This is a genomic window from Chloroflexus islandicus (assembly GCF_001650695.1).
In the GTDB taxonomy this organism is placed as follows: domain Bacteria; phylum Chloroflexota; class Chloroflexia; order Chloroflexales; family Chloroflexaceae; genus Chloroflexus; species Chloroflexus islandicus.
In genome coordinates, this window is the sequence record NZ_LWQS01000049.1 from 125,448 (window position 1) to 183,118 (window position 57,671).

General features: G+C 58.7%; 51 protein-coding genes (2 of these 51 cut by a window edge). 30 read left to right on the forward strand and 21 right to left on the reverse strand.

The window, feature by feature from the left end; all coding sequences use genetic code 11:
- The 11 genes from A6A03_RS09040 to A6A03_RS09090 all read left to right on the forward strand — a co-directional run.
- A protein-coding gene (locus tag A6A03_RS09040) for a vanadium-dependent haloperoxidase (RefSeq protein WP_066786680.1) crosses the window boundary here: on the forward strand, positions 1-30 show its final stretch. The gene continues 1,263 nt to the left of window position 1, outside the view; the window shows 30 of its 1,293 coding nt (coding positions 1,264-1,293); its start codon lies beyond the left edge, outside the window; the stop codon is at positions 28-30.
- Positions 31-51: 21 nt separating this feature from the next.
- The gene (locus A6A03_RS09045; RefSeq protein ID WP_066786683.1) at positions 52-1,113 is read left to right on the forward strand and encodes a hypothetical protein; all 1,062 of its coding nucleotides are present in this window, start codon (positions 52-54) and stop codon (positions 1,111-1,113) included.
- 101 nt (positions 1,114-1,214) lie between these two features.
- Positions 1,215-5,738: an SdrD B-like domain-containing protein gene (locus tag A6A03_RS09050; RefSeq protein ID WP_066786685.1), complete on the forward strand. Its 4,524-nt coding sequence runs from the start codon at positions 1,215-1,217 to the stop codon at positions 5,736-5,738.
- Between the two features lie 223 nt (positions 5,739-5,961).
- Positions 5,962-6,372 carry a TadE/TadG family type IV pilus assembly protein gene (locus tag A6A03_RS09055; protein ID WP_066786688.1) on the forward strand — a complete coding sequence of 137 codons (411 nt, stop codon included), beginning with the start codon at positions 5,962-5,964 and terminating at the stop codon, positions 6,370-6,372.
- Between the two features lie 9 nt (positions 6,373-6,381).
- Positions 6,382-6,894: a hypothetical protein gene (locus tag A6A03_RS09060; RefSeq protein WP_066786690.1), complete on the forward strand. Its 513-nt coding sequence runs from the start codon at positions 6,382-6,384 to the stop codon at positions 6,892-6,894.
- Positions 6,895-6,917: 23 nt separating this feature from the next.
- On the forward strand, positions 6,918-7,724 hold the full coding sequence (locus A6A03_RS09065) for an SAF domain-containing protein (protein ID WP_066786692.1): 807 nt from the start codon (positions 6,918-6,920) through the stop codon (positions 7,722-7,724).
- Between the two features lie 154 nt (positions 7,725-7,878).
- On the forward strand, positions 7,879-9,084 hold the full coding sequence (locus A6A03_RS09070; RefSeq protein WP_245668922.1) for an ATPase, T2SS/T4P/T4SS family: 1,206 nt from the start codon (positions 7,879-7,881) through the stop codon (positions 9,082-9,084).
- Positions 9,085-9,182: 98 nt separating this feature from the next.
- Positions 9,183-10,442, forward strand: coding sequence for a ParA family protein (locus A6A03_RS09075; protein ID WP_066786697.1), 1,260 nt, complete (start codon positions 9,183-9,185; stop codon positions 10,440-10,442).
- Positions 10,443-10,733: 291 nt separating this feature from the next.
- Positions 10,734-12,722 carry an ATPase, T2SS/T4P/T4SS family gene (locus A6A03_RS09080; RefSeq protein ID WP_066786700.1) on the forward strand — a complete coding sequence of 663 codons (1,989 nt, stop codon included), beginning with the start codon at positions 10,734-10,736 and terminating at the stop codon, positions 12,720-12,722.
- A gap of 158 nt (positions 12,723-12,880) precedes the next feature.
- Entirely contained in the window at positions 12,881-13,798 is a 918-nt protein-coding gene (locus A6A03_RS09085; protein WP_066786702.1) for a hypothetical protein, read from the forward strand.
- A gap of 1,180 nt (positions 13,799-14,978) precedes the next feature.
- Positions 14,979-15,734 (forward strand): hypothetical protein, encoded by a 756-nt coding sequence (locus A6A03_RS09090; protein WP_245668923.1) that lies wholly within the window; start codon positions 14,979-14,981, stop codon positions 15,732-15,734.
- A gap of 81 nt (positions 15,735-15,815) precedes the next feature.
- On the opposite strand, the gene A6A03_RS09095 is transcribed toward A6A03_RS09090, so the two are convergent.
- Positions 15,816-16,361 carry a dihydrofolate reductase family protein gene (locus A6A03_RS09095; protein WP_066786708.1) on the reverse strand — a complete coding sequence of 182 codons (546 nt, stop codon included), beginning with the start codon at positions 16,359-16,361 and terminating at the stop codon, positions 15,816-15,818.
- A gap of 22 nt (positions 16,362-16,383) precedes the next feature.
- On the reverse strand, positions 16,384-17,502 hold the full coding sequence (locus A6A03_RS20845) for a restriction endonuclease (RefSeq protein WP_066786711.1): 1,119 nt from the start codon (positions 17,500-17,502) through the stop codon (positions 16,384-16,386).
- 136 nt (positions 17,503-17,638) lie between these two features.
- Between A6A03_RS20845 and lspA (A6A03_RS09105) the strand changes: the two genes are divergently transcribed.
- The 8 genes from lspA (A6A03_RS09105) to A6A03_RS09140 all read left to right on the forward strand — a co-directional run bounded on the left by lspA (A6A03_RS09105) (position 17,639) and on the right by A6A03_RS09140 (position 25,407).
- Positions 17,639-18,148, forward strand: a complete 510-nt coding sequence (gene lspA / locus A6A03_RS09105; RefSeq protein ID WP_066786714.1) for a signal peptidase II — start codon at positions 17,639-17,641, stop codon at positions 18,146-18,148.
- On the forward strand, positions 18,148-18,729 hold the full coding sequence (gene lspA / locus A6A03_RS09110) for a signal peptidase II (protein WP_245668924.1): 582 nt from the start codon (positions 18,148-18,150) through the stop codon (positions 18,727-18,729). Before lspA (A6A03_RS09105) ends, lspA (A6A03_RS09110) begins: the two co-directional genes overlap by 1 nt.
- Positions 18,726-19,676 carry an RluA family pseudouridine synthase gene (locus A6A03_RS09115; protein ID WP_066786720.1) on the forward strand — a complete coding sequence of 317 codons (951 nt, stop codon included), beginning with the start codon at positions 18,726-18,728 and terminating at the stop codon, positions 19,674-19,676. The genes lspA (A6A03_RS09110) and A6A03_RS09115 overlap by 4 nt, the downstream gene beginning before the upstream one ends.
- 89 nt (positions 19,677-19,765) lie before the next feature.
- Positions 19,766-20,695 (forward strand): malate dehydrogenase, encoded by a 930-nt coding sequence (mdh, locus tag A6A03_RS09120; RefSeq protein WP_066786723.1) that lies wholly within the window; start codon positions 19,766-19,768, stop codon positions 20,693-20,695.
- A gap of 60 nt (positions 20,696-20,755) precedes the next feature.
- Positions 20,756-22,546, forward strand: a complete 1,791-nt coding sequence (locus A6A03_RS09125) for a sensor histidine kinase (protein ID WP_066786727.1) — start codon at positions 20,756-20,758, stop codon at positions 22,544-22,546.
- Positions 22,543-23,415 carry a 16S rRNA (adenine(1518)-N(6)/adenine(1519)-N(6))-dimethyltransferase RsmA gene (rsmA, locus tag A6A03_RS09130; RefSeq protein ID WP_066786730.1) on the forward strand — a complete coding sequence of 291 codons (873 nt, stop codon included), beginning with the start codon at positions 22,543-22,545 and terminating at the stop codon, positions 23,413-23,415. Before A6A03_RS09125 ends, rsmA begins: the two co-directional genes overlap by 4 nt.
- Positions 23,416-23,466: 51 nt before the next feature.
- Positions 23,467-23,856, forward strand: coding sequence for a PPOX class F420-dependent oxidoreductase (locus A6A03_RS09135; RefSeq protein ID WP_066786732.1), 390 nt, complete (start codon positions 23,467-23,469; stop codon positions 23,854-23,856).
- 579 nt (positions 23,857-24,435) lie between these two features.
- Positions 24,436-25,407: a hypothetical protein gene (locus tag A6A03_RS09140; protein WP_066786737.1), complete on the forward strand. Its 972-nt coding sequence runs from the start codon at positions 24,436-24,438 to the stop codon at positions 25,405-25,407.
- 78 nt (positions 25,408-25,485) lie between these two features.
- Here A6A03_RS09140 and A6A03_RS09145 read toward each other — a convergent pair whose 3' ends face one another.
- Positions 25,486-26,238, reverse strand: coding sequence for an LLM class F420-dependent oxidoreductase (locus A6A03_RS09145; RefSeq protein WP_066786740.1), 753 nt, complete (start codon positions 26,236-26,238; stop codon positions 25,486-25,488).
- A 152-nt stretch (positions 26,239-26,390) separates the two neighbouring features.
- Between A6A03_RS09145 and A6A03_RS09150 the strand changes: the two genes are divergently transcribed.
- The 3 genes from A6A03_RS09150 (at position 26,391) to hpf (ending at position 29,043) form a co-directional block, all read left to right on the forward strand.
- Positions 26,391-27,296 (forward strand): MBL fold metallo-hydrolase, encoded by a 906-nt coding sequence (locus A6A03_RS09150; protein WP_066786743.1) that lies wholly within the window; start codon positions 26,391-26,393, stop codon positions 27,294-27,296.
- Complete coding sequence (locus A6A03_RS09155; protein ID WP_066786745.1) at positions 27,293-28,135, forward strand: MBL fold metallo-hydrolase; 843 nt, start codon at positions 27,293-27,295, stop codon at positions 28,133-28,135. Before A6A03_RS09150 ends, A6A03_RS09155 begins: the two co-directional genes overlap by 4 nt.
- A 314-nt stretch (positions 28,136-28,449) precedes the next feature.
- The gene (hpf, locus tag A6A03_RS09160) at positions 28,450-29,043 is read left to right on the forward strand and encodes a ribosome hibernation-promoting factor, HPF/YfiA family (protein ID WP_066786747.1); all 594 of its coding nucleotides are present in this window, start codon (positions 28,450-28,452) and stop codon (positions 29,041-29,043) included.
- A 79-nt stretch (positions 29,044-29,122) separates the two neighbouring features.
- Here hpf and A6A03_RS09165 read toward each other — a convergent pair whose 3' ends face one another.
- The 6 genes from A6A03_RS09165 to A6A03_RS09190 all read right to left on the reverse strand — a co-directional run bounded on the left by A6A03_RS09165 (position 29,123) and on the right by A6A03_RS09190 (position 36,329).
- Positions 29,123-30,211 carry a restriction endonuclease, SacI family gene (locus A6A03_RS09165; protein WP_066786750.1) on the reverse strand — a complete coding sequence of 363 codons (1,089 nt, stop codon included), beginning with the start codon at positions 30,209-30,211 and terminating at the stop codon, positions 29,123-29,125.
- Between the two features lie 11 nt (positions 30,212-30,222).
- Complete coding sequence (locus A6A03_RS09170) at positions 30,223-31,134, reverse strand: DNA adenine methylase (protein WP_082908948.1); 912 nt, start codon at positions 31,132-31,134, stop codon at positions 30,223-30,225.
- 22 nt (positions 31,135-31,156) lie between these two features.
- On the reverse strand, positions 31,157-31,543 hold the full coding sequence (locus A6A03_RS09175) for a DUF4190 domain-containing protein (protein ID WP_066786752.1): 387 nt from the start codon (positions 31,541-31,543) through the stop codon (positions 31,157-31,159).
- A gap of 170 nt (positions 31,544-31,713) precedes the next feature.
- Entirely contained in the window at positions 31,714-32,526 is an 813-nt protein-coding gene (gene trpC, locus A6A03_RS09180) for an indole-3-glycerol phosphate synthase TrpC (protein ID WP_066786754.1), read from the reverse strand.
- Positions 32,527-33,235: 709 nt separating this feature from the next.
- Positions 33,236-35,698: an endonuclease MutS2 gene (locus A6A03_RS09185; RefSeq protein ID WP_066786757.1), complete on the reverse strand. Its 2,463-nt coding sequence runs from the start codon at positions 35,696-35,698 to the stop codon at positions 33,236-33,238.
- Between the two features lie 79 nt (positions 35,699-35,777).
- Positions 35,778-36,329: a CvpA family protein gene (locus A6A03_RS09190; RefSeq protein ID WP_066786760.1), complete on the reverse strand. Its 552-nt coding sequence runs from the start codon at positions 36,327-36,329 to the stop codon at positions 35,778-35,780.
- Positions 36,330-36,450: 121 nt separating this feature from the next.
- Here A6A03_RS09190 and A6A03_RS09195 point away from each other — a divergent pair, with 121 nt between their 5' ends.
- The gene (locus tag A6A03_RS09195) at positions 36,451-37,794 is read left to right on the forward strand and encodes an MFS transporter (RefSeq protein ID WP_066786762.1); all 1,344 of its coding nucleotides are present in this window, start codon (positions 36,451-36,453) and stop codon (positions 37,792-37,794) included.
- Between the two features lie 3 nt (positions 37,795-37,797).
- On the opposite strand, the gene A6A03_RS09200 is transcribed toward A6A03_RS09195, so the two are convergent.
- The 9 genes from A6A03_RS09200 to A6A03_RS09240 form a co-directional block, all read right to left on the reverse strand.
- Positions 37,798-39,339 (reverse strand): flippase, encoded by a 1,542-nt coding sequence (locus A6A03_RS09200; RefSeq protein WP_066786765.1) that lies wholly within the window; start codon positions 39,337-39,339, stop codon positions 37,798-37,800.
- Entirely contained in the window at positions 39,336-40,298 is a 963-nt protein-coding gene (locus A6A03_RS09205; RefSeq protein WP_066786771.1) for a glycosyltransferase family 2 protein, read from the reverse strand. Before A6A03_RS09205 ends, A6A03_RS09200 begins: the two co-directional genes overlap by 4 nt.
- 103 nt (positions 40,299-40,401) lie before the next feature.
- The gene (locus tag A6A03_RS09210) at positions 40,402-40,800 is read right to left on the reverse strand and encodes a response regulator (protein WP_066786774.1); all 399 of its coding nucleotides are present in this window, start codon (positions 40,798-40,800) and stop codon (positions 40,402-40,404) included.
- 14 nt (positions 40,801-40,814) lie between these two features.
- Positions 40,815-41,246, reverse strand: coding sequence for an ATP-binding protein (locus A6A03_RS09215; protein WP_066786780.1), 432 nt, complete (start codon positions 41,244-41,246; stop codon positions 40,815-40,817).
- Positions 41,243-42,766, reverse strand: a complete 1,524-nt coding sequence (locus tag A6A03_RS09220; protein WP_066786783.1) for a PP2C family protein-serine/threonine phosphatase — start codon at positions 42,764-42,766, stop codon at positions 41,243-41,245. Before A6A03_RS09220 ends, A6A03_RS09215 begins: the two co-directional genes overlap by 4 nt.
- Before the next feature lie 12 nt (positions 42,767-42,778).
- The gene (locus A6A03_RS09225) at positions 42,779-43,117 is read right to left on the reverse strand and encodes an STAS domain-containing protein (protein WP_066786786.1); all 339 of its coding nucleotides are present in this window, start codon (positions 43,115-43,117) and stop codon (positions 42,779-42,781) included.
- An 85-nt stretch (positions 43,118-43,202) separates the two neighbouring features.
- Positions 43,203-44,903 carry a sugar transferase gene (locus tag A6A03_RS09230; protein WP_066786789.1) on the reverse strand — a complete coding sequence of 567 codons (1,701 nt, stop codon included), beginning with the start codon at positions 44,901-44,903 and terminating at the stop codon, positions 43,203-43,205.
- Positions 44,900-46,420: a WecB/TagA/CpsF family glycosyltransferase gene (locus tag A6A03_RS09235; protein WP_066786792.1), complete on the reverse strand. Its 1,521-nt coding sequence runs from the start codon at positions 46,418-46,420 to the stop codon at positions 44,900-44,902. Before A6A03_RS09235 ends, A6A03_RS09230 begins: the two co-directional genes overlap by 4 nt.
- A gap of 15 nt (positions 46,421-46,435) precedes the next feature.
- Positions 46,436-47,179 carry a sugar transferase gene (locus tag A6A03_RS09240; RefSeq protein ID WP_066786795.1) on the reverse strand — a complete coding sequence of 248 codons (744 nt, stop codon included), beginning with the start codon at positions 47,177-47,179 and terminating at the stop codon, positions 46,436-46,438.
- 392 nt (positions 47,180-47,571) lie between these two features.
- Between A6A03_RS09240 and A6A03_RS09245 the strand changes: the two genes are divergently transcribed.
- Positions 47,572-49,173 (forward strand): alpha-L-arabinofuranosidase, encoded by a 1,602-nt coding sequence (locus tag A6A03_RS09245; protein ID WP_066786797.1) that lies wholly within the window; start codon positions 47,572-47,574, stop codon positions 49,171-49,173.
- Between the two features lie 56 nt (positions 49,174-49,229).
- Complete coding sequence (locus A6A03_RS09250) at positions 49,230-50,435, forward strand: hypothetical protein (protein ID WP_245668925.1); 1,206 nt, start codon at positions 49,230-49,232, stop codon at positions 50,433-50,435.
- Between the two features lie 5 nt (positions 50,436-50,440).
- Here A6A03_RS09250 and A6A03_RS09255 read toward each other — a convergent pair whose 3' ends face one another.
- Positions 50,441-51,001, reverse strand: a complete 561-nt coding sequence (locus tag A6A03_RS09255; protein WP_066786806.1) for an acyltransferase — start codon at positions 50,999-51,001, stop codon at positions 50,441-50,443.
- A 315-nt stretch (positions 51,002-51,316) separates the two neighbouring features.
- Between A6A03_RS09255 and A6A03_RS09260 the strand changes: the two genes are divergently transcribed.
- From A6A03_RS09260 to A6A03_RS09275, 5 genes are all read left to right on the forward strand, one after another.
- A complete protein-coding gene (locus A6A03_RS09260) occupies positions 51,317-52,363 on the forward strand; it encodes a GumC domain-containing protein (RefSeq protein ID WP_066786809.1) in 1,047 nt (348 codons plus the stop codon).
- A 113-nt stretch (positions 52,364-52,476) separates the two neighbouring features.
- Complete coding sequence (locus A6A03_RS09265) at positions 52,477-53,256, forward strand: CpsD/CapB family tyrosine-protein kinase (protein WP_066786811.1); 780 nt, start codon at positions 52,477-52,479, stop codon at positions 53,254-53,256.
- 3 nt (positions 53,257-53,259) lie between these two features.
- Positions 53,260-53,403 carry a hypothetical protein gene (locus A6A03_RS20610; RefSeq protein WP_172812295.1) on the forward strand — a complete coding sequence of 48 codons (144 nt, stop codon included), beginning with the start codon at positions 53,260-53,262 and terminating at the stop codon, positions 53,401-53,403.
- Between the two features lie 25 nt (positions 53,404-53,428).
- Positions 53,429-54,964 carry an O-antigen ligase family protein gene (locus A6A03_RS09270; protein WP_066786817.1) on the forward strand — a complete coding sequence of 512 codons (1,536 nt, stop codon included), beginning with the start codon at positions 53,429-53,431 and terminating at the stop codon, positions 54,962-54,964.
- A gap of 276 nt (positions 54,965-55,240) precedes the next feature.
- The gene (locus tag A6A03_RS09275) at positions 55,241-56,041 is read left to right on the forward strand and encodes a hypothetical protein (RefSeq protein ID WP_066786819.1); all 801 of its coding nucleotides are present in this window, start codon (positions 55,241-55,243) and stop codon (positions 56,039-56,041) included.
- Positions 56,042-56,085: 44 nt separating this feature from the next.
- Here the strand turns inward: A6A03_RS09275 and A6A03_RS09280 are convergent, their stop codons facing one another.
- Both A6A03_RS09280 and A6A03_RS09285 read right to left on the reverse strand, forming a co-directional pair.
- Complete coding sequence (locus A6A03_RS09280; RefSeq protein WP_066786827.1) at positions 56,086-57,282, reverse strand: glycosyltransferase family 2 protein; 1,197 nt, start codon at positions 57,280-57,282, stop codon at positions 56,086-56,088.
- A protein-coding gene (locus A6A03_RS09285; protein WP_066786834.1) for a glycosyltransferase family 4 protein crosses the window boundary here: on the reverse strand, positions 57,279-57,671 show its end. Its footprint extends 720 nt past the window's final position; only the last 393 of its 1,113 coding nucleotides appear in the window; its start codon lies off the right edge, out of view; it ends in the stop codon at positions 57,279-57,281. The genes A6A03_RS09280 and A6A03_RS09285 overlap by 4 nt, the downstream gene beginning before the upstream one ends.

Genomic DNA, 57,671 nt, shown 5'->3' on the forward strand with positions numbered 1-57,671 from the left:
GATGTCGCGCGGTATGTGTTGACTCGTTAAGTTGATGCGAGGAGAATAACGATGCCATTCAGCCGTCACTCTTTCATCTTGTTCGTCTTCGCCGGCTTGATTGGACTGATTGCGCCAATTGCCCAACCCGTGACCGCGCAATCAGACCCAATTCAAATGCAATTGATCACCGATGTGACCGGTAGTGTATTTGTATATTTCCCAAGCTTGCCAGCATCTCATTATGAAATACGCTGGCAATGGAATGAACCGCCTACTGACGAAGCAGAGTGGCAATCACTCCACCCCTTTAGCGGCGCTTATTATCGCTATGTGACTTCCCCGCCAGATACTGGCAATCCAGTGTGCCAACACCATACTTTCTACGCCGAGCTACGTGATCTGAGTGGTGACATTATTACGCTAAGCACTCCTTTCACGATTGATAAAGAAGTCGACGTTTTGATAAACGTATTATGGCCGGAACAGGCGATGAACGGCTACACTAACCAAGATAGTTTGGTGGTACAGGTCATCGATCAGCAGGACTGTTCTGGACTTCAGCGGGGGCGTCTGTCTATTGGCGGAATGTCCCACAATCTGGTCATCACCCCACCCGATCAGACGGCGCCATTGTATGCCTACCAAATCCCGCTGCAAGAAGGAGAAATGCGAGTCCAGTTTTTCATCCAAGATAAGATGCGCAATACCTCCCTTCAAGACTTTACCCTTGTGCGCGATGTCACTCCGCCAACATTGGCAAATACGCGGGCAGCGATTCAAAGTATGGACCAGCCTGCCCAGCTTACCATTACCGGCCAGTTCAGCGATGTTTATGCACCATTGCCATGGGCTATCGAATGGCAGTTTCTCAATAGTGATGGAGCGGCCATCGGCGATCCGGTCTTTCATACCCTGAATGCAGAGGAAGTTCGATCAACCGAATCAGCGTTTCTTACTACAGATGGCATCCCCTTTCAGATCAATGTTAGCGTGGGAGCGATCCCTGATCAGGCTGCGGCGTTGCACGTCAAATTGTTTGATCGCGCCGGTAACAGTCAAGCCATTGCTCCCGTCCAGTTCGCCACGTTTGCGCAAACCTACAACCTTTACATCCCTCTAATTGATCGCTAAATAGCCGGTCTAGACCTTCGATACGGCCTTCGCCGGGTGGCGCATAACGCGCCGCCTAGGGTGAAGGCGTGCTCAAAACCGATGACGGAGGCGCACGACGTATGTACCCTGTCACCTACCAACCGCAACGCTGGTTCATTGCTCTGGCAATCATCTTTCTCGTGACAGTCATCCCTCCTCTACCACCGTCGCCAATTACCGCTCAGACCAGCAATGCCGGTTTTGCTAGCGCGGTAGCCTGTTTAGATGGCGATCTTTCGTTGGCAACCACCTGTTTTGCCGATACCATCTTTGCACCCGTTTCCGCCAATGATCCGGCGCTCGTGCGCGTCACCTTGAGCGGGATGAAACAAGCGCTAGCGCCAATCGGGACAACGACCGGCGGAACAAAGCATCGGATAGCTGTCAATAGTGGGATCGGATCGGTGTATGGTCTCGCCTACGATGATGGGTCAATCAGTGGGGTGCGACGTGTGTTTGCAGCAGCATTTACCCGTCGCTTTACGAGTTTTGGCCCGTTAGGGCCGGGAGGAGTGTATGAGTACCGGTTTGATGATGGGCAATGGCATTCATCGTTTACCGTTCCTGACGCGGGTGATGACCGATCGAATGACAATTCGGCTGACGATGCCATTCTGAACGATGTGGGACAGGCTGGTTTAGGTGATATGGAGATTAGTCTTGATGGCACGACGTTATACATTGTAAATCTCGCTGCGCGCCAGATCGAGCGCTACGATATTTCACAGGCGATGCCGATACGACTAGATCCCATTGCGATTCCGTTGCAAACTGTCTCTGCTAATATTCCAACCCAACAATTCCTTCGCCCCTTTGCGCTCGAATTTGCTCCTCTTCTACATAAAGACGAATCACCTCGATTATTCGTGGGTCTTACCAATATCAATGCACCATCTGCGCATGTTTTAGAGTGGAATATTGCTACTGGCACGTGGCGCCACGTTCTCATCCAGTCACTCACATCCGCAGATCTCAATAGCCGCTTGAGCGGAACATTGTTCGACCAAGCGCTTAAGCGACTTTATCCTAATGCGACCTTCCAAGGATGGTACCCATGGAGTAATGATTTTTCACGTATGTTGCCGATTCATAGCAATAGCCACATCTATTATCCACAACCATTTTTGGTTGATATCGAGTTTAGCCCTGATGGGCAAGCGATGCGGCTCGGTTTTCGCGATCGAACTGGCGATATTACGTTTTTCAAAAATCCACCATCAAGACAATTTATTGCGATCAGTCAAGGTGATACGCTCAGTTATCGCTTAAACAATGATCAATGGCAGCTTGAACTCAACGATCGTCCATACGATCATGTGAAAGAGTCTGATCCGAACTTCTTATTCCGTGCCCATTCTACGGATTGGGTTAACGACAACCGAGTAGTGTTTGACAACGCTCCGCCTCCTCATGTGGAAAACCACATGGGTGGGATTGTGAGTATACCCGCACCATCAGGAGATCTCGTCGTCACGACCAGTCTCTTTGGCACTGGATCGTCTGGTCTAGGGATTTACCATCTGCCTGAACGAAATCGGCAAGCCTCACTGACGCTGATTCCGTCGGGTACAAGTAAAGCACCCGGCCTCGGCGATCTCGAATTGCTCTGCACCTATGCCTTGCTTCGTGGCCAGCTTTGGCACGATGTAAACGGCAATGGCGTGCGCGAGGCGGGTGAAGCGTCGCTAAACGGGATTCGCCTTGAAGTGGTTGATCCTGCACGTTCGACGATATTGGGGCAGGTGGTGACTGCGGCTGATGGCAGCTATACGATTGCCGTGCCGCCCAACCGCGCGCTGCACCTGCGCGTGGCGCTCAGCGAATTTGCCGCTGGCCGTCCGTTAGCCGGCATGGTCTACGCGCCGGTGAATGCCGGCGCCGATGACAGCCGCGATAGCGATGCCCATCCGGTTTTTGGCGTGGTTGAGTTTGCTGGCCGGCATGCCGGGAGTGGTATCACCGGTGCTGCAATGCCGTTGCCATTGCGCGAAGAGACAGTTCGTCACGTCGATATTGGCCTGACCCGCCAATTTCAACCGGCGGCGCTCGGTGATCGGGTGTGGCACGATCTCAATCGCAATGGCGTGCAAGACAACAACGAACCCGGTATCGCCGGCGTATCGCTCCGGCTCGAACGCTTGCCCGGTTCGGCGCCGGCGATAAACGCGTACCCACGGGTGGCGGTGAGCGATGGGCAGGGGCGCTATACCTTCGCCAATCTCGAACCCGGCCAGTATCGGGTGGTCGTAGCAGGTACGCAAGGGTATGCCTTTGCGCCATTTGGCCGCGGTGGCAATCCCCAGCGTGATAGCGATGTTGATGAACAGACAGGCACGAGCGCAGTGGTTGTCCTTAGCTATGGCGTGATCCGGTCTGATATTGATGTTGGGTTGGTGAGCCAACCTCAGACCGATCTCAGCATTGCGTTGAGTGGAATGGCTGAAGCGGTCGTCGGTGATGAGTTGGTTTACACCGTAACCTACCGCAACACCGGCAACGTTGCCGCAGCCAATGTTACGGTGCGGATGGGGCTGCCATCTGGCGCAACCTTCCTCAGCGCCAGCCGTGCGCCCAACCAGAGTGGTTCGACATTGATCTGGCAGTTTGCCCGTCTCGAACCAAACACTACCGGTACGATTGCGGTGCGTGTGCGCGCGCCGGCTGCGATTGGCGCCAATCTGAGCCAAACCGTGACCGCTACCGCAACGATTAGCTCTAATCCGGCTGACTCTAATCCGGCCAACAATAGCGCCAGCCAGCAGACGCGCTTAACACGCGCTGAACTCAGTATCAGCAAATCAGCGCCGGCGGCTGTTCTGAGCGGTGATGCACTGTTGTACACCCTGCGGGTGGTGAATCGTGGCAGCGCACCGGCGGTCAATGTGACGATCGCCGATCCGTTGCCGGCGCAGGTGGATGTTACCAGCATCCTGCGCGCACCGGCGGGCACATGCCGCTACGAAGGGGCGCAGCATACCTTGCGCTGCACGATCAGCAGCATTGCACCGAATGAAGAAGTCATTATTAGCGTACAGACGAAACCACGACCCACCGCAGCCGACCGGCTCGATAACCGGGCCAGCGTCACGACCACGACTGCCGGTGACTCGCCGGCGGACAATACGGCGACGGCAAGCACGGCCCATGTGCGTCCCAACCCGGCGGTCAGTCTCGTCTTTGCGCCGGCGCCGGCAGCCGCGGGTGAAGCGACTGAGCTGGTGGTTGGCTACCGCAACCTTGGCAATGGAATGGCCCGTGCGGTGACAGTTACGGTGGATGCGCCGAGCGCAGCAACGATCACCACCTTGCCGCCAATGTGCCAGCGCAATGGCTATCAGCTAACTTGTGTCCTCGGTGATGTGCTGCCGGCGGCGAGCGGCGAGTTGCGGATCGGTCTCACGCTGCCGGCGACGATCGCGGTCGATCAATTGGCGGCGCAGGCCACGATTGCGACGACTACCCCCGAACTGCCTGCGTATCAGGCTGACAACACGGCCAGCGCCACGGTAACGATCGTGCGTCCCAACCCGTTCGTGCAGTTGCGCGCGCCTGCCAGCATTGTCGGGCAGGGCAGTGTGTTTGCCTACACGATTGACTATGGCAATCTGTATCGCCGCCGGCCTGCCCAGACTCGCGCCGCCGCCAATACGACGCTTGAACTAGAGCTGCCGGCTGACGTGCAACTAGTGGGGGCCAGCCGTTTGCCTACCAGCCAAACCGGTCGCAGGCTGCGCTGGAATCTGGGGACGCTGAACCCGCAAGTTGCTGGCAGTATCGAGGTCGTGGTGCAGACGAGTGTGCCTGCCGGCGCGGTCTTGCCGGCGACGGCTCGCATCTCGACCAGCACGCCGGCGGATGATCCGGTTGATAACGTCGCCGCACTCACGATTAATGTGGTGCCGCCACCCTCTACCATCGGCGCAGCGAGTGGTGATTTGCGGGTGGCAATTCGCTCAACACTTGATCCGGCGGCGAATGACGCGAACCAGACGAATGGCATTTACCTCTCGAATGGCGCGGCGATTGCGTGGCCGGCGGGTGAAGTGCTCGATCTGACCCCGCAATTGGCAAATCTGACCTTTGCCGATGAGCCGTTGCCGTGGCCGTATGCCTACCAAGCGCGCGTCGTGGGTTGGAGTTTGGTCGAGGTTGCTGTGGGTGGGCAACGCTTCGATCCGCGCGCCGCTGATAGTCGCGGAATGGCCGGTTGCCGTCCGGGAGCGCACCCGCTCCTCACCTCGCAACTGCTGACCGGCTGTATCTATCGCTATCTCGGCGGGCAGAGCCGTGACCAGCTCAGTGCCAGCGTGCTGCGCGAACGCGATCTCGATGATCAGCTCCATCTCTACTGGAGTCGCCCGCCGGCGCCAGCGATGCGCCCTGATGTTTACCTCTACACGGCTGACGTGCTCGATCGCGCCCGGCTCACGATCCAGATCGAGCTGGAAGTGCAGATTGTCAATCAAGCACCGGGCAGCATCGGCGGGGGGCCGCTACCGCCGGTGCCGGTGGCCCCGCTGCCCAATCCGGCGCGCCAGCTTGTGACCGGCCAGATCGAAATCACGCTGCTGGCGCCGCGCTCGCTTGTTGCGCCGGGCAATTAATTGGCCATCCGTTTGCGGCAGGCAACGCTGGCGCTGCCTGCCGCCAATCAACCCATCTGATGAAAACCAAACGCTCACGGAACCGTTCACCACCCGATGGTGATGAGCACGCAGGCATGCTCGTTTCAAGCGGTGGTGTAGAGAAAGGAGGATCGTGCCATTAACCTCACCGCTTCGTTCGCAATTCTCGGTCTGAACAAGATGTAGCGAAAGGATTTGCGTGATGCGACAAGCTCACCGGCGCGGCCAAACCCTCATCGAGATGGCGCTAGCTTTGCCGATCTTGTTGACCTTGGTCGTCGGTCTCTTCTCGGTCGGCCAGATACTGCTGACCCACTATGCCGTCAGCCAAGCGGCTCGTGCAGCGGCGCATCAGGCCGCGCTGACCGGCGGCAATCGCACCGTTACTGAAACTGCGGCGCGCCAAGCCTTGACTGGCAGCCTTGGGATTGAGCCAACGGCCAGTGAAGTGGTGATCTCGTGCCCGCGCCAGCCGTGCCGCCGGTATGACCCGATCACCGTTGAGGTCCGCTACCGCGCTGCGCTATGGGTACCAGTCGCCCTGTTGCCCTTTGGCGACGAGATCGTGGTGCGTGCCCGCGCCACTCGCGCTGCCGAGCGTGATCAGCAGTAGGAGGCCCGTATGCACTGTCGCCGTTCGGGTCAAGCCTTGCCGCTACTGGCATTGATGTTGCCGGTGTTGGTGCTCTTTGTGATGGTGGTGATCGAGTTAGCCAATCTCTGGTTGGCGGTGGCAGTAATGGAAGATGCGCTCCAGCAGGCCACCCGCTCGGCGGTGCAGCAGATCGAGTATGCCGCTTTGGCGCGCAATGGACAGGCGCTGCGCGGCAACCGCACATGCCAAGCCGTGACCATTCACGCTCCCAGCCAGTGCGCGGATATTGTCAACGTGGCGCATCAATTTCTGCTGGCCAATATGCAAGCGACGCAATTGACCGGGATTGATCCGGCTGCGCTGGCGGCTGCTGCGCGCTGGACCGTCTTACCGCAAGGCGGCGCGTGCGCCGGTGTAGCCAGTCCAACGCCGCTGCTCTGCGCCGAATTACAACCAACTCTGCGCGGCTTGTTCGGCTTAGGCGAAGTACGCCCTCGCATCCGCGCGGCTGACACCATCGATCGTTTGGGCCAACCGTAACTTGCATCGAAAGGAGAATTTGCATGTCCGCTCTTGGCACGCTCAATCAGGCGCTCACCCGTCGCCGCGCGAATCCGCTCCCGGCGATCTTGATCGGTCTCGGTTTGATTATCACTGCGGTGTTCACTGTTCTGGCTTTTCTGGAAGCTGGGAGCAGCGAACCGGTCGTCATTCTGGCGCGCGATGTAACCTATGGCCAGCAGCTCAGCGCCGATGATCTGGCGGTGGTACTGCTGCCGCGCCATCGTCCGGCCCAACTGGCGGGGATCAGCGCGCCATCGCTCGCGGTTGGCCAGTATGCGACCCGCAATCTCGCCGCTAACGATCTATTGCAACCGTCGATGTTCACAGAGCGCCCGCCGGCCCAGCCGGTCTATCCGAATGGCGAGGCCTTGACGGCGGGGATGGTGCCAGTGCCGTTCAGCACCGAAACCATCGGCCCGCTCACCCATCACGATCGGGTCAATATCGGCTTTAACGATCCCAATGGTTCGCCTGATGTGTGCGATCAGACGCGCAGCGCCGCCGAGGGCCGTGCGCCAACGGTGCAGCCGCCGGCATCGCCCTTGCCGCCGCGTCCGTATGCGTGCCGCCTGCTCAGTGGTGCGCGCGTGCTCTATGTCGATACCGAAGCGCAAGTGGCCTATCTCGAATTGACCCCGTACCAGTCGCATGCGATCTGGGCTTTGCAAGCCGCCGGCCTGCCGCTGTGGGGCGAACGCTACAGCAGCGACGCGCCGACCTTGCCTGCGCTCGAACGGCTTGACATTGGCCAGTTTACGGTGAGCGAGTTGACTGCACCGGTTGCGCCGGCTGAAGGCGATAAATAGGTATCGGCGAATACGAGGGGGCAATGTGCTGGGATCGCGGCAGTCTGCCGCTAACCGTCCCACACCGAGCTGGAGTGGGGTTGCGGAGTGACTGCCCGTCCCAAACAAATGACGAAGTGCGGCCAAACATGACCGAAACACGGAAGGAGTTTCAATGATGCAGAGCGGTTGGGACACTTTGACGCAGACGCCGGCTTCCTTGCCAACTACCGGCGCCGCTATCGCCGATGAGTTGCGCATGCTGCTGCGCAGCGGACGTTTGCGTGATTGCTGGCATTTGCCACCAGCGGAAGCCTTTGCGCGACTTGGTTTTGATGGCGCGATCCGCTGGCACGAGGTGGCGTGGTACGGCCCGCTCGAAATCTGGCGCGATCCGGAACACGCTGTCTCAGACATTCTCTTCAACGGCCCGCTCGACTCGCCCTTCTTCGTTGTCCAACGCGGCATGATGGTCAACACCGGCGTGATGGTCCATCCGGCGTGGATTGATTGGACGCAACGCCAACTGGTGCAGCGCAGCCATGATGGCCTTGTCGATGTGCCGGCGTTTGCCCAAGGCGTGGTGGATGGCTTGCGCTATGCGCTCACGAATCGGCGGGCCTCTCCAGCCGGTCCTAGCCTTGCGATCCGGCTGTTGCCCGAACGTTGGGCGACGCTCGACGATCTGGTGCAGAGCAACGTGATCAGCCGCGAGGCGAGCGATCTGTTGCTGGCTGCGCTCAATGGCGGCGCCTCGGTCTTGATCGCTGGGCCAACCGGTAGCGGCAAGACGACGCTAGCGGCGGCGCTCAGCCAAGCAATCGGGGCACGGATGCGGCTGGTAGTGATCGAAGACGGCGGCGAACTGCCACGGAGTGCGAACAGTTTGCATATTGAAGCGCCGGCTGAGGCTGGCGGCTTTAGCCGGGCGGTCACGTTTGCTTTGCGCCAGAAGCCCAACTACATCATCGTCGGCGAAGTGCGCGGCGGCGAGGCAATGGCGATGTTGCAAGCCGCCGCGACCGGCCACCCCGGCTTGGGCACCATCCACGCGGCGACTGTGCAGGGTGCGTTACGCAATCTGGAGCGGATGGCGTTGATTGGCTTGGCCCATGAGACGACCGGCGCCGGGCAAGCGGCAGCGCAGATTGTGCGCGGTCTGATTACCTCTGATGTGGTGAATCTGCTGGTGGTGCTGATTGGGCGCACTCCTCACGGGAAGCGCGGTGTGCTGGCTGTCGAAGAGGTGTTGCCGCAAGGGGCGCAAGGCCAGAGCGGCGATCCCTTCCCGACCAACCCGCTCTTCCGTTACGACCGCGCCAGCGAACGGTTAGCGCGGGCCGGCTACGTCAATGCTGGTTGGGGAGCGGGACGGTTGTAGCGGCACAGCGCCGCTGTGCCTTTGGTCATGGCGTCGCTATGACCCTCCAACCGCCCGTAACGATTGTGGTTTATCAATTCTCAAAAGGAGCAACCCCGATGGAACTCATCATCTTTAGCGCAATCGAAGGCTTGCAGGCCGAAGTCGAGCAATTGCGCGACGTGGCCGTATTGGCGCCATCGCGGATCGATCAGGTGCAGCGGTTGCTGGCCGGTACGCGCCCGCCCGACGCCATCTTCCTCGACGATAGTCGCGGGACGCCGCTGGCCGATCTGTGGGATCTGGCCGCTCGCGCCCAACAGGTGGGGACGCGGGTGATGTTGGGGTTGGCCGGCCCAGCGCGGGCAGCGTTGCCCGATGCGCTGGCTGCCGGTTTACCGGCGACTGCTGAACGCAATCCGGTGGCGCTGGCCGATTGGATCGGCGCACAACTTGGCCGGCGGCGCGGAAGTGGCGCGCAACGTCTACCGGTGATCGCGATTGGCGCCGCGAAAGGCGGCATTGGCAAGACCTTCGCGACCTGCGTGTTGGCCGAAGGGTTGCGCCGGCGCGGACTTGATGTGCTGGTGTGGGATAGCGATATCTCAAATCCCGGTTTGGTGCCGGCGTTTCGCGTCCCGGCCAGCGCCCCGTCGTACCTCCATCTTGTGCAGCGCGGGCCGTCATATTGGAATCCGGCTGGCATCCAGCCCTTCATCTTTCAACCTGAACACACCCGTGCCAATCAACAAGGCTGGGGCCGGATCGACCTGCTGATCGGTTCGCATGCGGTGGCGCGGGCCGAGAATGATCTGCGCCTGCCCGATTGGCAAGGGTTGTATCAGGGAATTGTAGCGCTGGAAGGGTACGATGTGGTGTTAATTGACACCCCGCCCGACTATCTGCGCCGGCCTTATGCGACCCACGTCTTGCAAGCCGGCGGCAGCGTCGTCTTGCCCACCCCGCCCGGCGCCCGCGAGCGCATGGGTGTCGGTCACATGCTCGAACACTTTACCGAATTGGCCCCGGAGCGACTCGAACGCTGCTCACTGCTCTTTATGGAGCCAGAGCGCGGGGTGACAGTGACGGTCGGTATGGTGGCTGATCTCTTTGCCCGTCGCTACCCGCGGATCGGCAACCTTGGCATCTTGCCGCGCGAACCGCGCCTCGCCAGTCTCGCTGATGAACACGATGGCTACGTCTCGATGCTCGACCTCGGCCCGCAAAGCCGGTTTGCCCGCGCTACCCATCAGGTGGTTGAGGCGTTGTGCGCCCATGCCGGCCTGAAACCACGCTTGCCGTTGCCGCGAGTGGGTTGGTGGGCGCGGTTGAGCGAACAGATGTTGGGCCAGCGTGCTGCTGCGCCAGCGTTGTCGTGATGTTGGAGCGGTGTGGTGGGCGACGTGTATGCCGAGCATTGCGCGGGGCGGAATGATCAACACCCTGCGATCAAGCAACTAGCCAACCGCAACGTTCCCAACGCGATACGCATGCGCTTGATGGCCCGTTGTGCTGATCCCTTTCCGGTATGCTATTCGCTTTCGGCGGGGGATCGCTTCGGGCAGGAGGCTCCCACCATTGCTGGGTGCCTACCCGCCCTCGTCATGACCTGAGCCGCGGGGTTTGGTTAGCCACTTACGAACCACTATAAGCTGTCATGGAGGAGATACATGCATCCTGCGTACCGGCCTCTCACGGTGCTGGAAGAGGGTGGGTTGGCCGATTTGATGCCACAGCAGCAGGCAACGGTCGATCCGGCGGCGGCGGCGTTGCAAGCGGCGCGCGATCTGCTGCTCGCCGAGCTGCCGCCCGATCTGCTCGACCCGGTAGCACCGGCTGCCGAGCGTGACCCGGCGGTGCTGCGCGTGCTGCGGGTTGCCATCGGTACCCAAACCGAACGCGGTGGGCCGTTGGCCGGCTTGCCCACCGACGATGCTAGCCTGCTCCGCCTCTTTCACGATACGATCGGTTGGGGGCCAGCCCAACCCTATCTCGATGACGAGCGGATCCAAGAGGTCAAGATTATTGGCGACCGCATTATGGTGCAAGAAGAGGGGGCTGACTTTACCCTTGCGCCGGAACGCTTTAGCTCGCCGCGACAAGCGCTTGATCGCGCCTTGGTGCTGGCATCGCGGCTGGCGGTGCCGCTCGACCGCAGCCGTCCACAAGATACCTTGCCGCTCGCGCACGGCACCCGTATGCATGTGACCATCCCGCCGTGTACGCCTGACGACACTGCGCTGATCTGTATCCGGCGCGGTCGTCGCGCGGCGTGGACGCTGGCCGATATTCTGCGCCGCGGCGCGTGTGATGAACCCTTGTTTGCGTTGCTGCAATTGCTGGTGCGCGCCCGTTGCTCGTTTTTGATCGCGGGTGAGACCGGCTGCGGCAAGACGGCGCTTTTAGAAGCGATCGTCAACTCATGGCCGGGTGAACCGCACGTGATCACGATCGAAGACAACACGCTTGAAATCAATGTTCGCCATGCAGCATGGACGCGCGAATTAGTGCAGACCAGCCTCGATCCGTTGGCCTTTGGGCGAGCAGCGCGGGAAGTCTTGCGCCAGACGCCCTCGCTGGTGGCGCCGGGTGAGACGCGCGCAGCCGAAGCCGGTGCGATTTTGGCCGTCGCTGTCAGCGGCCATGCGGTAGTCACCACGATTCACGCGCGCACCGCCTTGCGCGCCGTGAGCCGGTTGGCCGACTGCGCCGCGATGCCGGGAGCCTACCTCTATGAGGGCCGGCGCGCCAATGCGCTGGAAGACATCTGTGACAACTTCAACGTCGTGATCCATCTCAGCCGCACAGCGGGACGCCGATATATCGATGAGGTGGCATTGCTCGATGGCTGTGACGAGACGGTCTCTGGCTTGCGGCCACGACTGATCCGCTTGGCGTGGGTTGAACCAACCGCTGAAGGGGTGCGCTGGCATTGCGCGGCTCGCGCCGATGGCGATCGGTTGGTCTGGCACGGCGCTGATCAGACGCCGGAGATGCTGGCGCACCGGCTGGCGCTGCTCAAGCTAGCCGAGCGCCCCCGCGCCGTGGCGAGCAGCCGGGCCGTGGTTGATGAAGCGTTGGCTCAAGCTGCGTTGGCCCGCCAAGCCGGTGCGTCCGAGCGCGCGCTGGCCATCTTGCGGCGGGCATGGGCCGAGCGCAACGACGAGCGGTTGGCGCACGCGGCCCGGCAGGCGCTCGCTATCGATCCGGAGCGGCAGCAACAAGCGGCGGAGGCGGCCCGCGCCGCGTATGAGCAGATCAGTACGGTCTTGGCCGCGCGGCGATGGGAGATTGCAGCGACGCTGTATGGCGAACTGAGCGCCAATCTTGAACGGTATGCTGCGTTTGCGCCAGCCGGCGGCTGGCCGGCGTTGGCAGCGGCGATCGCTGCCGGCCAGCGCGCCGATCACGAGGCCGGTGTGGCCATTAACCGCGCTGAGCAAGCATTGGCGCAGGGCCGCACTCGCGACGCGCTCGATCTGCTGGCCAACCTCGAACCGGCGCGCCTCAGCGACGAGACGGCGCTGGCCTTGCTGCGCGCACGTTACGCTGCCCTCAGTGCGCTCGTTGCCAGTGGTGAAGTCGGGGCAGCAGCCTTGACACCGGTGGCCGCCGCATTGCGTATGCGCGAAGCGGCGCTGAAGGCGCAAGGTGCGTAGCGCCTAAAGGTGCGGTGTCTGATGACATTGCGAGGGCTAGGTGGAGTGCAACGCAATGGCTAGCTAGCCCGAAGTAATCTCCTGTGAACAGGGAAGCCATCTGCTGGCTGGCAACAGCAGGTGTATATGAATTAAGGCACGTGAAAGGGTTCAGCTCTATGGAAACAATCACCCATCCCGAAACGGCGTGGCTGCTACGAGTAGCGCCGGCGCTGCTCGCCGCACTGATCACGCTGACGGCAACCTTCGTCTTGCGCCAACCTTTGGCGCGCTGGTTGGCCCGGCTGGCCCAGCGTCGATCGCCGGCGGCGCTGGATCCGGCCTTAGTGTGGCGGCCAACCCTGCTGAGGCCGGCAACGGCGCTGCTCATCGCTGCCGGGGCAGCGGCCTTCGTGAGCGCGGCGCTAGGTTTCATCGGTTCGCTCTGGTTGGGGTTGGCGGCAGCGCCGGCTGCGGCTGCGCTCGCGGTGCGGGTTGGTTTTACGTTGGCTGCGCAACGTTATAACCAACAACTCGAACGAGAACTGACCCCGGCGATTGGCCGGCTCAGTGCCCTGCTTGGCGGCGGTTTGGGTCTGCGCACTGCGTTCGAGCGGTTGCTTGCCGATATAAATGCCGGCCCGTTGCAGAGCGAATGGTCGTGGCTGATCCGGCAACAAGGCGCACCGTTGGCCGATGGCAGCATTGCCACCATGCGTCAAGTGATCGCGGCGCTGGCCACACAAACTTCGGCGGCCCGCCATGCTACCCTGCTCAACCACCTCGCTGTTGCTGCCGACCAACCGCAAGACCTGCAAGCCCGCCGCTGCGCTGCCGCCTACGCTGCCTTGCAAGCCTCGGAACGCCGCCGTGAAGAGGCGCTCACTGAGCTAGCCCAAATGCGTTATAGCGGCTTAGCCGTCGGCGGGGCCGGTGTACTGATGGCCGTCTACTTGATCGCAACCCAATGGGAACGGGTGCGTATTGCCTACAGCACTCCGCTGGGGATGGTCTTTGCGGTTATTGTCGGTTTGGCGCTGCTGGCCCCGATCGCTGGCGGCATCTGGTTCTCGCGAGTGGAGGATGTCGAGTATTAGAGTGCGCTAGCGAGCACATTATGGAGTGCGGCAGTTCAACTGCCGCGTGGTCTGGGTTGGATCACAGTGCGCGACCCAAAGCGGCAGTCCAACAGCCGCACTCGACAATGGCACGCTGCAACACCCATCTCCGGCTTGAGAGTTGGACAGAACATGTGGTTGGGTAAAAGCGTTGATCGCTGTACGATGCCTCAATGTTAGACTTTGCGCTCCCCATCACCCCTCCCCCAGCGGGGGAGGGGCAAGGGGTGGGGGCATCAGCCCGCGCAGCGGGCTTGTAATCCTAGCCCGGCCCTTCAGGGCCGGGTTCCGGGGCAAATGTTCTGCCTGCCCTTGAATCGTTCGGTGGGAGCGGGGCTGGGGGTGAGGGTGAACGATGCATCGCAAAGCCTTCAACCAAATCTGTGCTCATACGTTCTGTCCGCCCTTGAACCCGCGCCAGTGGGAGAGGGGCTGGGGGTGAGGAGCAGCCCGCGCAGCGGGCTTCGTAATCCTAGCCCGGCCCTTCAGGGCCGGGTTCCGGGGCAAATGTTCTGCCTGCCCTTGAATCGTTCGGTGGGAGAGGGGTTGGGGGTGAGGAGCAGCCCGCGCAGCGGGCTTCGTAATCCTAGCCCGGCCCTTCAGGGCCGGGTTCCGGGGCAAATGTTCTGCCTGCCCTTGAATCGTTCGGTGGGAGCGGGGCTGGGGGTGAGGGCCAGCAGCCCGCGCAGCGGGCTTCGTAATCCTAGCCCGGCCCTTCAGGGCCGGGTTCCGGGGCAAATGTTCTGCCTGCCCTTGAATCGTTCGGTGGGAGCGGGGCTGGGGGTGAGGGCCAGCAGCCCGCGCAGCGGGCTTCGTAATCCTAGCCCGGCCCTTCAGGGCCGGGTTCCGGGTCAAATGTTCTGTCCGCCCTTGAATCGTTCGGTGGGAGAGGGGCTGGGGGTGAGGAGCAGCCCGCGCAGCGGGCTTGTAATCCTAGCCCGGCCCTGAAGGGCCGGGTTCCGGGTCAAATGTTCTGTCCGCCCTTGAATCGTTCGGTGGGAGAGGGGGCCGGTGGTTAGGGTGAACCGGCATATCTCAAAGCCATCAACTACATCTGCGCCATGTATTTGGTCTGCCCTTGAGTCTCCGGCTGGCAGAAACAGAGCCGGCGGTGAGAACTGACCAACCTGATACGCACAACGTTCTTGAAAGGAGCATAATGATGCCTCATATCCTAACTACTCCCGCTGCGCCGGCCTTGCTGGCCGCGCTGTGCGGCGCGCTGCTGGCCGCGCTTGGCGTGGTGTTGCGCGGGAAACCCATTGCCACGCCGTCATTCAACGAACGGCAACGGCTGATCATCGGCCAGACCGGCGGCACGGCCTTGGCATTACTGTGTGCGGGCGCGGCGCTCAGTGGCGGCCCGATCTGGCTCGGTTTGGCGCTGGCGGCCTATTTGGCGCTCGGCTTGGTGTGGCCGCGCCAGCCGCGCCGCACCCGCGAACGCACGGAGCAAGAGCTGCGCCGGCTCACGCCGGGGTTGATTGGCTTTATCCGCGTTGCCCTTGGCAGTTTTGAAGCGCCGAGCATGCTCTTGCGCCGTTACTGCGCACAGGCTGCACCACGCCAAGCGCCGATGCGCGAAGTGGTCGCCGCCGCGATCGAACTCGGTGAAGAGCAGCGTATGCGCCCCTTTGCGGCGCTAGCCGAGGTGGCCCGTCGCTATCGTTGCCGCGAGCTGATCGATGCCACCGCTGCGCTGGCCCAAGCCGAAGCTGAAGGAACGCCGGTTGAGATGGTGCTAGCCGCCCAACAACAAACCCTCGAAGCGTTGTTGCAAGGCGAGTTCCGCCGTCTCATTCGCCGGCGCACGATGTACCTGCTCTTGCTCGCCGCGATCAGTCTGGTGGTCGGGATTTTGCTCAACTTGCTCTTTGTGATGGTGGTGGGTAGCGAAGTGTTTGCGTTGTGGTGATGTCGATCGAGTGCGGCAGTTTAACTGCCGCACTCCATACCAGTGTTTATTCGCTGCGCCTGTACTTTAACAACCAAAGAATCAATTTGTTTGAGCCGCTGCCGGCTCAATCCGGTAACTCAGCCAGACCATGCCTGAGTGTTCATACCGGCGTTGCTCGGTGAGCGTGAGCCGGTGTGATCGCCCCGGTGCGGGCAGGAATGGAATGCCGCCACCCAATAACACCGGCGCGACGGCCAGCTCGATCGTGTCAACCATATCCAACGCCAACAGATGGCGAAACAGTTCGCCGCCGCCAAACAGCCAGATGTCTTTGCCGGGACGCTGGCGCAACGATTCGATAGTGTGACGGCTTAGCTCGTTGATGATGGTCACGTGCGGATGGTCAGCCGCCGCGAGCGTGGTTGAAACCACGACTAGCTCTTTCCCGGCGTACAACTGGCCATACTCCGGATCAGTGAGCGGCAAGCCGGCAAAGGTCTTGCGCCCCATCAAGAGGGTGTCGAATTCGGCAAACCATGCGCCAAAATCAATCTCCGGCTCAGCCGGAATCCAACCGGTATCGCCTTGCGGCCCGGCAATATACCCGTCAAGACTACAAGCCACCTGATATCTGATCCGGCGCATGTTCAATCTCCTCGTAGCTTCCCTATCTGCCCGCTCCCTGCCTCTCGGGAGTGATCACCGGCAACGCCGCCTCGATCGCCGGATCGAGCGTGAGCAGCGTGCGATGCACCCACCCCTCTTGCTGGCGGGGGTTGATGATCCGGATCCAGACCCCATCGGCGCTCCGCCCAAGCAGGAACACGGTTTCATAGGCGTGAATCTGATCCAACACCGTGCCTTTCAAGGTTGGCTCGGCCCGCACGTTGCCGCCGTTAAAGACGGTGGCGGTTGGGTAGATTGGCGTCGGTGTTGGTGTTGGCTGTGGCGTAGCCGCCGGTTGCGGGGTGCGGGTAGGGCGTGGGGTGGCAGTAGGGCGCGGCGTGGCGGTCGCTGGCGCTGCCTCCGCTACGATTGGGTTGGAGGCTGGCGCATTGGCGGTTACACCCAAGAAGCTGGCTTGCTCTATCTGTGCTTCGGCGTGGCTAATAGGCAGTCCTCCAAACAAGAGCGCAAATCCGGCCAGCACCAGATTCAGGCCCAGCGCGCCGGCGTAGAGGAGCGTGCTCTCTTGGCTGCGGCGCGGTTGTTGCGCTGCCCGTAGCCGTTCCGCTTCGTCGATGCGTTGCAAGAGGATCCGGTCGTCCCACAATTCAACCCGCTGCCCGCGCGCTTCGAGCTGTGATTGGCGGGTAAATGCACTGGTTGCCACCAAAATCGCGCGATCCGCTTGCTGAATTTGCAGCGCGCCGACCAGATCGCGCACGTAGTTTGGCCCGACCGGTTTAGTGTAGCGCTTGCATTGAATGATAAAGCGTAACCCATCGCGCTCGGCGGTGATGTCAACGCCGCGATCGCCGCTGCCGCCGCGCACCGTGACCTGCTTCCAGCCGAGATCTTCCAGTAAGAGGGCAACCCGCTGCTCGAACTCGCTTGGCGAAAGATCGAGCAACTGCTGGCGGCGCAACCGCTGGAGGCGCTGTTCGCGCAACCAGCGGTTGATGAAAAAGACGATGGTCATCCCGGCAACCATCACGGTCAGCGTCCACAAGAACGGGAGCGATAAGGAAAGACTGCCCAAAATCACCCCAATTGCCAACAAGCCACTGATCGGATCAAACTCCTCGCTAACGGCGCGGGAACGAGCGCTAGAACGCCGGGTCATGCCGGAAGCTCCTGTCAAGTATAACGAGAACACGTAGTACGAAAATGTTAACAAAACGTTATTACCCATCCATTTCCAGCGCCCTACGTTATAATGAGAGAAAACGAGATCGGATTCGTGAAGAAGGGATGCGATAGTGAAGTCACTGGTGCAAGCTCGCTGGATTATGCCATTGCTCGTCGCCGCGCTGGCGGTTGCGCTCGATCAAGCGTCAAAACGCTGGATCGTCGCTACCCTTGGCCCTGAAACGATGACTCGCTTTATTCCGCTGATTGGCGACGATATCCGGCTGGCGTATTCACATAATACAGGGATTGCCTTTAGCCTGTTTCAAGGCAAGTCAGACGTGTTGACTATCGTTGCGTTGGTGATCATCACCGGCGCGATCTATCTCTACATCACGCAATTGCCGAACCGGCGCCGGCTCGTGCAGATTGCGATGGGGTTGATCCTTGGCGGCGCCTTGGGCAATGTGATCGACCGGATCCGGTTGGGGTATGTGGTCGATTTTATTCAAGTCGGTTGGTTCCCGATCTTTAATCTCGCTGATAGTGCGATTACGGTTGGTGCGGCTCTCTTGATGTTGCAATACGCGCTTGATGAAATCGCTCTCCGCCGTGTGCGGCAAGCGATGATGTCACAGTGATGGCGATGCGCACCCGTTGGATGCTGCTCATTCTGGTGGCAATACCGATCTTTCTGCTCGACCAACTGAGCAAGGTCTGGTTGAGCGGTGTGCTGGCGCGTGCCAATCGCCCGATCCCGCTGCTCTTTGATTGGGTGCAGCTCGCCTATCACGAGAATACAGGGGTTGCGTTTGGTCTCTTCCCCGACCAAGGCGGCGTGCTCTCGGTTGGCGCCGGCTTGGTGCTTATCTTGCTGGCCTATACGTATCAGCATCTCCTCCCCGCTGAGTCGCGGTGGGTAACGGCTGCGGTTGGATTGATCTTCGGCGGCGGGATTTCCAACCTCTTTGACCGGATCCGGCAGGGGTATGTGGTCGATTTTATTCAGATCGGTTGGTGGCCAGTGTTCAATCTAGCCGATAGCGCGATCTCGCTCGGCGTTGCGGCATTGGCCTTTCACATCATCTTCATTGGCGATGAACCAGAGCCAGCCGAACCTGAGCCGGTCGATGATAGTTTGCTCAGCGAGTTGTTGAGCCGTGATCCTGAAACATCACTGCCCGCCGAGCCGCGCAATCGCAATTCGGAGTCGCCGTCATGAACGACGCTAGCGTGATGGAATGGCTCGATGCTGATGAACGGGTAGTGATCGTTCCTGCTGAGGTGAGCGGCGAGCGGATCGACCGGTTTCTAGCGGCGACGTTGCCTGATCTGTCGCGGGCGCAAGTGCAACGCTTGATCGAGCAGGGAATGGTGCTCTGCGCTGGCCGGCCTACCCGCGCCAGCCAGCCGGTACGCGCCGGGATGGCCATTCACGTCACGATTCCTCCGCCGGTGCCGACCGAACTGGTGGCCGAACCGATCCCGCTTGACGTAGTGTACGAAGATGCCGATATTGCCGTGATCAACAAACCAGCCGGCATGGTCGTGCATCCGGCGCCGGGCCATACGCGCGGCACGTTGGTGAACGCCCTCTTGGCCCGCTACCCCGATTTAGCGGTTGGTGGCGAGGTGCGTCCCGGCATCGTCCATCGTCTCGATCGCGACACGTCTGGTTTGTTAGTCATTGCCCGTCACGATGCTGCCCTCCGCGCGTTGGTCGAACAACAACAGGCGCGGCGCATGCGCAAAATCTATCAGGCGCTGGTGATCGGCCGTCCGCCAGCCACGGGTACGATTGATGCGCCGATTGGCCGCGATCCGCGTGACCGATTGCGCATGGCGGTGGTGAGCGATGGCCGCCCGGCGCGCACCCACTATCGGGTCATTGCGACCTTTGGCGATTATAGTTTGCTCGAAGTGCAACTCGAAACCGGTCGCACGCACCAGATCCGGGTGCATTTGCGTCACCTCGGCTATCCGATCGTTGGCGACCCGGTCTATGGGCCGCGCCGCGCGCATCTGCACCTGTCGCGCCAGTTTTTGCATGCCGGCGAGTTGGGCCTGTTTCACCCGCGTGATGGGCAGTGGCGGCAATTCACTGCGCCCCTGCCGCCCGATCTGTCGTCTGTTCTCAACCATTTGCAAATGGTTGCATCAACGCACTAAGTCTGCAATATGCTACAATGCGCAGGGATGGCAACGACACACTCCGTCGCATTCCATAACTGGCGCCGCGAAGAGGTGAGGAGACAGTTATGCGCAAGAAAATTAGCATTATCGGGGCAGGGTTTGTCGGTTCGACGACGGCGCACTGGCTGGCCGCCAAAGAGCTAGGCGACATCGTGCTGTTGGATATTGTCGAGGGCGTGCCGCAGGGCAAGGCGCTTGATCTCTATGAGGCAGCGCCGGTGGAGGGGTACGATGTGCGGGTGATTGGCACCAACAATTATGCCGATACCGCCAATTCCGACGTTATTGTCGTCACCTCCGGCGCGCCGCGCAAGCCGGGCATGAGCCGCGAGGATCTGATTAAGGTCAATGCCGATATTACCCGCGATTGCATTAGCAAGGCGGCGCCGCTTTCGCCAAACGCATTCATTATTATGGTCAACAACCCGCTGGACGCGATGACCTATCTGGCGGCTGAGGTGAGTGGCTTCCCCAAAGAGCGGGTGATGGGGCAGGCCGGCGTGCTCGATGCGGCGCGCTACCGCACCTTTATCGCTATGGAAGTTGGCGTCTCGGTCGAAGATGTGCAGGCGATGCTCATGGGCGGCCACGGCGACGAGATGGTGCCCTTGCCCCGCTTCTCGACCATCGGCGGTATTCCGGTGAGCCACTTCATTGCGCCTGACCGGCTGGCTCAGATCGTTGAGCGGACGCGCAAGGGTGGCGGCGAGATTGTCAACCTGCTCAAGACTGGCAGCGCCTACTACGCTCCGGCTGCTTCGACGGCTCTGATGGTAGAAGCGATCTTGAAGGATAAGAAGCGGGTGGTGCCGGTGGCGGCGTATCTGACCGGCCAATACGGTCTGAACGATATGTATTTCGGCGTACCAGTGGTGTTGGGTGCTGGCGGGGTCGAGAAGATTATCGAGTTGCCGCTCAACGAAGAAGAGATGGCGCTGCTGAACGCCTCGGCGAAGGCGGTGCGGACGACGCTTGAGACGTTGAAGTCGTTGTAATATCAGCACGGCGGCGGCGCGCCGGTTCGTGCCGCCGCCTCTCTGTTTGCGAATACTGCTATGGCCAGTTCGGCGCAATCGTCAATGCAATCATCGCCATCACAACGCACAACATCGGCGTGGAGCCCGCTCGGCGGCGAGCGCTTCTATGCTATGGCGCGCTGGGTGATGATCATCTTGCTCGGCGTTGTCACCCAATTCCTGACCAACGGTAGTCTTTGGCCGATCAATGGCGATTTAGAATCGTTAGATGTGATCTTTTGGCTGTATGCCGGGTTTGCGCTGATTTTTACCTTGTTGGCGTTTGTGCCGCCCGCTGCCGGCCTTGTAAGCCTGTCGTACCTGTTTGATATTGCCTTCATTTCGCTGATGGCCTTTTTGGGCGGCGAGCGGATTGTGATCTTTTTTCCGCTCTATTTGGTGCCACTGACCTATGCTGCTATCCGGCAGCCGCTCCACATTGGCGTCCTTTCGGGCGCGTTAGCAGCAGTCACGTATATGGCCGCCTTTATCGGCTGGCGCCGGCTGATTGCGCCTGAAGCCTTGATGACTATGCTCGATTATGTGGCGCTGGCATTGCGTGGTTTGACGCTGGCGATTGTGCCGTGGGTGACGGGAAATCTGGCTGAACGCCAAAGTGAAGCCAATCGCTATCGCGTCGCGCAGGCCCAACAAGAGGCTGAACGGGCGTTGCAAGAAGCCAATGCCTACCGCGATCAGATGCGCTCGCTCTACCAAGTGGCGCTGGCGTTGGGAACAACCGCCGATTATCGGCAGGTGCTGGATACGCTGCTGCGTGAAAGCCGTAAAATTGTGCCCTATCGCGCCGGTGTGGTGTTGCTCTCCTCTGGCCGGCCAAATGAGCTGTATGTCGCCTTTGGCTCAAATCTGGCGCCGGGTGATCTGAATCGCACCGTGCAGATGGATTCTGGCTTGGCGACAGCATTGCGCGCCAATATGGCTCAGACGATTACTTCCTTTGCCCAGTTTCCGTCGTTGCAACAGATCGGCGCGCTGCGTGATTGCGTCTCGGCGGCCCTGATTCCCCTCCAAGTAGGGATGCGCGCCTATGGTCTGTTTGTAGTCGCCACCGATCACATGCTGCAAACGGATCAGACTGAGATGTTGATGGCGTTAGCGAATTATGCCATCGTCGCGTTGCATAATGCGCAACTGATTTTCGATCTCAAAGAAGAACGAGAAAAATTGCTCTCGCGCGAAGAGGAGGTGCGCCACCAGTTGGCGCGCGATCTGCACGATGGCCCCGCCCAATCGATGGCCGTCATCACGATGAAGGCCGAGTATATTAAACGCCTGCTCGATCGCGATCCCGCTCAAGCGTTGGCCGAACTTGATGAGTTGAGCACGATTGCCAAGCGCACCAATTATGAGGTGCGCACGATGCTGTTTGAGCTGCGCCCGCTGATGCTCGAAACGCAGGGCTTGAAGGTGACGTTAGAACAGTATCTGGATCGGTTGCGCGCCAAAGCCGGCAAGACGGCGATCATTCTCGAAGCCAGCGATATTGATCAGCTCCGTCTCGGCTCGAAGGTGGAGGGCGCGTTATTTAACATGATCCAAGAATCGGTCACCAATGCGATTAAGCACGCCAATGCCGCCCATATTTGGGTGCGTTTGCGGCAGTTGCAAGATAAGATGCTGGAAGTGGTGATCGAAGATGATGGCGTTGGCTTCGATAAAGCGGCTTTACTTAAAACCTATGAGAAGCGCGGCAGTTTCGGTCTCTTGAATATCGATGAGCGAGCCCGGTTAGCCGGCGGTCGCGCCGAGATTGATTCGACCCCCGGCAAGGGGACGCGCATTACCATCTTTGTGCCGGTTGAGTCGTGAACCCCTATCTCAATCCGCAACGGATTCGCGCTGCACTGCGCGCGCTCAATCTGCGCCCAACCCGTGGCATGGGCCAGAATTTTTTGCTCGATGGCCATGTGCTGGCAACCATTGTTGCCGAAGCGGCGCTGACCTCATCCGATACCGTTATCGAAGTGGGGCCGGGTTTGGGGGTGTTGACGTGGGAATTGCTGGCCCGGGCAGGCCGGGTAATCAGTGTTGAATTGGATCGCCGGTTGGCTGAACGCTTGGCCGCCGAGTTCCGCGATCGCACCAATCTCGCGTTGGTGCAGGGTGATGTGCTTGAGCTAGCGCCGGCTGATCTGCTGGCCCGTGCCGGCGCTGCGCCGCCTTACAAACTAGTCGCCAACATCCCCTATGCGATTACCGCGCCGCTGCTGCGCCATTTCCTCGAAGCGCCTGTCCCGCCTGAGCTCAGTGTGTTGCTGGTGCAATGGGAGGTTGCCCAGCGCATCTGCGCCGGCCCCGGTGATTATAGTGTGTTGGCCCATGCGATCCAGTTTTACGCAGAACCCGCGATCGTGGCCCGCGTGCCTGCCAGTAGCTTCTTTCCCGCGCCCGCCGTCGATTCGGCGATTGTGCGCCTGCAACGCCGCGCGCAGCCGGCGGTGACGGTGGCTGATGTCAATGCCCTCTTCCGGTTGATTAAGGCCGGCTTCCTCCATGCCCGCAAACAGTTGGGTAATGCCTTGCCGAGCGGTTTAGCCGCGTTAGGCGTCACTATCCCCCGTGAACAAGTGGTGGCGGCGCTGCGCGCTGCTGGCATTGATCCCCAACGCCGCGCCGAAACGGTGACATTGGCTGAATGGGCAAACTTGCTCGCTGTTTTGCCCGAATCAGGGGTATAGTACTAAGAGAACCAACGATTGGTTCGCACGTCTCTACTTCTGGAGGAAGCTGTGGCTGAGCAAACGACACCCTATTTCGCTGGTCTTCACCGGCATGAATTTGCTAACCTGATTACATTCCGCAAAAATGGCCAGCCGGTGGTGACGCCGGTTTGGTTTGCGGAACGCAATGGCAAGCTGTATGTGATGACCACTGCCAATGCCGGCAAGGTCAAGCGCATCCGTAACAATCCGCAGGTCGAAGTTGGGCCATCGGATCGTGCTGGTAAGCCATTGGGGCCGACCGTTCCGGCGCGGGCGCGCATTCTGCCCCCTGAAGAGGCCAAGGTGGCGCGTGAGGCCCTTGATGATAAGTATGGCCTGATGAAGGCGATGTTCGATTTTTTCATGAATGTGCGTGGCGTCGAACGGGCGTGGATCGAAATTTCCCCAGCCGAATAACAACGATCACTGTCGCGCCGCACGGTGGTGCGGCTCCCAATCGATAGAATACCACCCAATGATGACGGCCCCTGCCGTGCGGCTAGAGGAGCGGACAGAACATGTGGTCGCGTGCAACCGTTGATCGCTGGGCAATGCCTCAACGCCCGGTGCTGCCCTCCCCTCTCCCGCGCTAGTGGGAGCGGGGCAGGGGGCGAGGGCCAGCAGCCCGCGCAGCGGGTGGAATAGCCACAAAAAGACACAAAACGCACAAACACGTGCTATGTTGTGCCGTTTGTGTCTCTTCATGGCTCTTCGACAGCAGGGCTAGGGCAGATGTCTGCCGTGCGCGCCGAGAGCTAACACCACCCTCCGCGTCCTCTGCGTCCTCTGCGGTAAACCTACCCCCGAAAGGGCAGGGGGCGAGGGCCAGCAGCCCGCGCAGCGGGCTTCGTACCCCTAGCCCGGCCCTTCAGGGCCGGGTTCTGGAGCAGATGTTCTATCCGCTTGACAGTTGCGCGCATGTGATGGTATAAGATGGCGACTGATGGCGATACATGGCTCTCAGCGCCCCGTTGCGCGACACAGGAGAGAGATCGCGTGAACCGTCCGCACCGCGCTCTGCTTGCGCTCCTGCCCGTACTAGCCTTGTTGCTGCTGGTGGTCTTGATGGCGGCGACACCGCCTGCCCCACCGCCGGCGCCGAGGCTGGCTGATCTCCCGCCGATCGAGACGCCAACGGTAGAACTGCTCCCTACTGCAACACCTTCGCCATCGCCGATCCCCGAACCGACCTTGACTCCTACCCTTGCCCGGCGCGAGTTTCTCGAGTCGTTCGATGTCAAAACTGCGCCAACTAGCTTCCTGCCCGGTCGCGGCCCGGTCTTGCCCGGTGAATTTGTGTATGCTGGACGCCGGATCGATTTCTACGTTGGCCGGGGCACGTTTAGCGCCGATCAGGTGCGTGACTTGGCGGTCAAGATCGAGTACGCGCTTGGCTATTTGCAACGCCGGTTTGATGTCCAACTGACTGATCGCGTCTCGATTGGATTTTACAATCCGGCCTTAGCCCCGACGAGCGATACGCGCGGTATTGCCTACACCCACGATCGCACGAATATTCGCCTGTTCTATGGCCCCAACGACGATACCTACAAGGCATTAGTGATCGCCACCCACGAGCTCGCCCATGCCTTGCAGGCCGAAGCGTATGGTCGCGAAGAGCAGGGCCGCTCTGATCTGGTCTTGTTGGAAGGGTTAGCGACGTGGATTTCAGGCGAATATTGGCTGAGCTTGTCCGATTCGCCGTCGTTTCAAGCCCGCGCGCGCGAGCTGTACCAAGCCGGTTATCGCGGCAATCTAGCGGCCTTAGCGAGCAGCGCCGATTCGATGGCGGCCTATGAGATGTGGGCCGGGTTTGTTGACTATCTGGCCCGTACCTACGGCTGGGATAAGTTCAACGAATTGTATGCCAATGGTCGCGGGCGCGCTCCCGGTTCGGCCAATTACCGCGGGATCTACGGCAAGAGTTTTCAAGAACTTTATACCGAATGGTATGCGACGTTGCGGTGAACGCTCTGCGCCAAGGCGCACCGGGGGCGAGTGCTTGGTCTGCTGCCCCGTCCTCTCGGTGCGCCTGAGCGTCGCCGGTTAACCGCGCAGCTTGAGCAGCTCCTCTACCGGCGCGAAGTTCCACGGCTCACCCAGACCGATAATGATATGCGTTGCGCCGGCTTCAAGGTATGGCTCAATCGGCTCGCCTGCCCGCGGCGAGACGCTGCGCTCGATCGTGGCTGGATCACGGCCTACCTGAGCGCACCACTGGTCGAGAATCTCATTCTTGCGCTTGAAGTTTTCGACCGGCCCGAAACCGTGCCAGATATCGGCGTGCTCGGCGGTGATCCGCAGGGTGACTTTTTCACCGCCGCCACCGATCAAGATCGGGATGCGGCGCAGTGGCGGCGGCTGATCGACCTCCCAGCGCGCTTTGATGATCGGCAATGATTCACGCAACGCGCGCAAGCGATCGGCGGCAGTGCCGAAAGTGTAGCCAAATTCGGTATAATCACGTTCAAACCAGCCGGCGCCTAGCCCAAGGATCAGCCGCCCCCCGCTGATATGATCCACCGTCTTGGCCATATTCGAGAGCAGCGCCGGATTACGATAGCTGTTGCACGTCACCAAACAGCCGATCTCGGCGCGCTGGGTGATGGTCGCCATCGCAGTCAAGAGCGTCCACCCCTCGAAGTGCGGGCCATCTGGCGGGCCGTAGAGCGGAAAGAAGTGATCCCAATTCCAGATCGTGTCGCAGCCGATCGCTTCGGCATAACGCACAGCATCACGGTACGACTCCCACGTGGTATGCTGTGGATGGAGTTGGACGCCAACCCGAAACCGAGCCATAACCTCACCTTTCTGATTGCGCGCTTGACCGGTAAAATGATCATCTAAAAAGCATTCACAAACTACGTTTATGCTGTAAACTGTGAAATGCAGAGCTGCAATCACGTTGCGCAGCAGCGTTTCATTGTACGACAACCTACACGGGCGCACCGATGAGAGTTCGTATCTGGGGCACGCGCGGCTCGTATCCAGTTGCCCACGCCAGTATGCTGCGGTATGGTGGGAATACTACCTGTGTGGAGGTAGTGGCGGAAGGGCGCCATATAATTCTCGACGCCGGCACTGGCCTGCGCATGTTAGGCGATTCACTTGCGCAAGCGCAGGCGCCACGGCAGCTCGATCTCTTAATTACCCATACCCATTGGGATCATATCATAGGTTTCCCATTCTTTGCACCCCTATTTGATCCAGATTTGAAACTCGACATTTATGGTTTGGCGCGTACCCAGTCGAGTCTGCGGACGACTTTGGCCGGCGCGTTGAGCGATCCGCTCTTGCCGCTCAATATGGATGATTTGCGTGCGCAGATTAACTTTTTTGAAATTGGCGCCGGTCATTGCTTTGAATTGGGGCCGGTGCAGGTGCGCACGGCGCTGGCTAACCATCCGTACCGTGCGCTCGCTTACCGGCTCGAAACGCCTGATGGCGTGCTGACCTTTATTCCCGATACCGGACCCTTCCATACGGTGCTCTTCGGTGAGGAGCGGATTGAGTGGACTGGCCAACCCACGGCGCGCAGCCAAAGCGAATTGCGCGAATTGGCGGCGATGAAAGCGGCCATCCTTGAATTGGCCTACCGCGCTGATTGGCTCATTTACGATGCCCAATTCACCGATGCCCAATACGCGCGCTTTCCGCATTGGGGGCACAGCAGCGCAACCCAAGCCCGTGAAATCGCTGAAGAGGCGCAGGTGCGCCAGTTGATCTTGTTTCACCACGATCCTCACCGTACCGATGAGGAACTGGATCGGATTGTGGCCGAACAGCAAGCGCTCGCTGCGCCGGGATTGCTGGTGACGGCAGCCTTTGAGGGTATGGAGTTGTGGAGGAAGCCATGAAGGTGCAGTTTTGGGGGGTACGCGGCTATGTGCCGACGCCGCATGCCGCTATGTTGCGGTACGGTGGCAATACCTGCTGCACTGCCGTCATCGGTGAACATGGCGAACTGGTGGTGCTTGATACCGGCACCGGCTTCTGTATGTTGGGCGATGAATTGATGCAAGGCGAGTTTGGCCGTGGTCGCGGCACGTTGACGCTGTTGATTAGCCATACCTATTGGGATCATATTCTCGGTTTGCCCTTCCCCGGCGTAGTGCATATCCCCGGCAATCGCCTCGATATCTATGGCCCCGATAGCACGCGCGGCTCGTTGCAGATGGTGTACGATGGTATGCTCTCGCCGGTCTATTCACCGGTGTACGGGTTGGCCCATATTGGCGCGACGCACCGGTTTACGACCATCTCAACCGAGCCGTTTACGATCGGTCGCTTGCTGGTGCGCGCCCTGCCCCTCTCGCGTCGCCAGCATTCGCCAATCTGGGCCTATCGGCTGGAAGAAGAGGGCCGGGTGCTGGTCTATATTACCGATGTACGCTACGGCGAAGATGGCATTCGTGAGGAGGCGATCGCCTTCGCGCGCAATGCGCATGTGCTGATCCATAGCGCTCCCTATCTGCGCACCGAGCAGGTCGAAGACTACGGCCATAGCCGGATCGAAGACGCCGTCGAAGTTGCCCAAGCTGCCGGCGTTGAGCGGTTATTGCTGTTTCACCATGCCCCAAATCGCACCGACGATGAACTGGATGCGATTGTCGTCCGTCTGCGCGCCGAGCTCGCAGCTCACGATAGCCCGCTACAAGTGGAAGCGGCAGCGGAAGGGATGGAGTTGGCGGTGTAACGGCGATGCCGTATCACCAATCGCAATGGAGCGGATTGGTTATTACGCATGGTGAACAGTTTCTCACTCTTCCTATCTTGCGAGACGGCTGGCGGCGTAGTAGAATACTGGCAAAGCTGTTCAGCGCGTGCTACGCAGGAGTAGCACCCATTCAGGAGTGAGGCTTTATGACCCCTTTGGTCAGCCGCAATGCTCCGCAACTGATGGCCTTTTGAGAAATAGCTCGGTCCTCGCCGCGCTGAAGGCGGGGGCCGGGTTGTTTTTATCGCCCGGCCACCCAATGACGGGTTGGCAACAGCGGATGGAGGAATGCGATGGAACTCACCATCAAGAGCCGGAACGGCAAGATCTCAGAGCGTCAACGCGAGCACATCGAAGAGAAACTCGCCAAATTGGGGCGTTATCTTAATGGCATTACCAGCATCGCCGTCGAAATCCAACATGAACAACAGCGGAATGCCGGTGAAATCTATCGGGTGCAGACGACGCTGGTTGCCGAGCACGGCGTGATCCTGCGCGCCGAAGAGCGCGCATCCGACCTCTATGCCGCCATCGATGAAGTGCAGGAGGTGTTGCAGCGCCAGATTTCGCGCTATAAAGAGAAATATTGGCGGCGCAGCCGCGAGCTGCGGCGGGCAACGAATGGGTTTACCCCCGCCGAAGAGGTGGCGATTGCCGAGGCGGAGGCCGAGGCGGTGGCGGCGCCTGCCGAGCCGGAACCAGAGGCGAAGGTGATCCGCACCAAGACCTTCCGCTTGCGCCCGATGTTCGTTGATGATGCGATCGAGCAGATGGAGCTGCTCGGCCACAATTTCTTTATCTTCCAGAACGCTGAGACGATGCAGATCAGCGTCCTCTACCGCCGGCGCGATGGCAATTACGGGGTGATCGTGCCGGAAGTCGGCTAATGCTCTCCCAGCCCCTCCCCGCCAACCCCTCCCCTCGCTCACGCGGGGGGAGGGGTGTTTATAGGGTGCATGTGAGTGATTATTGCTCTAGCATTTGTTTAATGGCTGCATTCCAAGTGGTTTTGATAACAGAAGCAATGTTATTCCTGTCTATTAATTCGATGAATTTGTCAACAAACATTTGCCGTCCTGCTGCGCCAGTGATGCTCAGGAGATGGCGTATCCAAGTTCGTAATTCAAGAATATTGATATCATAATTCTGGCGAAAGTATTTTACGACTTCTTTTTGAACTGATTCATCGATTGAGGAAACGGTTACGATAAAGAGATAGTCGCTAATTTGATGGATTGACATTTTTGTCTCAAAGGCATCTCTTACTCTTTGTGATTCTAAAGGTCGTTCTGTCACCTCTAGCACCAAGATAGCCTGTTCATTCTGGCGCACGGTGATATCGCCAGCCACGTTAGCAGCGCGATCTGACACGTTAATGTCTTGCCAATCAATAGTCCATTCAAGATTAAATCTGTGATTAAGTGTTTCCAACATAGCTACGGTGAGTAGCACCGGAATGTATCCACCACTCCGTGTTTGCAATAAGATGCCGATCACGCTGTCAATCTGATCAAGACTTAATCGGTTGACTCGCATGAGCTGAATGTTATGTTCTTCTCGTAACTGAACGAAACGATAAAGGAGGTACAAAAGAAGATTTTTAACCTCTTCTGTGCCGGTTGCTTTCTCGAAAGCTTCGAGGTAGGATAAAAACGCTTGATACCCTTTCTTATCACGTAAACCCTGAGCAGTTTCAGCCACAAATTTGACGCTCCGGCGAAATGTGGCTAGATATGGCCCTTTGGAGGCTGGAATATGCCGCGTGCGCAAGAATGGATTAATGACTTTTTCATCCATTGTGCGACCATTGAACGCATCATCCCCATGGTTCATATAGGGATGGCGAATGTTAATCGCTGGGTTCAGGAGCTTTGCCAAGCCGCAGCCGAGCAATGCTTCACGGTACGACTTTGTTGGTGACTTGAATAAATCATCCGCAATTGGGATCAGGGATGGATTGACATAAGGTGTACGCTGTTGAAGATAAAGCTCTTCGGCTGATCTGAACATCTGCTCAAGCTGTTGTGCTGCTTGTTGATAATCATCAATGTTCATAGACCTGCTCTTCAGTAATTCATCCAAACCGATTCTTGGCGAACTTGCTTGACCGAGTGGCACTGCTTCAATGGCGCGTCGTAGCGTCGCCAGTCGCGGTACAGTTGATCCATCAGCTCGCAACGATAACCGGAAATGGCGACTTTCCCCCGGCATTGGTGCAGAACGCGGGCTAATTCGCGATGCGCTTGTTCATCCATTTCAAAGCTATAGGCGTTATTGTCGCCACGACTCGCATGCACATACGGCGGATCGCAATAAAAGAGGGTATCCGGATCATCATACAATTGGATAACATCGATAGCTGGTCTGTTTTCGATCTGCACCCGCAACAGACGTTCAGCAATATCTGCGAGACCTTCAATACTCCCTAACCAACGCGATACGACGCCTGACATGCCTGCCCGGCTCGTTTGTTTGCAGTTGGCCCACCGGCCAAGAGTGGCCGTCTGCGCCAAACCGGTGCGGGCCTGCCGCGCGCGCACGAAAAACCGCCGGGCGCGTTCAAGGTCAGAAAGGTCGTGATCATCGCCATAAATCGCGAGATAAAACTCTTCGCGCGAAAACGGGGTGAGCGCAATGGCCCGCGTAAGTTCTTCGTAGTGATCGCGCAGCACACGAAAGAAATTAACTACATCGCCATCAATGTCATTATAGGTTTCCACCGGCGCTGGATCGCGATTGAGCAACACAGCCGCCGAGCCGCCAAACGGCTCACAATAGTGGTGGCATGCCGGCAATAACGGTAATAACCAGTCAAGGTGATTGAACTTGCCGCCATACCAGCCGAAAACGATGCGTTTGCGCTGGCGCTGGCGCGGGTAGACAATCGCAGGATTGCCAAAGATATCGTTGAGATAAATTGGCGATAATCCGCGCTTCTTTCCTTCCGGTTGATCTGGTGCGTGCTCAACTGCACTCATGCCAATCTCCTCTAAGATAACGTCACACCCCCACCGCCATTACCACTACTGCCACACACAACGCCACGACCGTCAAGGCCACGTGGGCATAACCCAGCGCCAATCCGAACCGGGCCAACCCGCCGCCGGTCAGTTCGCCATTACCGCGCTTGACGGCGCTCTGGCCGAGATGGCCACAGATGATCGCCGGCACGGCAAGCAAGAGCGGAATGAAGAAGAGGATCCACGTCGTGATGCCGCAGATCAGGCTGGCAATCGCCAACCGGCTGTTGCGGGCCGGCGCTATCGGCAGGGTGGCGTCGATGGCCGGCGCTGGTTGCCAGACTGCTTGCGCCAACGCTTGGCCGCAGGCCGGGCAGAACCGTTCAGCGCCGGTGATGGTATGACCGCAGCTAGGGCACTGTCGCACAGTAAGCACTCCTTGTCGTCAACAATCGCGCTCCGCGTCTGGTAACTTGGCATGTCACTTATCATGGTATGCACTGGTATTACCAATGCGTAAGCAGACAGCCTTCACAGGTGCAACAATCGCTGCGGACGCTGCGGGCCGGATAGCGCTGGGCCGAATGCACCGCAAGCTTACGCCGTCGCTAATGCGTGTACCTGCCCACCGATGTCGGGGGCCGTCACCAAGGCCTCGCCGACCAAGATCGCGTCTGCGCCATACCCGCGGACTTCGGCGACATGTTCCGGCGTAAAGATGCCGCTCTCGCTGACCAGCACCGGACGCTGCGGCCCAACCGGCAGGTGATCGGCAATGGCTTTGGTGGTGGTGCGGTCGGTGACAAAACGGTGCAAGTCGCGATTGTTGACGCCGATGATCGGCGGGTTCAGGCGCAGCGCCCGTTCCAATTCGGCGACGGTATGCACTTCGATCAACGCATGCATGCCAAGTTCGTAGGTCAACGCAAAGAGCTCGCTCAAGGTGGCATCATCGAGCGCGGCGACAATCAGCAAGACGGCATCGGCGCCATACGCGCGCGCCTCGTACACTTGATACGGGTCAATGAGGAAGTCTTTGCGCAACAGAGGCGTGCCAGCGGCTTGCACCTCCGGCAAGGCGCGAATGCCGGCCAGATAGGTCAGGCTGCCCTGAAAAAAGCGCTGGTCGGTCAAGACCGAGATGGCCGCAGCACCGTTGGCAACATAGGTACGGGCAAGGGCCAGATGGTCGAAATTGGCCAGTAACACGCCGCGGCTCGGTGAGGCTTTCTTCACTTCGGCGATCAGCGCGGTGGCCGGCGAGCGGCGCAGCGCAGCGGCAAAATCGCGCACCGGCGGCATCCGCTGAATCTTGTCTTGCAGGGCCGCCAGCGGGATTTTCGCTTGCTGGCGGCTCACTTCGATCCGTTTATGGGCCAGAATCTGTTCCAGAATGGTTGGTTCGCTCATACGTGTTCCTTGGCGGGTGTAAGAGTGCTGAGGGGTATTGTATCATCACATGCATGGGACACGGATTGGCACGGGTGCGACGGATGTACGCTGATCCGTGTCAATCCATGCCCGTATTTCCTCCCGTTTCGCTGGATCGTTCCCGTACCGGGCGGGAGTTATCTCGCCCACGTGATGCCCCCTCCGATCGTTGAGCCGCGTCTTCTTGCTAGGCTGCACAGCAGCGCAGGCGCATTGAGGGGGCGCTTGCTGCGCCGCCGTGGGCGGCTCGCTATGGCAGGAACTGATCGGTTGTCCTTGCGAGGGGGCGCAGCCCCCGCAGCAATCTCCCGCTGCGGCGGAATGAGTGCGTGCAGTGATGGCTCCCGTGCTCGCGGGGGATTGCTTCGCCGCGTGGGGCATCGCACCGCGATGCCCCACGCGGCGAAGCAATGACAACCGGCGATCTGATCGATCACAACCGTTGATCGCAGTGCGATGTCTCAACGCTCGGTTCTACGCTCCCCTCTCCCACGCCAGTGGGAGAGGGGCAGGGGGTGAGGGTCAGCAGCCCGCGCAGCGGGCTTCGTACCCCTAGCCCGGCCCTTCAGGGCCGGGTTATGAATCAGATGTTCTGTCCACCCCGCTCCCATTAGCGCGAGAGCGGGGCTGGGGGTGAGGGCGAAACGGCGCATCACAACGCCATGTTCTGAAGAACCGGTCGCTCGATTCACCGCTCAATCAGCGTAGCAATCGTCACCCCCTCGCCGCCGTCGCGCCCGCCGCTGCTAAACGAAGCCACCAGCGGGTGGGTAGCCAGCACATCACGCACGACTTGGCGCAACGCGCCGGTGCCTTTGCCGTGGATGAGGCGCACTTGGTGCAAACCGGCCAGATAGGCATCGTTGAGGTAGCGGTCGAGCCGGTCGCTGACCTCGGCGGCGCGCCAGCCGCGCATGTCGAAGGTCATTGAAACGTCGGGGGCGCTGGGCAGGTTGACGCTGCGTTCAGGCGGGGTGTAGCGCCGTTCGTCGCTGGCCTGCGCTTTGGTGCGCTTGAGTTCGCTGAGTTTGACCGTCATGCGGAAGCCACCCACTTGCACGGTGGCCGTACCGTCTTCCTCATCGATGGCGACAATCTCGCCGTTGAGGCCGATCGACGCGACATGCACCGTGTCCCCGACTTGCAGCGGGCGCTCGGCGGGGGGCGGCGGCGCAGCCGGAGCATGCTTCTGGCGCAGCTTCTCGGCGGCTTGTTGGGATTGTTCGGCGGCGGCGGCCAACCGCTTTTCCGCTTCTTCCAGCCATTGGCGCGAGATGTTGACCGAGCGGAATTCTTCGCGCAGCCGGCGCAATTGCTGGCGCGCCTCGCGCAGTTCGGCCTCGATCTCTTGGCGGGCCGCGGCCAATGCCGCCTCACGTTCGGCGGCAAACGCCTGCTGCTCGGCGGCCAGCCGGTCACGGTACTTCTCGGCGTCGGCGCGCAGCTCTTCGGCGCGTTGCAACGCCGCCGCGGCAGCGTTGCGCTCGCGTTGGATGCCGGCCAGCAGGTCTTCGACCTGCGCCTCTTTGCGGTCAATGAACGAGCGCGCCTGCTCGATCAGCGCCGGGTCAAGCCCCAGCCGGGCCGCGATCGCCAGCGCGTTCGAGCGACCGGGAATGCCGATGCTCAACCGGTAGGTGGGGGCTAGCGTTTCGACATCAAACTCGACCGAAGCGTTCTGCACCCCCGGCGTGGTGTAAGCAAACGCCTTCAATTCGGCGTAGTGGGTCGTCGCAATCGCCAGCACGCCCAACTCCAACAGCCGGCCAATGATCGCTCGCGCCAGCGCTGCGCCTTCGACCGGATCGGTACCCGCCCCCAGCTCGTCGAACAAGACCAGCGCCGCTGGACGGCGATAATCGAACAGACCCTGCTCGTCGGGCGCCGGCGGCGCTTGTTGCGCTGCGTCGAGCGTCTGCAATACGCGAATGATATTTGCCATGTGCGACGAGAAGGTGCTCAGGCTCTGTTCGATGCTCTGCTCGTCGCCAATGTCGGCGAAGATATGCTGAAAGACTGGCAGGCGCGAGGGTTGATCGGCGGGGATTTGCATGCCGGCTTGGGCCATCAGCGCCAACAGGCCGGCTGTCTTGAGCGCCACCGTCTTGCCGCCGGTGTTTGGGCCGGTGATCAAGAGGATCGAAAACTCGCCGCCAAGCCACAAATCGATCGGCACCACCGTTTCAGCGGGCAAGAGCGGGTGGCGAGCGCGGGTCAACCGGAAGGGCGGCTCGGCGGGGGGCGGATCATCGGGCCGCCATTCGACGATCTCCGGCGCGATACTGCGGGTGGCAATCGCATAGCGGGCCAGCGCGAACGCCAGATCGAGCGCAGCGAGGGTAGTGACGGCGCTGATAATCGTACTCGCCGCTGCGCCAACCTGCTCTGAAATCGCGCTCAAGATGCGCTGCACCTCTTCCGCTTCCGCCGATTGCAACTCGCGCCAGCGGTTATTCAGCTCAACCACCGCCATCGGCTCGATATAGAGCGTCGCCCCGGAACCGGACTGATCATGTACCAACCCGCGCACTTCGCGCCGGTGGCTGGCCTTGACCGGGATGACGTACCGCCCGTTGCGCACCGTGACAATCGGCTCTTGGAGGGCATTGGCCAGCGCGCTGGAATGGATCATGCTCTGCAAACGCTCGTGCAGACGGTTGAAGGCCACCCGCACTTCGTGGCGCAAGCGGGCCAGCGTAGGGCTGGCGCTATCGAGCACCTGCCCATCATCGCCGATCGCCCGCTCGATCGCTTCGACCACCTGCGGCAACGCCGGCAACGTGTTGCCAAGATCAATCAGATGCGGAAAGCGCGGGTCAAGCCGGCTGAGGCGCTGGCGCAACAGCGCCGCGCTCTGCAAGGTGGCGGCAATTTCGCGCAGGGTAGCGCCATCGAGGATACCGCCACGCGCAGCATGCTGCACTGCCCGGCGCACATCGCGCGCCCCGCCGATGCTCACTTCCGGCCACTCTTCCAGCAGTAACCGCGCCTCGGCGGTCAGCGCCTGCCGCCGGCGCACCTCGGCCAGATCGGTGGCCGGAGTCAGACTTAAGGCCAGTTCACGCGAGGCCGAAAACGCGGTATAGTGCGCTAAGCGGTCGCGGATCGCGTCAAATTCAAGCGTATGCAGCGATGATTCCGGGATCGACATACTCGTACCGTTGAACCCAGCCGTTCCTGCGTTTAGCCTACCATTAGCGCTGCGATCGCGCCATCAGCCGCAAGGTTGATTACTGCACTTGAAAGATGATCCGCGCCGCATCGGGCAACACCGGATCAACAATCTCGTACAGGCTGGGCAAGACGGCATTCGCAAAGAACCGTAACATCAGCGAGGTGCCGATTTGACCGCCGAGCCAGCGCGTAATTGGGTAATCAATTTCGGCAAACCCGCGCACGATGAAGAGGTTCCAGAGCAGCACGGCGGTCAGACCCAGTATCATCCCGCCGATGATCAGGCCAAGCGCGGTGCCGACGATGCGGTCGATCATTTCCAAATGGTGCGGGGTATGCACATAGCGGAAGGTGTAGATGCCGACGAAGGTGAGCACGATAAAGCAGAGCAGGTGAATCAGCGCAAAGGCGACATATTGGCTGACGAAACGTTGCCCGCCCAGTTCGCGCACGAAGATATCAGCCAGACTCTGGTAGTACAAGCTGGCCAGTACGGTGCTGAGATAAAACGAGAGGATGATCAATAGCAGCCGCACGGTGCCCTGAAAAAAGCCTACCGCCAGCGCGCCGAAGAAGAGCACAACGAAGAGGAGATCGACGATATTCATAATTCCATTTCTCCCGGCGCTAATCCCTGTCTATAGCGCAAAGACATGCTAGCCGATTATAGCATACTGGCTTGCCCGTTTCTGGTTCGCATTCCGACCGTGTTTCTAAGAGGTTGTTACGATGACCAGCCACACCAATGTTGCCGGCCCAGCCGCCGCAACGACCGAACACACCGCCCCCGCCCCCTCTACCCCGCGCCCGTTATTGCCATCGGAAGTGCAGCGCGGTCTGATGATCTCCATTTGGGAAGGGGCGATTGCCAACATTCACATCAGTATCACTGGCGCCATTGGCGGCAGCGTCTTCCTGAGCGGGTTTGCCCTCTTGCTCGGCGCCAATAACTTCCAGATCGGCTTGTTGGGGGCGTTGCCGTTTATTGGCCAGCTCTTTCAATTTCTCAGCGCCTACCTCGAAGCGCGTTTCGCCAATCGGCGCGCGATTGTGCTCTATTCAGCGCTGGCTGGCCGGCTGGTCTGGGCATTTCTGCTCTGCTTGCCGTTTACCGGTTGGCCGTCAGCATGGCAATTAACGGTCTTTTTCATCGCTCTTGGCTTTTCCTACGGTCTCAACGGTATGGCCGGCAATGCGTGGATGAGCTGGATGAGCGATCTGGTGCCGCCCAACCGGCGCGGTAGCTATTTTGGCATCCGCAACACAGTAGCCGGGATCAGCGCCATGGTCAGCGTCTACGTTGCCGGTCTCGTCCTCGACCGGTTTCGCGCCGATGGCGCTACAGCGCAGGGCTACGCCGTCATCTTTGGCGTGGCGGTATTGGCTGCGTTTGGCGCGGCACTGCTGATTGCGCGCCAACCTGAACCACCCATCACCCCGCGCCCGTGGAACGGCGTGAGCGCGTTTCTGTTTGATCCGTTGCGCGATGCCAGCTTCCGGAATTTTACCGTATTGGCAACTGGCTGGGCCTTAGTCACCGGCATTGCCGCCCCCTTCTTTAACGCCCACGGTCTCACGGCGCTACGGCTCGATTTCTCGCTGCTGGCGCTCACTGGTGTGGTGACCAATGCGGTCGCTCTCTTCTTTTCACCGCTGGTCGGCTGGCTGATGGATCGCTACGGCTACCGGTTGGTGGTCACAGCGTGCGTTATGGGAACAATACCGCTGCCCTTGGGTTGGATCCTCTCAACCCCCGACAATATTGTGCCGCTGTGGTTGACCTCAATCTTCTCTGGCGTCTTCTGGCCGGGGGTGAATCAAGGGTTAGGCAACCTCTTGATGGGGCGGGCGCCGGTAGAGCAGCGAGGTGCGGCGATGGCAATCTTCAGCCTGCTCACCGGCTTAGGTACGCTGCTGGCCTCGTTAGCCGGCGGCGCCATCGGCCAAGCGATGACCGGTGTCACCATTGCCGTGGGGCCGCTGGCCGTGAGCGGGTTGGCGATGCTCTTTGTGCTGACGATGCTTGGCCGGATGGTCATGGTTGGCGCTTTTTGGCGCGTGTTAGCGCGTTAGCGGTTAGGCTTTGGGTGGCATGGCGGCCAGCTTGCGGCGTAGAAACGGAATCCGTTCGAGGGCCTTGGTCAGCGCCTCTTTGATGATAGCCATGTCTTCAGCAGGCAAAGCCCGTAACGCGAGCACAAGGCCGGTATACACCACCATGCCCAATGGCACAGCGAGGAAGAAAAAGGCCGATTCCCGCAGCCACCAGATCGAGAGCACCATCCCGATCCCAGCCAAGCCGGTGAGTCCGCTGGTCCGCCAGTTTTGCGCTCCCAGCGTGCCTTTCGGCAATACCTTAATCGCTGCAATCAAAATGCCCAACTCAGTGATAGTGTAGGCCAGCGCGCCACCCAGCGCGCCATTCCCGAATGCCTGATCTGTCCAAGGCACCAACACAAAGTCGAGCGGCAAGGTGGCGATGGTCGCCGCGATCATTATCATATTGAGCGCCGCAGTTCGTTCAGCGGCGATCAACAACTGGCTCAGCACCGTGTTGAGGTAGGTGCAGATCAACACCAACCCCAGCACGGCCAGCACCGTGCCAGTCGGGCGAAAGGCCTCGCCGTAGAGTAGCAGCGCGATTGGTTCAGCCAGCGCCAACAATCCCAATCCAATGGGCATACTGAGCGCCAGCATAATGTTAAAAATCGGGCGGGCCGCTTGGCTCAAATGATTTTGACCTGCGGCAAAGCGGCGGGTCAGCGTGGGAAAAATGACGGTGCCAATCGCCATTGGAAAGAACATCAACGTGCCAAAAAGGTTGACAGCCGTGCCATACCAGCCTACCGCCTCGGTTGAGGCGAAAAGCGCGATAAAGAGCCGGTCAATCTGCTGATAGACCATCAGTGTCAATGCCGTCACTAGATACTGTTTTGAGGCGAGCAGCATACTGCGCGCCGCAGCCAGATCAAAGCTCCAGCGGGGGGCGTGTTGGCGAAAGAGGAAAAATGCATCGCCCGCCAAAGCGACCAGCGCCGCCAGCACATTTGCCCAGCCGATCCAGATCACGTTAAAGCCGGCGAAGAGCAGGCCAAGGCTCACGATCGTGAGCACAATCTTGCTGATAACGGTTACCAATGAGACATAATGTACTTGCTCTAAGCCGTTGAGTGCCGCAACAAGGCCACTGCTGAGCACAGTGAGCAGGGTCATGATCCCAATAATCCAGATCAGTGCCGTTTGGGTAGGATCAGCCGTTATCGCGAGCAGATCGTAGCCAAAAACTGCCAAACACCCAATTGTCCACAGCACTACTCTCACCAGCATGCTCGTCCCCACCAAAGCACCGGTGCGCTGTGGCTCACGGGCGATAGCCTTGGTGAGGTAAGTATCCATACCGAATGTGATCAACACGCCGGCAATCATCCAGATCGAGAACGCAATCGAGAGTTGGCCGATGGCGAGCGGGCCAAGAATGCGGGGTTGAAAGATAGCCACCAAAAACGCCATGCTCCACGTGAGCAACTGGGCGACCATCATAGCGCTGGCATTGCGAGCCAGCCGAGCTCCACTGATTGGCGGCGGCGAGCCGGCGTTAGGTGATGGTTCAGCGCTCACGGTGTTACTCCTCTCTGCGACGGATCAGCGAATTGGGCGAATGGAACGTAGCAGCACGACGCGCGATTAATCGCATACTTCCAGCTTTTGCTCAAGCCGGCAAATGGATAATAGAGCTGATCAAGCCCAAGCAACACTTTATCGCGACGGTGCCATTTCAAAATGCCGGAAGCGATTTGGCGCAACCCTTGGCTAAACAGCCACTCACCGAGCAATACCAGCCCACCCATATCACCACAGCGCAGGTATTTGCCGGCGACAGCGCCGGCGCCGATGCCGTAAGCGCGATAGCTCCGGCGCGCGCCTTGCCAATTCTGAAGGTGATGATGGTATGCGATGGCATGCGGCGTAAACACAATCCAACCGCCAGCTTTCAATGTGCGATAGCCGAGATCACGCTCTTCCCATGCGCCGAGCGGCGCGCCAGCCCCAATCAACTCATCAAAGCCGCCTAAGCGTTCAAAGGCTTCCCGCCGCGCACCCATATTATGGCCATGACCAAAAGAGAGGTTAAACCGATTTTGATGAAAGACGCGGCGTGGCCCGCCGCAGGTGCCAAGCACCAATTCGTCGCTGGTGGTTGGCTGCACTCCCGGATACACTGCGCCGAAAGCAAGCCAGACCTGATCGTGGCGCAATTCGCTCACCAAACCGGTGATCCAATGCGGATCAAGAACACAATCATCGTTCGTGAACAGGATATAGGGGGCATTACCTAAAGCAGCGCCGGCATTACGGGTCGCCGAAATGCCATACACCGGCCGGCGCAGATATCTGATCCGTGCGTCGCTGGCGGCATGCGAGCGCACACATTGCTCAGTTCGGTCATCTTCGCTCTGGTCGAGCACCCAAAGCGTAAAATGTGGATACACGCTTTGGCGGAGACTCGTGATCGTGGCATCAATCGCCGCGCCACGTCCGTAGGTCGAAATCACAACATCAACTGCCGGCGTATTCATAGTGTTACTGCCTAATGACTGCCCATAACCGCTGACGGCAGCAGTGTACGCCTGATAGTTGACACTTTGCTGAAATGGTTGCCGGTCGTACTTAACGAGACCGTCACCTTTCAGATGATGCTGTGGTTCGCACCGGGACGGGGTGTAAGAGTCGTTGAATCTCGTTGATCAAATCATCAGAATCGACCGGCTTGGTGAGAAAGGAATTAACGCCGACACCAGCCGCTTTTACTTCATCTTGCTCTTTGACGCTGCCAGTGATCATAATAATCGGCAGTTCAGCGTGGCGCGCATGAGCCCGGATGGCGCGCGCCAACTCGATTCCATCCATCCTTGGCATCGTCAGATCAGTTATCACGAGATCAACTGGAAAGGAGTCGAGACGATGCAATGCCTGCTGGCCATCAAGCGCAGTGACAACAGCATAGCCGTACTGTTCGAGCACAAAGCTCATCAAGCGATGGCTGGGAACGTAATCGTCAACGATCATGATAGTTGTCATGGCTGTTGTCTCCTCTATGCCAGACGTTTCATTAAATGCCAATGATTGCCGTCAGGGCGCGTAGTATAACTCACCCTATCCATCAGATGGCGGATCAGGAACATGCCATAGCCGTGAATTTGCGCTTCGCTGAGATTAGGCTGAGGTACCAGTTCCGGATCAAATGATTCGCCGGTGTCTTGCAGCTCGATTTCAAGCCGCAGCGGTTGAGGATGGAGGGCAAGCGTGATCGCAATCCGTCCTTCGCCAGCGCGACGGTTACGATATGCATGGCTGACAATGTTGGTGCAGACTTCGTGGGCTGCCAGTTGCACATTATACACTAATGCCTCATCGAATGCTCCTATCTGCCGCAGTAATTCAGCGATAGTTTCGCTCAGCAGATGGAGGTAGGCATGGCGGGCCGGTAAATCAAGCCGGATGACTTCGCTGTGTTGCAGACTCACGGTGCTGCTCCTTTGAGCACGATGAGGGTTTGATCATCATCTTGCGGATGGCCGGCGCTAAATTGGTCGATGGCTCTAAAGAGACCATCGGCAATGGCCTGCGCCGGTTGGGCGGCCAATTCATCAACTGCTACCAATAGTCGCTCAATGCCGAATAATTCATCTTGGTTATTGCGCGCATCGCTAAATCCGTCGGTAGCGACAATCAAGAGATCTCCCGGCGCTATCGCCAATGAACGGTTTTGAAAATGATTAACCGGCAAGATGCCAATCGCTGTGTTGTCGGCCAAGAGCAATTCAGCGCGTCCATTGCGTGGCCGATAGATCACCGGCGCGTGGCCGGCGTTCGCATACGTAATGACTCGTTCGGTATCATCATATTGGCCGACAAACACGGTTGCAAAGACGCCAATGCGAGTGAAGTCGTTGTAGAGGTCTTCATTCGATTGTCGCATTACCAGCGCCGGCGTTGGCGCTGGCATAAATTGCGCTTTGCTATGGAGCGCGGTGCGCGTCATTGACATTAACAGCGCCGCTGAAACGCCTTTGCCGCTCACATCGCCGATGGTAAAGATGAACGGGTGGTTTGGCAGGTTGATGAAGTCAAAGAAATCGCCACCTACTTGCAGGGCTGGGCGTGAATAGGCGTAGATATCAAGACCGCCCACGTCGGGCAACGAGCGTGGCAGAAGATCAGTTTGCACGCGCCGGGCCAGATCCATCTCGCTGCGCAGCCGGGCTTGCTCGACCATCTCTTGGTACAACAAGATACGCTCAATCTGGGCGCTTGCTTGATCGGCAATTGCCCGGCCAAGCTTCAATTCTGGCGTGCCAAACCGATCGGCGCGATCCAAGATACCCAAGCATGCCATGACCATCCCGCGTACGCGAATTGGTATCAGCATCAGGTTACGCACGCCGGGCGGGCGGCGCAGATCGCCATCTTCTTCACTTAATAACAGCGGACGATCTTCGGTTTGTAATTGCCAGTACAGCCGCCAGATTGCTTCGGTGTTCAAGCTATTCTCGCCTGATTGCACAATCAGCGGATCACCTCCATGCGTTGGGATATAAGCGGCGAATCCTGATCTACCCTTCAGCATGCGTTGCGCTTCGCTGACCACCGCAGTTAGGGTTTCGCGAATGGTTACTAGATCGCGCATCGTTTGGGTCAATCGGTAAAGGGCAAGTTGCTGATCTTGGCTCGTGACCAAATCTGCTGTTAAACACTGCAATTCGTGTTCGAGCTGCAGGATATAGCCGATTAAACTGGCATCAGCTTGTAACCGCCGTCGTGCCACTTCGTTCCGCAACCCGCTCAGGCGTAGCTCGCCGACAATCTCGTCATACTGGTAGATCGCAGCCGTGAGATCCGGCGGCAGCATGCGTTGACCAGATGGCCAATAGGCGAGGGGGCGGCCATGTTCGTAGACGCCAAAGGCTTGTGCTCCCTGCGCAATCCATGCTTCGGCAATCGCCTGTATCCGGTTGTATTGTGAACTGAGGAAGGAGACCAACATACGATTGTCGCCTCAGGTCTTTAAGACAGCCAACGCATGGTCGGCGTCGACAAAAATGTTGAAGGCTTTGTCAAGACGGGTCAGTTCAAAAATCATCAACACCGGACGCCGTAACCCACAGAGGGCGAATTCACCCTTGCTCTGCTGACAACGCTTCATTGCTGAGACCAGCGTTGCCAGCGCAGTCGAGTCGACAAAGGTGGTTTCACTCAAATCAACGAGTACTCGCGCACCGGGTGTTGCGGTTGCTTGTTCGAGCCAGTGTTGTACTGGTGGCGCAGTATTTGCATCGAACCGGCCTTCGATTGCAAGGATTGCCACATTGTCGGCTTGTCGCGGCTTCATTTCCATAGCCAACCATTCTCCTTACAGCAATAGTTCACTGTGACTCATGCATGCATGCATGATAGTTGAGAAGTCAAATGGCGTGGGTTGCCTATTGACCTGTTGGTGGCGCGATATCTGCGGTGATCATCGTTTGGGCTGAAGCGCTGGACGTTTTGGTCCGGCGCAGCCAAACGATGGGTGTACGCAAGAGAATGTTGAGATCTTCTCGCCACGTGCGGATTGCACTATAGTATACATCGGCCACAATCACCGCATCGAGATCGCCGTTGGCTTGAACGTACCATAGCCCGGTGATGCCGGGTGGCGCATCATGCCGGCGTTGCTGCCATTCTTCGCAGAGCAATTCGGCTTCGGGAAGAGTCAACGGTTTGACCCCCACGAGTTGGAGTTCGCCGCGAATAACGTTCAAGAGTTCGGGCAGCCGGTGGAACTCATACCGTTCAAGCCATTCTCCAAACCAGAGATAGCGCCCATCTGGTCGCCGGGTGCGCCAGCGCCAAAGCGTGAATGACCGTAGCGTCGTCTGCCCATTGGCCAACACCACTCGTTCACCTGCGCACGGTATGCCCATCAATGGGCGCCCGCCGTTGCCGATGGCGGCGAGTAGGCCGCTCAGCAAGAGCAGTGGGCTCAGGATGATCAGCAAGAGGAATGCTCCTAACCGATTGATTACGCTTGCAATCCGGCTCACGCTCGCCGTCACGGCCGATACCCGCCCAATCAGGAACGGATCGACCACTGCTGTCTGTTCACCAGTGTCGGGATCGATGATCATGCCCGGATAGACAATGCGCCGGTTGACGTTGACTAATTGGCCGACGTAGGTGTCAGGCCAAATCGTGCTCATGGTGACCGTGGCTTCATCATCGATCATGCAACCGGCGCCAATCACCGCGCCGGGGCCGAGTTCGGTGTCGCGCCCAATCCAACAGTTATCGCTAATGTACAACGGCGGCGCAATGCGCGCACTGGGATGAATCGAGGCGTTGCGCCCCACCCAGATGCCGGGTGCAATCTGGCGCCCACTAATGGATGGATACCGCACAGTTTCGCTTGGCCCATCGGTGATTGCCGCACCCGCAGGCCGGTATGCGCTGTAGAGAAAGACCTGTTGCGCAGCGTGGTAATCGGCCAATGTGCCGAGCGGGTTCCAGTAGCCGTCGAATGTAACGTTCCCCACTAACTGGCCCTGTTCGAGCAGACGCGGCACGAGATCGGTTGCGATGTTACAGCGGCTGCGGAGCGGAATCTGAGCGATCAGCGCCGGTTCGACAATGTAGGCCCCGGTCAATTCCGGCGCATCAAGACCATGTGCTGCTGGCACAATGGCGCTGATGAGGCCATCCGGTGTTATGTGCGCGCGTAGACCGGTTTGCTGATCGCGCGGCGCGTGGCTGATTGCAGTGATGAGCGCGCCGTGTCGTTGGTGCTGGGCTAGCGCCGCTTCAATCGGCAGGTCGATAATTGCAGCCCCCGGCAGCACAAGGCACGTCTCATGCACTAACGGCCCGGCCCAGCGCAGCGCGCCGCCATCGGCCCATGCTTCGGGCAAAGTGATATATTCGATCTCAACTCCCCAACGCCGGCCGCTGCCAAACGTTGCTGTGATGAGGGCGCTCTGTTCATGCAGTGCGATCAAGATTCGTTTGATGCCGGCGCGAGCCAGTAGTTCTACTGCGGTTGCCATCACTGGCCGTTCAACTACCGGCAGCAAGACGTTTGGCAACACCCCAGTCAAAGGCGGCAACTGGCGTTCTTCAGCCGTCGCAAGTAACAACGCTATCGTCATCGCTTAGCACCTTCTGTCGCAACGGTTGCAGTCATCAACGGCGCTGCCGTCGCTGCCGGCACATCGGCGAAGATTGACAGCACCTGATCGAGCTTCACTAACTGGAGTGTGCGCAAGACATCGCGTGCGCATCCGGCGATGCGGAGGGCGCTGCCCAGCTCACGCGCCTGCCGGTCGAGTTTCACCAATGAGGCCATGCCGGCGCTGGCCATAAAGGTTGTCGTGCTGCAATCGATGATCACGCGCCCGCCTTGTTCCAGCACTGCGCTGGCCTGCGCCAGCAAGGCGGGCGCAGTAGCTGCGTCAAACAGCCGTGGCGCGGTGATGATGGTCCAGCCATGAGTGACCGGTGCTGGTGGTTGCACCTGTTGGTGTTGTTCGATCCATGCTGTGATTGCCGGCAAATCGGTGAAACGCTCGAAGAACCGGTCAAGTTTGAGCAGATCAAGCAAGCGGTTGATCGGTTCTTGTACACGCAACAGAAAGATATCGCCGCCATTGGTTCGTGCGCGCTTGGCCAATGCCACCAATGCGCCTAATGCTGAACTGTCGAGAAATTGGGTGGCGCTGAGATCAAGGATGATATATTGATTCGTTTCCAGCAACCGGTTGGCTTCTTGAGTAAACGGCTCAAGACTGCTCACGTCGAGCCGCGAGCCAACGGCTAGCACAGGCCACGGAATGACCGGCGTTGGCGCGGCAGGTGGCGCTGGCGGTGGAGCAGGCGTCTCTCGGGGAACCATGCTCAAGGCGTTGCCACGCTGCATTGCCCACCACTGGCGCAGGAAGAAATAGCCAAAGTAGATAAAGTCATGAACATACCGTTTCCACAATCGGCGTGGTTCCTGCGCAAGGCGGTAGACCCACTCTAGCCCGGTTCGTTGCATCCAAAGCGGCGCTCGTTTGGTGACGCCGACGATCATATCGAAGGTGCCTCCTACTCCAATTGCGATCGGTACCCGCAGCTCGTGGGCATACATCCGGATCCACTTCTCTTGCTTGGGGTTGCCGAACGCAACCAGCACAATATCAGGCTGTGCCGCTTTCACGGCTTCTACCACCGATCGATCCATCTCGAGCACCGAGCTTGGCGGTGGTGAGAGCACGCCGGCTACCCGCAGACCGGGATAACGCTCTTGTAAGATGGCGGCAGCTTTGGCCGCCACCCCCTCACGCGCGCCAAGGAAAAAGATCGAATAGCCGCGTTGCGCTGCTCGTTCGGCTAGCGCTGGCACCATATCGGCGCCGGTGACCCGGCCGGGCAATGGCCCGCCGAGCAGTCGCGAGGCCCATACCAGCGGCATGCCATCGGCTGTGGCCATATCCGCCTCTTGCAAGATACGACGTAATTCGGGATCGTGGAGGGCGTTAACCACAAAATCGGCATTGACCGTAGCGATCTGGTGCAGCCGGCCTGTTGCTCGCCCAGTCGCGATAAATTCATCGCAACGGTCGAGCGCTTCAGCCATTGTTAGATTGTCAATTGGCACTCCTAAAATGACGAGCAGTTTGCGCATGTCTTTCCATCCTCGTCAATATGCGCCGCGACCGAGCAAGACCGCTGGAATTGTGCGGAGCAGGATTTCAAAATCTTTCCAGATGCTCTGCTCGGCAATGTATTGCAGATCAAGTTCGACCCACCGCTTGAAATCGAGATCGCTGCGCCCTGACACCTGTTGCAGCCCGGTAATGCCCGGAATTGCATGCAACCGGCCAAGCTGCTCATAGGTGTATTTGGCAACTTCGCTGGGCAGCGCCGGGCGTGGTCCGACCAGACTCATGTCGCCTTGCAGCACGTTGAAAAGCTGTGGCAGTTCGTCAATACTTAATTTACGAATCACCCGGCCAACTCGTGTCACGCGCGGATCGCGCTTCATTTTGAACACGGGGCCGTCGGCTTCATTTTGGGCTTGCAATTCACGCAGCCGCTGTTCGGCATCAACATACATCGAGCGAAATTTATAACAATAGAAATGTTCGCCGTCTTTCCCGACCCGCACCTGCTTGAAGATGACCGGACCCGGCGATTCAAGCTTGATCAAGATCGCGGTAATCAGCATGATCGGTGCGGTTAACACAATGGCAATGCTGGCAACGGTAATATCCAAAACGCGCTTGAGTCGGGTGAGGAGCTTGGTGCGAATGACCCAAAGCGAGAGGGTAAAACGCAGGCGTTGGTTGGCGCGGTTGCGCTGAAATCGCCGTTGAGCAAAGATTTCCAACATACGCTGACTTTTGGCATCGTAGCTTGTTGGAATTGGTTTCATTGCGCTCATACGTGACACCTTTCCGGTTTTGTTCGTTCTCACTATATACCAGCAAGCGAACAAAATGCTTACACGAAAAGATTTGGCGGTGACGAATATGTCACGCTGCCGGCAATATTTGTTCAGTGTTCGTACTATGCTACTGCATTGTATGTATCTTTCGCTTTTTTCAGTGTGATAAGTGGCGGCTCGTAAACTGTCATCCAAAAGATTGTTTTTTGTTAATAGACGGTTATCTTTCGTTAGCGCTGCGACGTTGTTTGCAGCGTATCAATGCTCTTCGGTTTCCATGCGCTTGTCTATGCATGGAACCATTGATTTGTCAGCTTGCGGTGGCATAGTACGGATGGCGAATCAGTTTTCGATTGAGCGTTCTTGTTCTACCGAGATGAGGTTCTTGCATGGCAACGTTTCCCCGCTGGCTTTGGATAGGGTTTGTAATCATATTCGTCGCTTGCCAAGCGCCGGTTTCGGCCCCGGCGCCAACGGCCGTGTCTCCAGCCGGCCCCACGGCGCCGGCATTGTCGCCTTCGGCTGTGCCAGTGTCGCCAACCGCAGCGCCAGCTAGCCCCATGATCGTGATCGATCCAAGCATGGCGCGTCCATTTGCCCGGGAATTGCTCGGCGCCAACGTTCCGGCATGGCTTAATCCATATCGGCTGAATGATGACACATTTATCAGCCGCACAGCCGAGCTCGGCCTGACGTTGTTACGGATGCCGGGGGGAAGCTGGAGCAATGCTTACGCATGGGCCGATTGTGAGACGGGTGGGGAAGGTTGCTATTGGCCGTGGGCGGCAAAGCCGTCTGATTTCCTCCGGTTTGCCCGTACAGTAAACGCCGAGATAATCTGGACGGTCTCGATCAACGGTTCAGCCCAAGAAGCGGCAGCGTTAGTGGCGTTTTTCAATGGCGCTATAGATGATGAACGGCCAATTGGGCCAGATTCGCGCGGGCGTGATTGGCAAACGGTAGGCCATTGGGCGCGGTTGCGCGCCGAAGTGGTGGGTCAAGAGCCGTTTCCGGTTCGCTACTGGGAAATTGGCAATGAAGTGTACGGCGCAAAACGCGAGGTAGGGCCGGATTGTTCAGAGTGGGGTTGGGAAGATGTCTGGACGTGCGATGCCGATGAATATCTGCGCGGCGCAACGTTTGACGGGGTAGCCTATGATGGGTATCTCGCCTTTTACGATGCGATGAAAGCGGTTGATCCCTCGATACAGATCGGCGCAGTCGGGGTGGAAAAGCCCGACGATTGGAGCAATTGGGGCAATCGCGTCATTGCCGGCGCTGGCGCGAAGCTTGATTTTTACGTTGTTCACTATTACCCGTACTTTCAACCGCCCGAAAACCCAGCCGGCGCGTTGCAGCAGCCGCAACGCAGTTGGCCGACGATCATGGCCGATCTGCGTGCCGCATTCGATCGCCATCTTGGCCGGCAAGTGCCGGTAGCTGTCACCGAGTACAATCTCGTTTCATTTCAAGATAGCGATAACGGCCAATTAATGCGGCGCGCGGTGAATCTGTTCTTTATCGCCGATACTATCGGCCAGATGGCGGTTCACGGCGTTGCGATCGCCAATCAGTGGGATTTGGCGAATGGGCGAGCCTATAATGGCACTGACTATGGCTTGCTCGATGCCGATACCTTTGCGCCCAATCCCCAATACTATGCCCTGCTGCTCTGGAGCCAGTTTGGTGATGAATTGCTGGACGTGCAGCATCCGTTTGATCCCGCTACGACATTGAGCGTGTATGCTGGCCGGCGCGCCGATGGCTCATTAACTCTGCTAGCGCTGAACAAGACCGATCAGTCGCTGACGGCCACGATGGCGTTGCCAGCCGGTGATTGGCAGATGTCTGCCACGGTGGTAAGCGCGACCGATTTGCTCGCCGAGACGGTGACGCTGGCCGAATCAGAAGCGTTGCTTGTCGCTAGCGGCGACTCTTATACCTTCGCGCCCTATACGCTGACGCTTCTCACATTTGCCATCCCCCAATAGTGCAACAGAGGAGGAATGTGATGCTTAGAGTATCGTTGTTAATGGTAGCAGTCATTATGGTTCAGGCTCTGGTCCCTCCTCAAGGCGCCAGCGCTGAAATTCTCGATCCCGGCGCCGGCGGCTGCCCGATCAGTACGATCGTGGGTGGTGACAATCTGGTCCAAAACGGTGATTTTGCCCAAGGTGCGGTGGGCTTTACCTCAGGCTTGAGCAATCGAGGTCATGGCGTCTACCCTGATGACGCCAACGGCGGCGGTTTCTCGATCCAAACAGGTACCGTGGTCTATCCACCCTTCGAGGCCAATCCGTATCTTTATGGCCGCCCGTTTCCCGGCGATCCGCAGCGTGATGTGCCGCCGTCGAATACCTATTTCTACTCAAACCCGAGCGAAGCGAATTACCTCGCCGGCAATGGCCGGGTCAATTTGTGGACGCAGGTCGTGGCGGTAGCGCCCAACACCACCTACAATTTCTTTGCCTATTTCGACAATTTGCTCGACCCGGTGAAGAGCGCCAATGGCACTGCCGATCCGCTTATCGAGCTGCGCGTCAATAATCTATCAGTAGGTACGACGATAGTCCCCAAGACACCTGATCGCTGGGTGCCGATCCAATTTGCATTCACCACTGGCAACAATGTGACGAGCATCACCTTACAGATTGATAGTTTGACCAACAGCACCTTTGGCGATGATTTCGCCATGACCCAAATTAACCTCAAGCAGTGCGTGAGCGGAATTGGCGTGGCGAAATATGTCTTCCCGCCGGTCGCCGCAACGCGCAACGGTGAAGAGGGTTTCCAGCTAGAGTACTGGATCACGTTCCGTAACTTGGGCGCTAATCCGGTAGCAGACATACAAGCAGTTGATGATCTCGCTACTGTGTTTGCCAGCGCCGAAGCATGGGAGGTTATTTCACTCAGCTCGGTGTCTGAGAGCGGGTTTGCCGTGTTGAATGTCAATCCGTCATTTGACGGTCAGCACGACCTTGAACTATTGGCGGCCAATCAGAGTCTCGCTCCCGGCCAGCGCGCGCGTTTGCGCTTGGTCATTTGGGTGCAGCCGCCGCCGGGGCCGGTCGTGTTTCGGAATGTCGTCAATCTGGTTGCCCGCTCAGGCAATGTTACCATCACCGATGTCTCGATGCCCGGTTTTGATCCTGATCCTAATCACAACGGCGATCCCAAGGAAGAGGATGAAATCGGCGCTACGATCTCCATCTTCTCGCCGTTTAAGTATTGGGTGCCGGTTGTGAGCCGGTAAGCGCTTTACAGGAGATGACGAATTGGCTTGGCCGGCACGCCGCCAACCAATGTATTGGCCAGCACGTCACGGGTCACGACACTGCCGGCAGCGATCACGCTGCCGGCGCCAATCGTGATGCCGGGTAACAGCAAGGCTCGCGCACCAATCCATGCGCCAGATTCAATGGCTACCGGTGCGGTGGTTAACGGGCCGGCGCGATGTTCGGCAGCGCCCATTGTATGCGAAGCGGTCAGAATCATCACTTCGTGACCAATACCCACGTGATCGGCAATCGTGATGCAATCGTTCAGATCAAAAAAGCAATCAGTGTTGATAACACAATGTTGGCCGATCTGAAGCCGGCGGTGGATCGGGCCATAACCGTGGAGCCGTACCGGCCCCATGATGATCGTCCCGTGCCCGATAGCAAATCCAGCCCAGCGGAGCAGGCGCGAGCGCAGGCGCGCGGCAGTGTAGCGCGGCAGCAAGCGGATCAGGCCGTTCATAATCAGCAGGCGTGGCTGTAACGCTCCCAACTCTTCCTGCATAATCCGGCGCAGTTTGGCAAAACGTGTCTCAACCATAGTGCTGCCTTTGCTTTCTTTTTTGATCACAATTGCTATTGTGCCATATCGATTCGGTAGATGCTATAGGATGATGTTAGTCTGACGAAACTGTCAAGCTTGCGGTTGATGTGCTAAACTTCTGTTGCGCATACGTATGAAAGATATATGCCATTCTAATGAGCTAGGTTGTGCTGTGACGGCGTCTAAGCCGGGGTGACTAAATGAAGAATTAACAAGCTGCCTTTCACGCAAAGCAATGCCATGATTTGGTATGATGCCAGTGGCGTGAACGATGCGTCGTTCGCTTGCTTATGAGGAAGAGGAAAATGCCGTATGGTACGCTTGATCATCCTCCGGTTACTAGAGAGCTTTTTCCGGCGCCCGTTGCTCAGCCTCGCTCCATTTGTGGTGGCGCTGGCGTTGGGCGCTGGTTACATCTTGCTCTCGCCGCCGGAATATCTCTCGAGCGGCAAGATCTACATTGAGAAAGACAGCCTGCTCGCTTCGCTGACCTCATCGAATAGCGATGCCTCGTGGTGGGTGACGCCAGCGCAGGCAACTGCGAACGAGCTGGGTGAGTTGCTGGCTACCAACGCCTTTGTGCGTTCGGCAATTCAGCAAACCAAACTCGAACCACTGATGGCTGGCGGCCCGGAAGTGGTATGGGAGACCTTTACCTTCTTCCGCGAAACGATTAGTATCAATCCACTTGGGGACAAACTGGTTGAGATTCGGGCTACGACCGATGATCCCGAACTCTCGTATCAGATGGTTGTGGCCACCATGGATACCTATCTGAAGTGGAAGTTGAACAATGATTTTCAAGAAAGCATCGCCGCGCAGAAGTTCTTCGAGAGTCTGATCGCGCCTTATCAAGCTGATGTTGATAAGACCCGGCAGGCGCTGATCGATTTTCTCAGCGCTAATCCTGAACCAGTGCGTGGTGAACGTCCGCCCGGTGAGCAATTTCAGCTCGATCAGTTGCAGGCAGCGCTAGCCCGGGCCGAAGAACGGCTCAGTGCTGCGCAGGAAAACGAAGAGAGCGCCCGGTTGGCCTTGGTGAAGAACGAGAGCTTGATCAGGCAGACGTATCAAATCGTCGATCAGCCGGAAATTCCGCAGAAGGCTGAGTTCTCGCTGACCGGCTTTATCAAGAATATGATCATCTTTGTCGCAATTGGCATCTTCTTGTCGGCGAGCTTGATCGGGGGCGGCGCGCTGCTTGACCGCAGCTTGCGTTTCCCAGTGGATGTGCGTCACGGGCTTCAGGTTCCACTGTTGGCGCTCGTGCCGCTCAGCAGTGAAGCAATGCCGCCGGCATCGGTTACGGCAGCCGTGTCGGAAGTGGAACGGACTGCACTCCAGCCGCAGGAAGTTTAACAATGGCCGGTTAGAGCGTTCCTACTGCTAACGCAGGAGATTACTGAGGAAGCTCGCTCTTTACCATGCCAAATTGCGCCTTGAATAGGTGTATGCATAATGAGGAAGAAGATATGTTGAAATTACGAAAAAATGCTGCTGCCGTTGCGCCATCTGAGTTGCCGTTAGCGATCGAGGTTGCTGACAGCACATTGCGCCGCGTCTTTGCCGGCCCACAGGTGAGCCAACTGCGCCGGATGTTGACTGATTTGTTTGTTAGCCAGCGGTTGCCCAACCGGATCGGCTTTGCGTCGGCGTTGCGCGGTGAGGGGGTAAGCTATATCACTTTAGCTAGTGCGGTAACGCTGGCCCACGATACCGGTAAGCGGGTCTGTGCTGTCGAACTCAACTGGCTGGCGCCGGGGATGCTGGCTAATCTTAATCCGCCGCCGTCGTTGGCGGGACGAAAACGGCGTGGCCCGGCTCCGCCGCCAGCGCCGTTGCCTGCACTGCCCGGTATCGCTGAGGTATTGCGCGGGAAAGCGTCGCTCGATGAAGTCTTGTTGGCGACGAACCACGCCGGTTTGTGGTTGTTGCCGGCCGGTACAGCCACGATTGAGCAACGTCCGTTGCTGGCCCGCAGCGCCGAATTGCGCGCGTTGATCGATACGCTCAGCGAGCGGTTTGATTATGTGTTGCTCGATTTGCCGGCAGTGCTGGAGGTCAGCGATACCTTGGCATTGGCAGCTTTGGCTGACGCATGTGCGTTGGTAGTGCGCCATGGGGTGACGCCGATCACCGACGTGCAACGTGCGCTGAGCGATATTCAGCATGTGCCGGTGTTAGGAGTGATCCTTAATCAGGCCCATATCGCTACCCCGCGCTGGATCCATCGCCTCATTCCACAGGAGTAAGGCATGAAGTTCTTTGTTGGTTTTTTGGTGTTGTGCCTATTTATCGGTGTACTGACACCGCATTGGCGCATGCGTGATCTGGTGCCGCTGATAATCGTGTTGAGCGCCGCGGTGGTTGCCGCCTACTACTTCTTTAACCTCATTTGACTGGTATCAAGGCCAGTGTGTCATTATGCTCGATCTGCTCGTCCCCCGCTATCCCGATGTCATGACCGTAGCCCGCCGTAACGAACGGCGCTGGTGGATTCTGTTCATGGCCGTGGTGGCGTTAACTGGCGTGGTGATGCTCTTGTTACGCCGCCGGATGGCGCCCGAATCGGTGCTGGCCTTTTTACTGTTCGGTGGTGTGCTGCTAGCGACTGCGATCCAACCGCGCTTCGGCCTGTATGCCATTCTTGGTTTGACCCTGTTTGGCGATCGCTCGCTGCACCCGTGGTATCCCTTCACCAAGAATCTGTCCAGTCTCGAGTCGATCATGTATGTGTCCGACTCGTTTTCGTTTAGCCCGCAAGAGCTGACGATTGTTTGGACGCTGGCGGTATGGTTTGTGCGGGCGGCGGCGGAACGGCGCTTACGGATTCACTTTGGCCCGCTCTTTTGGCCAGCAGCGATCTTTTGGGTATTTAACGTGATTGGGCTTGCGTATGGGTTGGCCAATGGCGGCAATCGCGTGATTGCGCTCTGGGAAGTGCGTTCGATCTTTTACTTGCCGCTCATGTTGCTGTTGGCGAGCAATCTGATTGAAACACGCGCCCAATTGAATACGCTCTTTTGGGTTGCGACCGTGGCCTTGTTTGCCAAGGGGGTGGCCGGCGTTTGGTATGTGCATGATGTGTTGAAGTGGGATTTGGAGGGGGTGGAGCGGATCGCCGAGCATGCCATGTCGATCCACTTCAATTTCTTCTTTGTGCTCTTGATTGCGGCGTGGCTGTATTACGATAGCGCATCCCGCCGTTTTGCGATGGTCTTGATGGCGCCGTTTGTGCTGTTTAGCCTTGTCGCCAATTTTCGCCGCGCTGGCTTTTTGACCTTGGGGATGGCAATTGGCTTGATTGTGTTGCTGCTTTATCTCGAACATCGTCGCCTGTTTTATCTGATTGCGCCAACAGGCGCAATAGCAATGGCGGCATATTTGATGATCTTCTGGAACAATGAGGGGCCACTCGGTATATTAGCTCGGGCTGTGCGCTCAGTGATCGGCCAACCGAGCGCTCGTGATGCAGCCTCGAATATCTATCGGGATTTGGAAAATATTAATATTATGTTCACCATTCGCCAAGCGCCGTTAACCGGCGTTGGTTTTGGCAATAAGTTTTACATGATTGTGCCGATGCCTGATATTAGCTTCTTTGAATGGTGGGAATATATCACGCATAACTCGATTATGTGGGTTTGGATGAAGATCGGTGTGATCGGATTTTACGCACTCATCCTCCTATTAGCGCTTACCATGCTCTACGGGGCGCGGATGGTGCGATTAATGCCGCGTGGCCAATTGCGAGTGTTTGCGCTTACTGCGACCCTCTATATTTTTACCCACTTTGTCTATGCCTACGTTGACATGTCATGGGAAGGTGGCAGTATGGTGTTTGTCGGCACGATGATGGGTGTGATCAATGCCTTGCCGCAGATTGCTGCCGGTAAGCCAGCGCCGGTGTGGCCATGGCGTGTCTTCGCGCCGCAACGCGCTGATCGTGACGCAGGTTAGGTGCGCAGCGCATCAGTATGGACAGGCAATGCCGCCGGGGGACGCGGTGCTATGGCGCAGGTCGCGGTATACTGAGCATGGGCTTTGGCTGCGATTACGCACTGATGTTTTTGCCCATGCGTAACCATTGCCCAAACCTTGCCAGATATTGTTGACGGATCCGTGCGGCCCGTGTGCTCCCTTCCCTTCTGCCGGGAGCGGAGAACGCTTCGAGCGGGCCGCAGCAATCGTTGGGTCGCTCGTGACGGTTTGTGGCACTCTAACCCAGAGGATCGTATGCGTGTGCGGCTTGTCTGTCTATTCCTCTGCCTGCTGATCATTCTTGCCGGATGTGGCCGCCGTGTGAGTGTTGAGGTGCTCACTCCCGTTGCGCCGACACCTACCATTGCCCCTTTTTTTCAAGAACGTCCAACCGCAACCTTGTTCGTGCCCCCGCCTACCCATACTCCTTTGCCCACACGTCCGCCGGCCACGCCAACGCCGGTGGCAAGCACTCATAATGACGTGAGCAACTTTCAGATCGTGCCGGTCTACCGTGACAGTCTTAGTCCGGGTTGGAGCATGGATAACAGTGCGTTGCTGAGCAGTTTGGCGCTAACTCAAACGCAGGTGGTAGCGTTGGGCCGGGCCGCGATTGCGGTCACACCGAGCGAGAGCACCGGCATCCTCTTCTTTACCCTCACCCGCACAAGCGGGATTGAGTTGCGGCGTGATCGCGTCGCAGCGCTGCGTTTTCGGTTAAGCGGCGGCGCAACTCCGATCGCAAACGATGCAATGACGGTTTCAGTGGTGGGGAGCAATCGGGTGCCGTATTGGGTGCCGAATGATGATTCGGTGTCGATCGAGGGGCGTGTCACCAATAGCGCCGAGCCGCTCTTCCCTGAAACCCGCCTCTACTTTCTTGGGCTTAACCGCGCGATTGCGCCGGGTGAGTGGGCCGAGATTTACGTGTGGCTAGATGATCTGATTTACGAACCGCAATACACCTACGTGACCGGTTTTTACCTCAAAACGAGCAGCGATCTCGTGCCGCAATATTACGTCGATCAGATCGAATTCCTCGTTCGCGCGCCGTAGGGGCACACGGCCGTGTGCCCCTACGGCTACACCGCCGTGTGTCCCTACGACCGGTTCCGCGCTGTGCGGATCCAATCACGTGGTTTGATGCCGAGTGCGAGCCGCGCATAGAGCCACAACTTCCACACAAGGAAAAATGGCGTAAATAGCAACGATCGGTATATCGGCCATGGTGCGCGGACGAGGATCAAGCCGCTGAGGATGTAGACGATCTGGCCGCCGAGGATGAAGCCGGCTAGCACTAGCGCCGCCGGATCGCGTAAAGCGACTGCGGCGAGTGCAATCAGTATGCTCGCGCCGGTCACTACCGAGAAGGGCGGGATGAGTTGTTCGATAGCGGCGTCGATCAAGAGAAAACTACGCCGCCGGATCCCTTCACGCAGCAAGATTGGCACATAGTGCCGCACCATCTCCATCCGTCCTCGCTCCCACCGCTCGTTTTGGCTTTGCGCTGCGCGCAGGCTGTCAGGCATCTCGGCCCACACCACCGCGTCAGGCGCGAACATTGCCCGTTCGCCGGCCAAAATCAAGGCCATGTGGTACTCTATGTCTTCAGTGAGCGAGGCCGTCCAGCGGTGGCGACGCACAATCTCGGCGGCAAAGACCATGCCGTTTCCCTTCAACCCGGTCGAACCTCCCAGCACCATCCGGCCCAACGGGCGCAAATAATGGAGCACGATCAGCGCCACTGCTCGAATCCCCGCGCTCCATGCGTCTTCGGGCTGGCGCACCGTGTAGTAGGCTTGAATTACCCGCTCGCCACGGGCAAGGCGAGCATCCATCACTCGTAGGAAATTGGCGGAGACGACCGAATCAGCGTCGAGGATGACAATCGCGTCATACAGTTCATTGCGCTGCCAGATCTGTTGTAACAGCCATTCTAGCGCATACCCTTTGCCGCGCAGCGTTTGGTCGAAGCGTTCGTATACATGCGCGCCATGGGCCGTGGCCACGGCGGCCGTGCGATCCGTGCAGTTGTCAGCGACCACGTGGATGCTATACAGCTCACGCGGATAATCGAGTTGATTGAGGTTTGCCAGCAAATCGGGCAGGAGCCGCTCTTCGTTGTGGGCCGGAATCATGATTGCAAAGCGGGTGGTTGGTTGATCACGCACCGGTGTGACGCGGCGGGCAAAAAAGGCAGCAACGGTCAGCAGCAGGAGATAGGCAATTATCAGCGCCAGCGCGCTGCCCGCGATCCAGTAGCAGATTGTCAGCAGCAACCACACGAACGACATCATAACCCTGCCCTTTGCTTGGTGGTAGAGGTCTCAATCCCTGCTTCGGCCAGTGTCTCGTACAACAGATCGGTTAGGCGAGCCGCATAATGGTCAAGATTCATCCGCTCTTCAACCAACCGGCGACCCGCTCGTCCCATCCGTGCGGCGGTTTCTGGTTCGGCTAGCAGCCGTTCGATCGCGGCGCGCAACGCGACCGGATCTCGGGGCGGCACGTACAACCCGCTCTCGCCGTCGACAAGCACATCGGTCTGGCCGGGAGTGCGAGTGCAAATCACGGCGCGCTCCATTGCCATCGACTCAAGGATGGCAGTCACGCCAGCTTGAAACTCCACCGGTTCCAGCGGCATCACCAAAAACCGGCTGTCGCTGTAGAGTTGGCGTAGTTCGTA

Bases quoted from the DNA above. Each gene is read 5' to 3' on its own strand.
- A6A03_RS09115 (WP_066786720.1), top strand. From the start codon at position 18,726: ATGAACGACGCTAGCGTGATGGAATGGCTCGATGCTGATGAACGGGTA.
- trpC (WP_066786754.1), bottom strand. From the start codon at position 32,526: ATGAGCGAACCAACCATTCTGGAACAGATTCTGGCCCATAAACGGATC.
- A6A03_RS09270 (WP_066786817.1), top strand. From the start codon at position 53,429: ATGCTCGATCTGCTCGTCCCCCGCTATCCCGATGTCATGACCGTAGCC.
- A6A03_RS09085 (WP_066786702.1), top strand. From the start codon at position 12,881: ATGGAAACAATCACCCATCCCGAAACGGCGTGGCTGCTACGAGTAGCG.
- A6A03_RS09090 (WP_245668923.1), top strand. From the start codon at position 14,979: ATGATGCCTCATATCCTAACTACTCCCGCTGCGCCGGCCTTGCTGGCC.
- A6A03_RS09045 (WP_066786683.1), top strand. From the start codon at position 52: ATGCCATTCAGCCGTCACTCTTTCATCTTGTTCGTCTTCGCCGGCTTG.
- A6A03_RS20610 (WP_172812295.1), top strand. From the start codon at position 53,260: ATGAAGTTCTTTGTTGGTTTTTTGGTGTTGTGCCTATTTATCGGTGTA.
- hpf (WP_066786747.1), top strand. From the start codon at position 28,450: ATGGAACTCACCATCAAGAGCCGGAACGGCAAGATCTCAGAGCGTCAA.
- A6A03_RS09235 (WP_066786792.1), bottom strand. From the start codon at position 46,420: ATGCGCAAACTGCTCGTCATTTTAGGAGTGCCAATTGACAATCTAACA.
- A6A03_RS09075 (WP_066786697.1), top strand. From the start codon at position 9,183: ATGGAACTCATCATCTTTAGCGCAATCGAAGGCTTGCAGGCCGAAGTC.
- A6A03_RS09145 (WP_066786740.1), bottom strand. From the start codon at position 26,238: ATGGCTCGGTTTCGGGTTGGCGTCCAACTCCATCCACAGCATACCACG.
- A6A03_RS09230 (WP_066786789.1), bottom strand. From the start codon at position 44,903: ATGACGATAGCGTTGTTACTTGCGACGGCTGAAGAACGCCAGTTGCCG.
- A6A03_RS09280 (WP_066786827.1), bottom strand. From the start codon at position 57,282: ATGATGTCGTTCGTGTGGTTGCTGCTGACAATCTGCTACTGGATCGCG.
- A6A03_RS09070 (WP_245668922.1), top strand. From the start codon at position 7,879: ATGATGCAGAGCGGTTGGGACACTTTGACGCAGACGCCGGCTTCCTTG.
- A6A03_RS09245 (WP_066786797.1), top strand. From the start codon at position 47,572: ATGGCAACGTTTCCCCGCTGGCTTTGGATAGGGTTTGTAATCATATTC.
- A6A03_RS09055 (WP_066786688.1), top strand. From the start codon at position 5,962: ATGCGACAAGCTCACCGGCGCGGCCAAACCCTCATCGAGATGGCGCTA.
- A6A03_RS09165 (WP_066786750.1), bottom strand. From the start codon at position 30,211: ATGAACATTGATGATTATCAACAAGCAGCACAACAGCTTGAGCAGATG.
- A6A03_RS09260 (WP_066786809.1), top strand. From the start codon at position 51,317: ATGGTACGCTTGATCATCCTCCGGTTACTAGAGAGCTTTTTCCGGCGC.
- A6A03_RS09225 (WP_066786786.1), bottom strand. From the start codon at position 43,117: ATGGAAATGAAGCCGCGACAAGCCGACAATGTGGCAATCCTTGCAATC.
- A6A03_RS09220 (WP_066786783.1), bottom strand. From the start codon at position 42,766: ATGTTGGTCTCCTTCCTCAGTTCACAATACAACCGGATACAGGCGATT.
- A6A03_RS09060 (WP_066786690.1), top strand. From the start codon at position 6,382: ATGCACTGTCGCCGTTCGGGTCAAGCCTTGCCGCTACTGGCATTGATG.
- A6A03_RS09095 (WP_066786708.1), bottom strand. From the start codon at position 16,361: ATGCGCCGGATCAGATATCAGGTGGCTTGTAGTCTTGACGGGTATATT.
- lspA (WP_245668924.1), top strand. From the start codon at position 18,148: ATGGCGATGCGCACCCGTTGGATGCTGCTCATTCTGGTGGCAATACCG.
- A6A03_RS09210 (WP_066786774.1), bottom strand. From the start codon at position 40,800: ATGACAACTATCATGATCGTTGACGATTACGTTCCCAGCCATCGCTTG.
- A6A03_RS09255 (WP_066786806.1), bottom strand. From the start codon at position 51,001: ATGGTTGAGACACGTTTTGCCAAACTGCGCCGGATTATGCAGGAAGAG.
- A6A03_RS09125 (WP_066786727.1), top strand. From the start codon at position 20,756: ATGGCCAGTTCGGCGCAATCGTCAATGCAATCATCGCCATCACAACGC.
- A6A03_RS09080 (WP_066786700.1), top strand. From the start codon at position 10,734: ATGCATCCTGCGTACCGGCCTCTCACGGTGCTGGAAGAGGGTGGGTTG.
- A6A03_RS09065 (WP_066786692.1), top strand. From the start codon at position 6,918: ATGTCCGCTCTTGGCACGCTCAATCAGGCGCTCACCCGTCGCCGCGCG.
- A6A03_RS09205 (WP_066786771.1), bottom strand. From the start codon at position 40,298: ATGAATACGCCGGCAGTTGATGTTGTGATTTCGACCTACGGACGTGGC.
- A6A03_RS09195 (WP_066786762.1), top strand. From the start codon at position 36,451: ATGACCAGCCACACCAATGTTGCCGGCCCAGCCGCCGCAACGACCGAA.
- A6A03_RS09150 (WP_066786743.1), top strand. From the start codon at position 26,391: ATGAGAGTTCGTATCTGGGGCACGCGCGGCTCGTATCCAGTTGCCCAC.
- A6A03_RS09190 (WP_066786760.1), bottom strand. From the start codon at position 36,329: ATGAATATCGTCGATCTCCTCTTCGTTGTGCTCTTCTTCGGCGCGCTG.
- A6A03_RS09185 (WP_066786757.1), bottom strand. From the start codon at position 35,698: ATGTCGATCCCGGAATCATCGCTGCATACGCTTGAATTTGACGCGATC.
- A6A03_RS09240 (WP_066786795.1), bottom strand. From the start codon at position 47,179: ATGAGCGCAATGAAACCAATTCCAACAAGCTACGATGCCAAAAGTCAG.
- A6A03_RS20845 (WP_066786711.1), bottom strand. From the start codon at position 17,502: ATGACCCGGCGTTCTAGCGCTCGTTCCCGCGCCGTTAGCGAGGAGTTT.
- mdh (WP_066786723.1), top strand. From the start codon at position 19,766: ATGCGCAAGAAAATTAGCATTATCGGGGCAGGGTTTGTCGGTTCGACG.
- A6A03_RS09275 (WP_066786819.1), top strand. From the start codon at position 55,241: ATGCGTGTGCGGCTTGTCTGTCTATTCCTCTGCCTGCTGATCATTCTT.
- A6A03_RS09170 (WP_082908948.1), bottom strand. From the start codon at position 31,134: ATGAGTGCAGTTGAGCACGCACCAGATCAACCGGAAGGAAAGAAGCGC.
- A6A03_RS09250 (WP_245668925.1), top strand. From the start codon at position 49,230: ATGGTTCAGGCTCTGGTCCCTCCTCAAGGCGCCAGCGCTGAAATTCTC.
- A6A03_RS09155 (WP_066786745.1), top strand. From the start codon at position 27,293: ATGAAGGTGCAGTTTTGGGGGGTACGCGGCTATGTGCCGACGCCGCAT.
- A6A03_RS09050 (WP_066786685.1), top strand. From the start codon at position 1,215: ATGTACCCTGTCACCTACCAACCGCAACGCTGGTTCATTGCTCTGGCA.
- A6A03_RS09265 (WP_066786811.1), top strand. From the start codon at position 52,477: ATGTTGAAATTACGAAAAAATGCTGCTGCCGTTGCGCCATCTGAGTTG.